60 protein-coding genes and 3 pseudogenes (1 of these 63 only partly in view) are annotated in these 56,517 nt (G+C 48.9%); 16 read left to right on the top strand and 47 right to left on the bottom strand.

The genetic code is table 11. The features are described 5' to 3' along the window. The 6 genes from JFN88_RS03925 to JFN88_RS03900 form a co-directional block, all read right to left on the bottom strand. Nucleotides 1-1,739 carry the 5' portion of an ABC-F family ATP-binding cassette domain-containing protein gene (locus JFN88_RS03925; protein WP_199018018.1) on the bottom strand. 202 nt of this gene lie to the left of the window's left edge, so only the first 1,739 of its 1,941 coding nucleotides appear in the window; the start codon lies at nt 1,737-1,739; its stop codon lies off the left edge, out of view. 165 nt (nt 1,740-1,904) lie between these two features. Further along, complete coding sequence (locus JFN88_RS03920; RefSeq protein ID WP_199018017.1) at nt 1,905-2,084, bottom strand: hypothetical protein; 180 nt, start codon at nt 2,082-2,084, stop codon at nt 1,905-1,907. A gap of 12 nt (nt 2,085-2,096) precedes the next feature. Continuing rightward, nucleotides 2,097-2,540 carry a flavodoxin gene (locus JFN88_RS03915; RefSeq protein WP_199018016.1) on the bottom strand — a complete coding sequence of 148 codons (444 nt, stop codon included), beginning with the start codon at nt 2,538-2,540 and terminating at the stop codon, nt 2,097-2,099. A gap of 47 nt (nt 2,541-2,587) precedes the next feature. Then, complete coding sequence (locus JFN88_RS03910) at nt 2,588-3,310, bottom strand: hypothetical protein (RefSeq protein ID WP_199018015.1); 723 nt, start codon at nt 3,308-3,310, stop codon at nt 2,588-2,590. Nucleotides 3,311-3,326: 16 nt separating this feature from the next. Further along, nucleotides 3,327-4,130, bottom strand: a complete 804-nt coding sequence (locus JFN88_RS03905) for a hypothetical protein (RefSeq protein ID WP_199018014.1) — start codon at nt 4,128-4,130, stop codon at nt 3,327-3,329. 178 nt (nt 4,131-4,308) lie between these two features. Further along, on the bottom strand, nt 4,309-4,557 hold the full coding sequence (locus tag JFN88_RS03900; protein WP_379165923.1) for a DUF7667 family protein: 249 nt from the start codon (nt 4,555-4,557) through the stop codon (nt 4,309-4,311). Between the two features lie 164 nt (nt 4,558-4,721). Here JFN88_RS03900 and JFN88_RS03895 point away from each other — a divergent pair, with 164 nt between their 5' ends. Continuing rightward, nucleotides 4,722-6,083, top strand: a complete 1,362-nt coding sequence (locus JFN88_RS03895) for a TrkH family potassium uptake protein (RefSeq protein WP_199018035.1) — start codon at nt 4,722-4,724, stop codon at nt 6,081-6,083. A 165-nt stretch (nt 6,084-6,248) separates the two neighbouring features. On the opposite strand, the gene JFN88_RS03890 is transcribed toward JFN88_RS03895, so the two are convergent. From JFN88_RS03890 to pdxR, 3 genes are all read right to left on the bottom strand, one after another. After that, a complete protein-coding gene (locus tag JFN88_RS03890; protein ID WP_199018013.1) occupies nt 6,249-8,369 on the bottom strand; it encodes a peptidoglycan D,D-transpeptidase FtsI family protein in 2,121 nt (706 codons plus the stop codon). Between the two features lie 300 nt (nt 8,370-8,669). Beyond that, nucleotides 8,670-9,332 (bottom strand): bifunctional 2-keto-4-hydroxyglutarate aldolase/2-keto-3-deoxy-6-phosphogluconate aldolase, encoded by a 663-nt coding sequence (locus JFN88_RS03885; protein ID WP_199018012.1) that lies wholly within the window; start codon nt 9,330-9,332, stop codon nt 8,670-8,672. A gap of 93 nt (nt 9,333-9,425) precedes the next feature. Further along, nucleotides 9,426-10,859 (bottom strand): MocR-like pyridoxine biosynthesis transcription factor PdxR, encoded by a 1,434-nt coding sequence (gene pdxR / locus JFN88_RS03880; RefSeq protein WP_199018011.1) that lies wholly within the window; start codon nt 10,857-10,859, stop codon nt 9,426-9,428. A 136-nt stretch (nt 10,860-10,995) separates the two neighbouring features. Between pdxR and hisC the strand changes: the two genes are divergently transcribed. The 3 genes and pseudogenes from hisC (at nt 10,996) to JFN88_RS25115 (ending at nt 14,558) form a co-directional block, all read left to right on the top strand. Further along, the gene (gene hisC, locus JFN88_RS03875; protein ID WP_199018010.1) at nt 10,996-12,069 is read left to right on the top strand and encodes a histidinol-phosphate transaminase; all 1,074 of its coding nucleotides are present in this window, start codon (nt 10,996-10,998) and stop codon (nt 12,067-12,069) included. 462 nt (nt 12,070-12,531) lie between these two features. Beyond that, entirely contained in the window at nt 12,532-13,800 is a 1,269-nt protein-coding gene (gene ilvA, locus JFN88_RS03870) for a threonine ammonia-lyase IlvA (RefSeq protein WP_199018009.1), read from the top strand. Between the two features lie 170 nt (nt 13,801-13,970). Then, nucleotides 13,971-14,558 (top strand): annotated as a pseudogene (locus JFN88_RS25115) (type III toxin-antitoxin system ToxN/AbiQ family toxin). Between the two features lie 127 nt (nt 14,559-14,685). On the opposite strand, the gene JFN88_RS03855 reads toward JFN88_RS25115, so the two are convergent. After that, nucleotides 14,686-15,660, bottom strand: coding sequence for an aldo/keto reductase (locus JFN88_RS03855; protein WP_199018034.1), 975 nt, complete (start codon nt 15,658-15,660; stop codon nt 14,686-14,688). Nucleotides 15,661-15,978: 318 nt separating this feature from the next. Between JFN88_RS03855 and JFN88_RS03850 the strand changes: the two genes are divergently transcribed. The 4 genes from JFN88_RS03850 (at nt 15,979) to JFN88_RS03835 (ending at nt 18,366) form a co-directional block, all read left to right on the top strand. Continuing rightward, nucleotides 15,979-17,172: an MFS transporter gene (locus JFN88_RS03850; RefSeq protein ID WP_199018006.1), complete on the top strand. Its 1,194-nt coding sequence runs from the start codon at nt 15,979-15,981 to the stop codon at nt 17,170-17,172. A 30-nt stretch (nt 17,173-17,202) separates the two neighbouring features. Beyond that, nucleotides 17,203-17,805: a TVP38/TMEM64 family protein gene (locus JFN88_RS03845; protein WP_332908431.1), complete on the top strand. Its 603-nt coding sequence runs from the start codon at nt 17,203-17,205 to the stop codon at nt 17,803-17,805. 99 nt (nt 17,806-17,904) lie between these two features. Further along, a complete protein-coding gene (locus JFN88_RS03840; RefSeq protein ID WP_199018005.1) occupies nt 17,905-18,048 on the top strand; it encodes a hypothetical protein in 144 nt (47 codons plus the stop codon). Nucleotides 18,049-18,081: 33 nt separating this feature from the next. Next, nucleotides 18,082-18,366, top strand: a complete 285-nt coding sequence (locus JFN88_RS03835) for a transposase (protein ID WP_199018004.1) — start codon at nt 18,082-18,084, stop codon at nt 18,364-18,366. 58 nt (nt 18,367-18,424) lie between these two features. Here the strand turns inward: JFN88_RS03835 and JFN88_RS03830 are convergent, their stop codons facing one another. Then, complete coding sequence (locus JFN88_RS03830; protein ID WP_199018003.1) at nt 18,425-19,474, bottom strand: FUSC family protein; 1,050 nt, start codon at nt 19,472-19,474, stop codon at nt 18,425-18,427. Nucleotides 19,475-19,520: 46 nt separating this feature from the next. Then, on the bottom strand, nt 19,521-21,269 hold the full coding sequence (locus JFN88_RS03825) for an ATP-binding protein (RefSeq protein WP_199018002.1): 1,749 nt from the start codon (nt 21,267-21,269) through the stop codon (nt 19,521-19,523). Between the two features lie 344 nt (nt 21,270-21,613). On the opposite strand from JFN88_RS03825, the gene mscL reads away from it, so the two are divergent. Then, nucleotides 21,614-22,096: a large conductance mechanosensitive channel protein MscL gene (mscL, locus tag JFN88_RS03820; RefSeq protein ID WP_199018001.1), complete on the top strand. Its 483-nt coding sequence runs from the start codon at nt 21,614-21,616 to the stop codon at nt 22,094-22,096. Next, on the top strand, nt 22,096-22,734 hold the full coding sequence (locus tag JFN88_RS03815) for an NUDIX hydrolase (RefSeq protein ID WP_233167386.1): 639 nt from the start codon (nt 22,096-22,098) through the stop codon (nt 22,732-22,734). Before mscL ends, JFN88_RS03815 begins: the two co-directional genes overlap by 1 nt. Before the next feature lie 100 nt (nt 22,735-22,834). Here the strand turns inward: JFN88_RS03815 and JFN88_RS24380 are convergent. The 5 genes and pseudogenes from JFN88_RS24380 to JFN88_RS03795 form a co-directional block, all read right to left on the bottom strand. Next, nucleotides 22,835-22,918: pseudogene (locus JFN88_RS24380) on the bottom strand (hypothetical protein); the annotation flags it as partial. Continuing rightward, nucleotides 22,915-23,202 carry a hypothetical protein gene (locus JFN88_RS24375; RefSeq protein ID WP_233167392.1) on the bottom strand — a complete coding sequence of 96 codons (288 nt, stop codon included), beginning with the start codon at nt 23,200-23,202 and terminating at the stop codon, nt 22,915-22,917. The pseudogene JFN88_RS24380 and the gene JFN88_RS24375, both read right to left, overlap by 4 nt. Nucleotides 23,203-23,402: 200 nt before the next feature. After that, nucleotides 23,403-26,498 (bottom strand): efflux RND transporter permease subunit, encoded by a 3,096-nt coding sequence (locus JFN88_RS03805; RefSeq protein WP_199017999.1) that lies wholly within the window; start codon nt 26,496-26,498, stop codon nt 23,403-23,405. Continuing rightward, a complete protein-coding gene (locus JFN88_RS03800; RefSeq protein WP_332908430.1) occupies nt 26,495-27,547 on the bottom strand; it encodes an efflux RND transporter periplasmic adaptor subunit in 1,053 nt (350 codons plus the stop codon). Before JFN88_RS03800 ends, JFN88_RS03805 begins: the two co-directional genes overlap by 4 nt. A gap of 476 nt (nt 27,548-28,023) precedes the next feature. Continuing rightward, entirely contained in the window at nt 28,024-28,380 is a 357-nt protein-coding gene (locus tag JFN88_RS03795; RefSeq protein ID WP_199017998.1) for a hypothetical protein, read from the bottom strand. 545 nt (nt 28,381-28,925) lie between these two features. Here JFN88_RS03795 and JFN88_RS03790 point away from each other — a divergent pair. Beyond that, nucleotides 28,926-29,522: a stalk domain-containing protein gene (locus JFN88_RS03790; RefSeq protein WP_199017997.1), complete on the top strand. Its 597-nt coding sequence runs from the start codon at nt 28,926-28,928 to the stop codon at nt 29,520-29,522. Nucleotides 29,523-29,756: 234 nt separating this feature from the next. Here the strand turns inward: JFN88_RS03790 and JFN88_RS03785 are convergent, their stop codons facing one another. The 3 genes and pseudogenes from JFN88_RS03785 to JFN88_RS24370 form a co-directional block, all read right to left on the bottom strand. Further along, nucleotides 29,757-30,110: a phage holin, LLH family gene (locus JFN88_RS03785; protein ID WP_199017996.1), complete on the bottom strand. Its 354-nt coding sequence runs from the start codon at nt 30,108-30,110 to the stop codon at nt 29,757-29,759. 1 nt (nt 30,111) lies between these two features. Further along, on the bottom strand, nt 30,112-30,948 hold the full coding sequence (locus JFN88_RS03780) for an N-acetylmuramoyl-L-alanine amidase (protein WP_199017995.1): 837 nt from the start codon (nt 30,946-30,948) through the stop codon (nt 30,112-30,114). A 439-nt stretch (nt 30,949-31,387) separates the two neighbouring features. Beyond that, a pseudogene (locus JFN88_RS24370) lies at nt 31,388-31,537 on the bottom strand (group II intron reverse transcriptase/maturase); the annotation flags it as partial. A 96-nt stretch (nt 31,538-31,633) separates the two neighbouring features. On the opposite strand from JFN88_RS24370, the gene JFN88_RS24760 reads away from it, so the two are divergent. After that, the gene (locus JFN88_RS24760; protein ID WP_269846505.1) at nt 31,634-31,765 is read left to right on the top strand and encodes a hypothetical protein; all 132 of its coding nucleotides are present in this window, start codon (nt 31,634-31,636) and stop codon (nt 31,763-31,765) included. 133 nt (nt 31,766-31,898) lie between these two features. Here JFN88_RS24760 and JFN88_RS03775 read toward each other — a convergent pair whose 3' ends face one another. The 22 genes from JFN88_RS03775 to JFN88_RS03670 all read right to left on the bottom strand — a co-directional run bounded on the left by JFN88_RS03775 (nt 31,899) and on the right by JFN88_RS03670 (nt 47,826). After that, the gene (locus tag JFN88_RS03775) at nt 31,899-32,387 is read right to left on the bottom strand and encodes a phage tail protein (RefSeq protein ID WP_500048317.1); all 489 of its coding nucleotides are present in this window, start codon (nt 32,385-32,387) and stop codon (nt 31,899-31,901) included. Further along, a complete protein-coding gene (locus JFN88_RS25600) occupies nt 32,380-32,658 on the bottom strand; it encodes a phage tail family protein (protein WP_199018040.1) in 279 nt (92 codons plus the stop codon). The genes JFN88_RS03775 and JFN88_RS25600 overlap by 8 nt, the downstream gene beginning before the upstream one ends. A 24-nt stretch (nt 32,659-32,682) precedes the next feature. Continuing rightward, nucleotides 32,683-32,985 (bottom strand): hypothetical protein, encoded by a 303-nt coding sequence (locus tag JFN88_RS03765; protein WP_199017993.1) that lies wholly within the window; start codon nt 32,983-32,985, stop codon nt 32,683-32,685. Nucleotides 32,986-33,016: 31 nt separating this feature from the next. After that, the gene (locus tag JFN88_RS03760; RefSeq protein ID WP_199017992.1) at nt 33,017-33,244 is read right to left on the bottom strand and encodes a hypothetical protein; all 228 of its coding nucleotides are present in this window, start codon (nt 33,242-33,244) and stop codon (nt 33,017-33,019) included. Between the two features lie 64 nt (nt 33,245-33,308). Then, complete coding sequence (locus JFN88_RS03755) at nt 33,309-34,892, bottom strand: hypothetical protein (protein WP_199017991.1); 1,584 nt, start codon at nt 34,890-34,892, stop codon at nt 33,309-33,311. Nucleotides 34,893-34,896: 4 nt separating this feature from the next. After that, nucleotides 34,897-35,517 carry a YmfQ family protein gene (locus JFN88_RS03750; RefSeq protein WP_199017990.1) on the bottom strand — a complete coding sequence of 207 codons (621 nt, stop codon included), beginning with the start codon at nt 35,515-35,517 and terminating at the stop codon, nt 34,897-34,899. A 3-nt stretch (nt 35,518-35,520) separates the two neighbouring features. Continuing rightward, nucleotides 35,521-36,540 carry a hyaluronate lyase N-terminal domain-containing protein gene (locus JFN88_RS03745; RefSeq protein WP_199017989.1) on the bottom strand — a complete coding sequence of 340 codons (1,020 nt, stop codon included), beginning with the start codon at nt 36,538-36,540 and terminating at the stop codon, nt 35,521-35,523. A gap of 13 nt (nt 36,541-36,553) precedes the next feature. Then, on the bottom strand, nt 36,554-37,576 hold the full coding sequence (locus JFN88_RS03740) for a DUF2793 domain-containing protein (protein ID WP_199017988.1): 1,023 nt from the start codon (nt 37,574-37,576) through the stop codon (nt 36,554-36,556). 100 nt (nt 37,577-37,676) lie between these two features. Continuing rightward, nucleotides 37,677-38,084, bottom strand: a complete 408-nt coding sequence (locus JFN88_RS03735; protein WP_199017987.1) for a phosphoglucomutase — start codon at nt 38,082-38,084, stop codon at nt 37,677-37,679. A 4-nt stretch (nt 38,085-38,088) separates the two neighbouring features. Beyond that, a complete protein-coding gene (locus JFN88_RS03730) occupies nt 38,089-39,126 on the bottom strand; it encodes a baseplate J/gp47 family protein (RefSeq protein ID WP_199017985.1) in 1,038 nt (345 codons plus the stop codon). Further along, complete coding sequence (locus JFN88_RS03725) at nt 39,126-39,509, bottom strand: DUF2634 domain-containing protein (protein WP_199017983.1); 384 nt, start codon at nt 39,507-39,509, stop codon at nt 39,126-39,128. The genes JFN88_RS03730 and JFN88_RS03725 overlap by 1 nt, the downstream gene beginning before the upstream one ends. Further along, nucleotides 39,510-39,806 (bottom strand): DUF2577 domain-containing protein, encoded by a 297-nt coding sequence (locus tag JFN88_RS03720; RefSeq protein ID WP_199017982.1) that lies wholly within the window; start codon nt 39,804-39,806, stop codon nt 39,510-39,512. Next, nucleotides 39,803-40,777 (bottom strand): XkdQ/YqbQ family protein, encoded by a 975-nt coding sequence (locus JFN88_RS03715; RefSeq protein WP_199017980.1) that lies wholly within the window; start codon nt 40,775-40,777, stop codon nt 39,803-39,805. Before JFN88_RS03715 ends, JFN88_RS03720 begins: the two co-directional genes overlap by 4 nt. Then, complete coding sequence (locus tag JFN88_RS03710; RefSeq protein ID WP_199017978.1) at nt 40,777-41,526, bottom strand: LysM peptidoglycan-binding domain-containing protein; 750 nt, start codon at nt 41,524-41,526, stop codon at nt 40,777-40,779. The genes JFN88_RS03715 and JFN88_RS03710 overlap by 1 nt, the downstream gene beginning before the upstream one ends. Nucleotides 41,527-41,585: 59 nt before the next feature. Beyond that, nucleotides 41,586-43,754, bottom strand: a complete 2,169-nt coding sequence (locus JFN88_RS24365; RefSeq protein ID WP_233167385.1) for a hypothetical protein — start codon at nt 43,752-43,754, stop codon at nt 41,586-41,588. Nucleotides 43,755-43,909: 155 nt separating this feature from the next. After that, nucleotides 43,910-44,083 carry a hypothetical protein gene (locus tag JFN88_RS03700; RefSeq protein ID WP_199017976.1) on the bottom strand — a complete coding sequence of 58 codons (174 nt, stop codon included), beginning with the start codon at nt 44,081-44,083 and terminating at the stop codon, nt 43,910-43,912. Further along, nucleotides 44,083-44,505, bottom strand: coding sequence for a phage tail assembly chaperone (locus JFN88_RS03695; RefSeq protein WP_199017974.1), 423 nt, complete (start codon nt 44,503-44,505; stop codon nt 44,083-44,085). Before JFN88_RS03695 ends, JFN88_RS03700 begins: the two co-directional genes overlap by 1 nt. A gap of 54 nt (nt 44,506-44,559) precedes the next feature. Further along, complete coding sequence (locus JFN88_RS03690) at nt 44,560-45,030, bottom strand: phage tail tube protein (RefSeq protein ID WP_199017972.1); 471 nt, start codon at nt 45,028-45,030, stop codon at nt 44,560-44,562. A 1-nt stretch (nt 45,031) separates the two neighbouring features. Continuing rightward, nucleotides 45,032-46,348 carry a phage tail sheath family protein gene (locus tag JFN88_RS03685; protein WP_199017970.1) on the bottom strand — a complete coding sequence of 439 codons (1,317 nt, stop codon included), beginning with the start codon at nt 46,346-46,348 and terminating at the stop codon, nt 45,032-45,034. 1 nt (nt 46,349) lies between these two features. Further along, nucleotides 46,350-46,550 (bottom strand): hypothetical protein, encoded by a 201-nt coding sequence (locus tag JFN88_RS03680; protein ID WP_199017968.1) that lies wholly within the window; start codon nt 46,548-46,550, stop codon nt 46,350-46,352. Then, nucleotides 46,540-46,965, bottom strand: coding sequence for a phage tail terminator family protein (locus tag JFN88_RS03675; RefSeq protein WP_199017966.1), 426 nt, complete (start codon nt 46,963-46,965; stop codon nt 46,540-46,542). Before JFN88_RS03675 ends, JFN88_RS03680 begins: the two co-directional genes overlap by 11 nt. A gap of 222 nt (nt 46,966-47,187) precedes the next feature. Continuing rightward, nucleotides 47,188-47,826 carry an ECF-type sigma factor gene (locus JFN88_RS03670; protein ID WP_199017965.1) on the bottom strand — a complete coding sequence of 213 codons (639 nt, stop codon included), beginning with the start codon at nt 47,824-47,826 and terminating at the stop codon, nt 47,188-47,190. A 271-nt stretch (nt 47,827-48,097) separates the two neighbouring features. On the opposite strand from JFN88_RS03670, the gene JFN88_RS03665 reads away from it, so the two are divergent. The 4 genes from JFN88_RS03665 to JFN88_RS03650 all read left to right on the top strand — a co-directional run bounded on the left by JFN88_RS03665 (nt 48,098) and on the right by JFN88_RS03650 (nt 50,714). Beyond that, nucleotides 48,098-48,541 (top strand): helix-turn-helix domain-containing protein, encoded by a 444-nt coding sequence (locus tag JFN88_RS03665; RefSeq protein WP_199017963.1) that lies wholly within the window; start codon nt 48,098-48,100, stop codon nt 48,539-48,541. Between the two features lie 267 nt (nt 48,542-48,808). Continuing rightward, complete coding sequence (locus JFN88_RS03660; RefSeq protein ID WP_199018030.1) at nt 48,809-49,135, top strand: ImmA/IrrE family metallo-endopeptidase; 327 nt, start codon at nt 48,809-48,811, stop codon at nt 49,133-49,135. Nucleotides 49,136-49,515: 380 nt separating this feature from the next. Continuing rightward, entirely contained in the window at nt 49,516-50,259 is a 744-nt protein-coding gene (locus JFN88_RS03655; RefSeq protein WP_199017961.1) for a GTP pyrophosphokinase, read from the top strand. 116 nt (nt 50,260-50,375) lie between these two features. Next, a complete protein-coding gene (locus JFN88_RS03650) occupies nt 50,376-50,714 on the top strand; it encodes a L,D-transpeptidase (protein WP_199017959.1) in 339 nt (112 codons plus the stop codon). Between the two features lie 245 nt (nt 50,715-50,959). On the opposite strand, the gene clpC is transcribed toward JFN88_RS03650, so the two are convergent. The 5 genes from clpC to JFN88_RS03625 form a co-directional block, all read right to left on the bottom strand. Further along, entirely contained in the window at nt 50,960-53,422 is a 2,463-nt protein-coding gene (gene clpC, locus JFN88_RS03645) for an ATP-dependent protease ATP-binding subunit ClpC (RefSeq protein ID WP_199017957.1), read from the bottom strand. 18 nt (nt 53,423-53,440) lie between these two features. Beyond that, entirely contained in the window at nt 53,441-54,505 is a 1,065-nt protein-coding gene (gene mcsB / locus JFN88_RS03640) for a protein-arginine kinase McsB (protein WP_199017955.1), read from the bottom strand. A 24-nt stretch (nt 54,506-54,529) separates the two neighbouring features. Next, nucleotides 54,530-55,054 carry a protein-arginine kinase activator protein McsA gene (gene mcsA, locus JFN88_RS03635; RefSeq protein ID WP_199017953.1) on the bottom strand — a complete coding sequence of 175 codons (525 nt, stop codon included), beginning with the start codon at nt 55,052-55,054 and terminating at the stop codon, nt 54,530-54,532. A gap of 33 nt (nt 55,055-55,087) precedes the next feature. Beyond that, nucleotides 55,088-55,549 (bottom strand): CtsR family transcriptional regulator, encoded by a 462-nt coding sequence (locus JFN88_RS03630; protein ID WP_199017951.1) that lies wholly within the window; start codon nt 55,547-55,549, stop codon nt 55,088-55,090. Nucleotides 55,550-55,994: 445 nt separating this feature from the next. Next, nucleotides 55,995-56,315 (bottom strand): hypothetical protein, encoded by a 321-nt coding sequence (locus JFN88_RS03625; protein WP_199017949.1) that lies wholly within the window; start codon nt 56,313-56,315, stop codon nt 55,995-55,997. Nucleotides 56,316-56,517: the final 202 nt, after the last annotated feature.

Here is a 56,517-nt window from a genome sequence, read left to right as displayed (position 1 = left end):
TCAAAATCTTTCTGGTCTTTGTAGCTCATCCGCAGCGTCTTCTCCTTCTGTCCGCTTTGCTGTACAGCGGCCGAAGCGCCCGATGAAGCAGGCCGGCTTTCTTCCTGCTGAACCTTGGCAATTACCGCAGCCTGCTGACTGGCGGCTGCCGACTGCTCCTGATAATCGGTGTAGTTGCCGACATAAAGCTTCACCCGTCCGTCCCCTTCAAAGGCGGCAATCCGTTCGGCGGTGCGGTCCAGGAAGTAGCGGTCATGGGAGACAATTATGACGACGCCAGGGAACTCGTCGAGGTAATCCTCAAGCACGGTCAGCGTTGCAATATCCAGATCATTGGTGGGTTCGTCCAGCAAAAGCACATTCGGAGCCGACATGAGTACGCGAAGCAGTTGAAGGCGGCGCTTCTCACCGCCGGACAGCTTGGCAATCGGCGTCCACTGCATGGTAGAAGAGAACAGGAAGCGCTCCAGCATCTGTCCGGCCGAGATCAGTTCTCCCTCGGCTGTCCGTACCTGCTCCGCTCCTTCGCGGATATATTCAATGACGCGCAACTGCTCGTCCATCTCCTCATGCTCTTGTGAGAACCAACCGAGCTTCACCGTCGAACCAAGCACCACTGTGCCCGAATCTGGCTCAATGTTGCCAGCGATCATTTTCAGCAGAGTCGATTTGCCGCTGCCGTTGCGACCGACAATCCCCAGCCTGTCGCCAGGGACAGCAATGTAGCTCCAATCCTCAATCAGCGCTTTACTGCCGTAGCCTTTGCGAACATGCTCAATCTCAATGATTTTTTTGCCCAGCCGCTGAGATGCCACTGACACCGCCAACTTGTCCCCGTTGCGCTCAGGTGCGGCATCTTTGAGCTGCTCAAACCGGTCAATACGCGCCTTTTGCTTGGTCGTACGGGCCTTGGCGCCGCGCCGAATCCAGGCAAGCTCGTTGCGGAGCAAATTTTGCCGTTTGGCTTCGGATGCCGCTTCGCGCTCCTCACGCTCCAGCTTCAATTCCAGAAATCTGCTGTAGTTCGCGGTATAGAAATAAGCCCGTCCTTTATCAAGCTCCATAACCCTGTTGCTGACCCGGTCAAGAAAATAGCGGTCATGCGTGATCATCAGCAGCGCACCCTTGCGCTTTTGCAGCATCCCTTCCAGCCAAAAGACGGATTCGTTGTCGATATGGTTGGTCGGCTCATCCAGAATCAGCACATCCGACGGCTGAATGAGCGCTGCCGCCATCGCGACACGCTTGCGCTGTCCGCCGGACAATGTACCAAGTTTGGCGTCAAATCCTGTAATGCCAAGCTTCGTCAGCGCGGTCTTGGCGTCACTCTCCAACTGCCACGCGCCCAGTTCATCCATTCTGGCATTTGCTGCTACGAGCCGCTCTTGCAAGACAGCATCTCCCGGCCTAAGCTCCAATGCTGTCAATGCCTCCTGATAGGTTCTGAGCGCTGTCATCTCATCCGAGCTACCCTGATATAGATGCTCCAGCACCTTCATTTCCGGGTCAAAAAGCGGACTCTGCGACAACATCTGAACGCGTACGCGATTGCCTGTTGCCACCCGTCCGCTATCCGGCGTCTCCAGACCAGCAACCACCTTCAAGAAGGTGGACTTACCGGTTCCGTTGACTCCGATAATTCCCATTTTGTCGCCTTCCTCCAAACCGAACGATACATCCTCAAACAACACTTTTTCCCCGTAGGTTTTCGTTACATGTTCAACTGACAGCAGATTCATTGGCACGTAGATCCCTTCGCTAAGCTTGTATAAGCACATCCATAATATCGATAGCCCTATTGTAGCATACAATCGGTTTTAGCGCCGAAGTGCAGCGGTCCAAACTCCTTGACTGTTGGCCAAAATAAAAAAGGATTTCCGGCGTGCGAAACCGGAAATCCTCTCTTATTGCTGCTTTTTACCCGCAAACGACGGTACTTCTTCCTGAGCATAGAACATGCGCAGCTTCCGCTCAGCCTCCAGATGACTGGCTTTGAGAACCAGGTCCGCTTTATACGGTTTCGCGGCGCTTGCTTGCTTCCTCTTGTCTAACGCACGTGTAATAATCTCATACAGCATTCCCATATCAACACCGCCTTAGACTAGTGATTCAACAAAACGCTTTCCATATTGGATACATTCCTGTTTTTCATCAGCTGATGGGCTCAATTCGATTTTCAAGCCATCCAACACTTTTTCTCCGCCACGCTCAACCAGTTTCTCAATAAGAATATCGACCGCAGCCCCAAACACAGGATATGAAGAATCGGCAGAGCCGAACACGGCTATTTTCCGTCCCTCCAGACTGATCTCATCCATTTCGTCATAGAAATCCAGAAATTCATCCGGGAGTTCCCCGTCCCCCCATGTATAAGCGCCAAGCAAAATACCGTCGTACACTTCCAATTCGCTGGCGTTTGTGTCCATAACTTCTTTCACAACAGGCTCAACCCCTGATTGACGAATTCCTGCCGTTATGGCATCAGCCATCTCCTCTGTATTCCCCGACATGCTCGCAAACACCACAATAATTTTAGACAAATGTTTCCCTCCATATCTGTTCATTTCACCGCAGGCCTTGCCTACATTCATTCAACTTTATAACCAGGAAAAAGGCTGATTTTAAGATCGGACTCGCTATGGTCGGACTGTTGTTCATCCGGGTACAGGGTGAGCAATAGCCGCAAATAGTCTTCAGACTGCACAATCGTCCTGCGCGAGGGGATGAGCCGCTTCGTTTGCCCCGTTAGCAGCGAATGAATCTCGATTCGCTCAGGCAGCGTGGAGAAGGCGCTGCTGCAAAATACCGCTGCAAAGTGACAGAAGGCATTCATGAGTTCGTCATCGTCATTGACAACATATTTATGGACGATATAGCCCGTATCCGCTCTGTCGCCCTCTTCGGATACAGCGGTCACAAGCTGAAAAATCATCGACAGCTTTCGTCTCAAGACCGGATGAAAAGATTCCCATTGTTCAAACAACAGCAGCGGCTCCGACCTCCCATGCTCTCGGAGAAATACCATGAGTTCTGCCGCAAGCCGTTCCCTTACCTGAATATAATGTTCCTTGGATTCAAACACGCTCACCCGCTTCGTCCACCTTCGCTCCAGCAGGACGGGAATGACAGACCGGGTTCTGACCGCCGCAGGGAGCATGAAAAAATCATTGATCGTATGGTTGAGCGCGTATTGGGAGAGCTGCCGCCAGTCAAGCTGCGCCTTCTTATGTCTGCCCTGCCCCACCACCTGCACGCTTGAATTGCGCAGCAGTTCCTCCAGTATGTAATCCATAATCGGTTTCGTCATCATGTCGGCAGCCATCCCTTTACTGACCGACCATCTGAACGCCCTGAAACAAAGTAGCCAGATACAAGCTTCCTTCGTCCGCGTCAATATCGGTTACCGGACAGCCCAGTTTTACCGAAATCAGCGAAATCCGGTTATGAATAACCGTTAGACGGTACAGCCCTCTGTCACAACAGAGGAAGACATGACTCCCTGTACTTACTACAGAGAACAGAAATAGATTGGAAAATCTGAACGTTTCAAAGCCGCCACGTCCATTTCCCTGAACGAACTCCCCTTTGTCCGTCACGCCGATAATTCGCCTGTTGAACAATGCAAGAGACGTGACGGCTGCGCCAATCTTCAAATCCATCCACGAATCCGCAAGCCGGTCATATACAGACAGTCCCTGCTCCATTCCCAATATAATGAACTGGGGCAAATACAAAAAGTCATAGACGATTGCGTTGGGATAGGCCAGGTTATGCCAGTGGTCCCTCATCCCGGTCCATAAACCGAATTGCGTAGCCGCTAGCGATGTTCTCCCAATCCGCTTGTATTGGTAACAGTCGATTGACAATGTGGATGGCTCCCACTGCTCATCCATAAAATAAAACAAGCCGTTATTTGTACATGCCAACAGATGCTCCTCCTGCACATACAGGCGGTTCACATGCGTTTCAGGCGGCAACCCGGCGTCCGCGTTCTCCCAGTTGCCCGATTTATATTTTCGCATTACACCCCGGCCCATGGACGCCGCGATCAATGTATCCTCACCAAATACCTTCACAGATGAAAAATGAAATAAGTGCCAATCCTTTTGAGCAGGCGAATTCTCTGACAAAGCCGCCCCTCCTTCCAATCCGTTCATGACTTTCAATTTAAATAATAATGATAATGATTATCAGTGTCAATATATTTATTTAAATCAGACTTCTTCGTACGGAAATGTTGGAGAACAACCAAAAAACCGGAACTGCCGTAAAGCCAAGTTCCGGAATCAAAGATATGGGGGGACAATTCTAGCGGGGAGTTGTGGGCGGCGCCCCGATCAGTTTCTCAATTTGTGAACAGATTTCATGCTGCCACACGCTGTCTCCTGTCATGGATGCCAGTAAAGAAATGTTGCGCAGATGGGCCAGTTCACGGCAATATGAGGCATTGACAGCCATACAATGCTCCATATCCATTGCCTCCTGATCGGTCAGTTCACGCGTACTCTTCAAGGTCCACAATTCGGCAAGACGCTCATGAATCGGCAATATAGCCACCTTGCTCCCCCCTTTCCTTCATAGTATTACCAAAAGCATCTGGATGTAACAGTTATTCAGCCTGATCATGGATTCTTTTGCTTAAATCAGGTATGATAGCATCAAATCCTGGCAGCTTAGAGTGCTGTCAATTAGCCCATACAAAATGGAGGCACCACTTGGAAATGAAATTAAGGCTCAAAAAATATTCCAGCCGCATCACGCCCACTCAGTTTATTGCGCTCGGTTACCTGGCCGCGGTGATTCTGTCGACAGTGGTGCTGCGGCTTCCGATCAGTTGGCAGGAGGGGGCAAGTCTCTCCTGGATGGACGCGCTGTTCACAGCGACAAGCGCAGTCAGCGTAACGGGATTAACGGTCGTTAATACGGGGGAAACCTTCAGTGAATTCGGCAAAATTGCGCTGCTGTGCATGTTTCAACTCGGCGGAATCGGCATTATGACACTCGGGGTGTTCCTGTGGCTGATTCTGGGCCGAAATATTAGCCTCTCCTACCGAAAACTCATTATGGTAGACCAAAACCGCAATAACCTGTCCGGTCTTGTTCAACTGTTGAAGCTCGTATTTATTCTCACGTTGATTATAGAGGGCGTCGGCGCGCTCATTCTGACGATCTATTTTAAACTGGCGGGTGTGTATAGTGATTGGCTGACAAGCTTTGTCCACAGCGCTTTCCATTCCATCTCGGCCTTCACCAACTCCGGTTTTGATATTTACGGGGATTCGCTAACGACTTTCTCCGGCGATTATATGTTGCAAATCATCACGATGCTGCTGGTATTGCTGGGCGCAATCGGGTTTCCGGTATTGATAGAGCTTTACCAGTACATTACAAGCAAAAACAACCATTACCGCTTTTCTTTGTATACCAAAGTAACCGGGATTATGTTTCTCTCCTTGATCATTGCCGGGGCTATGGGCATTTGGCTGCTGGAGCAGGATTTCTATTTTGCCTCACTGAGCTGGCATGAGAAGCTGTTCTACTCGCTTTTTAATTCCGTATCGACTCGCAGTGCGGGCTTTTACACGATGGATATCAATGATTTCAGTAATCCGACCCAGATCCTGCTCTCCGCTTTGATGTTTATCGGAGCCAGCCCATCCAGCGTGGGGGGCGGTATCCGCACGACCACATTTGCAGTGATTTTGCTTACGCTGATTCATTACGCGGCGGGGCGCAGCGAAGTAAGAGTGTTCCGGAGAACGATCAAACAGGAGGACATTATCAAGAGCTTCGTTGTATTTGCAGCGGCGGCAATAATTGTCGTTGTCAGTACGATGTTGCTGTCCTATACTGAACATTCACATCTGCCGCTTATCTCGATCATTTTCGAAATCTGTTCGGCATTCGGGACAAGCGGGTTGTCGATGGGGATTACCGGGGAGTTGTCTACTGAAGGCAAATGGGTGCTTATGATCATCATGTTCATCGGACGGCTCGGCGTATTGTCCCTGCTGTTCATTTTCCGCACCAACAAGCGCAAGCAAAATTACCACTACCCGAAAGAAGATATCATAATTGGATAGGAAAAGGCCTCTTCCATGGTCACCAAAATGCATACGGTGATCATGGAGGAGGCCTTTCTTTGATCAAGCAGGAAACATCTTGCTGTCCTTTGACGGACAAATGCTTCATTCCGCGGAGAAAGAAAAGCTAATTATAAAGTAGACCGGACTGTCAGGACATCCACCTTATTGACCTGCCGGAGGATTGACTTGATTACCCTCTGTACGATCTGTCTGATCACCTTGCGCATTATCCGGGTCACCGGAGCTGTTCTCGTGCTTCTTCTTCGTCGGATTCTTAGGCGTACCGGTCAATCCGACCTCATCATCATAGGCGTCAAAAATTTTGCGGGCAATCGGCGCTGCCCCGAAGCTGCCATAGCCGCCATCCGGCACAACTACCGCTACGGCAAGCACCGGATCATTGGCGGGCGCGTAGGCGATGAACACCGCATTCTCCACGCGCTTGCGCTTACCAACGTCCTGCTGCGATGTCCCGGTCTTCCGGTTGAAGCTGTAAGGGAAACCTTCGAAGCCCTGCGCCGAAACCTGGGACATCCCTCTCTCGACAACATCCCAGTAAGTGCCTGGAATATCCACTTCATTGAGCACTTCGGGCTTGTAGCCTTGCACCAGATTCCCTTTCGCATCACGAATTTCATTCACAAATTGCGGCTTCATCCGCTTCCCGCGGTTAGCCAGCATTGTAGTGTACTGAGCCAATTGCAGTGCCGTATAACGCCCCTGCTGACCGAAGGATGAGAAAACAAGAGCCGCCTGGGCACTTCCGCTTGATTCGCTGAAGTAGTCTTTGACACCCCTGGATTCGTTCGGCAGCCCGCTGCCAGTCAGTACGCCAAGTCCGAACTCTTCCATATAGCGATCCCAAATTTCAAGCCCTTCATTGCCAGGTTTCATAAACAACTTGTTGCCGATCAGCTCCGCCATGAAGGCATTCGAGGACTTGGAAATCGCTTGCCAAGGCTGCAGCGGTCCATTCGCTACGTTGCTCGCATTCGATACGCTCGTCTTGTGACCTTCACGGCCAAAGTAGAAGGCTCCGCGGTCATAGTATGTCGTCTGTGGCGTAAACAGCTTCTCGTTCAAGCCGAGAAGTACGGTAAGCGGTTTTTGAGTTGAACCGAGATAGACCAGCGACGAAGGATGATTCGGCACTTCCTTGGGGTCTTCATAATAAGGCATCGATGTCCGAATGGTTCCATTATTAATAAAATACTGCAAGTATTGCGAGGTTTCCTGACTAATCGGCCCCTGCCATACATTCGGATCGTAATCTGGCATGCTTGCCATAGCTACAACCTTGCCCGTCTTGACTTCCATCGCCACAGCATAACCGGTCCTCGCGTACTTCGCACGCTCTCTCGGGTTGGAGGAATTGCGAATCTTCTCCAGATGCTCCATGATGGCGTCCTCTGTGCGCAACTGGACATTTTTATCAATGGTCAAAAAGAGGTTGTTGCCCTTCTCTGGCACAGTCAGTTCCATAGGACCGATAATGCGGCTCATGCTGTCCACCGGATATTTCTTAACGCCGTTCTTGCCTCTAAGCTCATCCTGATACATCAGCTCCAGACCGTCGTAGCCGACCTTTTCCTTGTCCAGATACTGATCGACAGGGTCGCGGTTGGAGTTGTCCTGCTTGATTTCCTGATATTTTCGAATGCCATTCTCATTCTGATACAACGAGTTGAAGCCTTTCATATAACCCACCAGTTGCACGGCAATTGTATCCTTGCTGTAATGACGGATGCTTTCTTCAATAATGTCTACTCCTACATAGCGGTCGCTGTTCTCCATAAAGTAGGCGATTTCTTTTTCGTTAATTCCGGCTTTGATTCGCCGCGGCTCAAACACGTAGCTTAATCTCCCCCTGATATCCATCATTTCGAAGATACTGTCGGCGGTAAGCTGCGGGGCATCGGTATCGTCCCCAAGCTTTTCGAAAGTTTCAGCCAAATGCTGCGCCAGTTCTCTGGCATCATCCTCTTTCGTATTGGGCTGTATCGTATAATAAAGGGATTGAGTCGAAGTGGAGTAAGCAATCGGCTCCCCGTTGAGATCATATATGTTTCCCCGAATCGGCGGGATTTTGACGTACACATTCCCGATGCGGGCTACCTTCTCCCTAAGTTCTGGACCTTCAACGAATTGAAGGACTGCCAAACGTAAGATGAGGACTGAAAACACAACAAAAGTGAGAAAAAAGAAGATATTCAACCGGAAGGAAAATCGGCGCCTGTTGGCGATTTCACGTTTCTTCTGCTCCTCCGAGCGTAATGGCTGCATGCTTGAAAGCCCCTCTCCTGCCCTAAAACATTGTTCATTCAAATAGACTATTTTTAATCAGTGCTTGACTTCTTTAGAACTTGAACGGATGATTTCGAATAGCGCCGCCATGTTTCCCTTGCCTTATGCAGCGAGGGGAAACGTTAATGCCTACATCATATCTATATCTATTATAAAATAAATAAGTCTGACATCCAACCCTGATTCAGATACCTCCAACACAAAAAAAGCAGGCCGGGACACGATCATCCCGGACCTGCATATTACGTTTCAAGCCTAATCGGCGCTCCGAATGAACAATCAGCTCTTGGCTGCCTTATAGGCTGCAATATATTGAGCTGCACGCTCGGCGATCAACGAGTAATCCCTTTTCTTGACCGCAGCGGCTGTCAAATCCGAACCGATTCCGACAGCTACAGCACCTGCTTTGATCCACTCTCCCAAATTATCGAGCGAGACACCGCCGGTAGGCATAATGTTTGCCTGCGGCACAGGGCCTTTGATCGCCTTGATCATGGCCGGCGAGTACAGATTGCCCGGGAACAGCTTCACAATGTCAACGCCAAGTTCAAGCGCTTCCTGAATTTCCTTAACTGTCATTACACCGGGCATAGCAGGGACACGATAGCGGTTGCAAAGCGTCACAGTAGCCGGATTCAGTGAAGGGCCGACAACGAATTCCGCTCCGCTCAGGATAGCGGCACGGGCTGTTTCGGGGTCAAGCACAGTACCCACACCAATAATCGCATAGGTTGACGGATCGCTTGAGGTGCTGGAATATTTAGCAGCCAGTTGTTCAATTGCCCGTAGAGCAAATGGAACTGTCATTGTAATCTCGATGACTTTGATACCCCCGGCAATCGACTGCTCGGCCATTTCGACAACCTCTTCCCAGGTGTCTCCCCGGAGCACTGCGACGACGCCTTCATCCACAATTTGTTGAACAAGTCTTAATTTCTTCATCGTTAATCCTCCCTGATGATGTGCTTGGACATGACCTGATTATAGCCCAGTAAATGGGAGAAGGGAAGGGAAATAAGCTCACACAACCCCCGGTCACCGTTCAAGCCAAGCAGCAGCAAGCCGCTCAATGCCATCACCAATCTGCTGTGCGGTCAGGCCTCCATAGCCAAGCATTACCGTAGAAGACGGAGCGCGGGCCGGATCAAGAGCATAAACCGAGGTAGGGTAGACTCTTACCCCTGCCTGCCCGGCTGAGCGGATCATGTCCATCTCATCCCGCTTCAAAGATAGATGAAGCAAAATGTGCAGCCCTGAACTAGCCCCGATGATTTCTGCCTGATCTCCCATCAGCCTGCGAATATGCCCCAGCAAAACCTGCTGCTTGTTCTGGTACAGGGTCCGCATTTTGCGAATGTGGCGGGACAGTTCCCCTGATTTCATGAAATGGTACAGCGTATGCTGGAAAATCGGTGACGCCAGCTGGTCATAGGTATGACCACGACTGTAAAACCGCTGGAGCAGCGGGAACGGGAGTACCATATAGCTGAGGCGCAGGGACGGTATCAAAATTTTCGAGAAGGTGCCGACATAAATTACCCTCCCATGCTCATCCATACTTTGCAGAGATGGGATCGGACGACCGCCATAGCGGAATTCCCCATCATAATCATTTTCAATGATATACCCTCCTGTCTGCTGCGCCCATTGGAGAAGTTCCATTCTTTTGCCTGCTGACAGCGTCATGCCGAAGGGAAATTGATGGGATGGAGTTACATATACCGCCTGAGCCCCGCTTTGCCTGACATCTTCAATGCTGACGCCGTCCTTCTCCAACCGCAGCGGAACGCACGGGTAGCGGAATCGTCCAAGCAGCGCTTTCACCCCATCATTGACCGCTTCCTCCGCCGCAATCCGGTTCACATCTTCCGCCAGCAGTTGGAACAGCAGATCCAGAGAATGATACGTTCCCGCACCAACTATAATTTGCGAAGGCAAGCAGCGCACGCCGCGAGTTTGATGCAAATAAGCAGCAATCTCCTCCCGCAGCTCCGCCTCTCCCTGCAGCTCACCGTAGAGCAGCAGACGGCCGCCCTCCTGCCGGATGCAGCGATTCATCCATTTTTTCCATTTTGAAAGAGGGAATTGCTCAATATCTACGCTGCCGTATCCAAAGTCATAGGCAAGCTGTTCATGGTGAGGCGCATGATACGCTCTCGGCGGAAGCGGTGACAGTGCGGGAGCAGCCGCTCTGCCACTGTCACCTTCGATTCCGTCTGTATTCAGTACAGCAGCGAAATAGCCGCTGCGCGGCCTGCTTTCGATAAATCCCTCGGCAAGAAGCTGCTCATATGCCAGAGCGACCGGTGTCCGACTTAGCTGCAAATGTCCTGCCAGCGTCCGTATGGAGGGCAGTCTTTTACCGGAGGGGATATTGCCCTTGAGCAATTCTTCTCGCAAATAACGGTATAGCTGCATAAATAACGGCTCTGCCCCATCCTCTTGCAGGGAAGGCGTAATCTCGAGCATTGATGATCCCTTCTTTAACTGTCATTTGATTTATTTCATTTCTGTACATTTTTATAATGTCAATTATCTGCTAGTATGATCTTAACATTAAGACTGGCCGGCCGCCATTACCTTATTTCAGCGGGAGGAAATTGCCATGAACTACGTACTGCCTCATATTGACAAGCTTGAGCCCTATAAATCCGGCATAATGCCGAAAGATCATGAACGGGCGATCCGTCTCCATCTGAACGAGAGTCCCTATCCGCCTTCCCCGGAGGTCTTAGCTGCGTTGCAGCATACATCCGCCGAAGTATTGCACCGCTACCCGGACCCGCAATGCACAGAGCTAAGGCAAGCATTGGCCGATTTCTACCAGGTAGAGAGCAGCCAGGTGTTTTGCAGCAACGGCTCCAGCGAGCTGATCGGTCTCTTGTTCCGAACTTTGATCGGCGAGCACCGGCGTGTTGCCATTCCGTATCCTTCCTTTGCCTTGTATGAGAACGTAGCTGCAAGCTACCAGTCGGAAACGATTCGAATTCCGACAGACGAAGACTTCTCTATCGATATCGATCAGTTGATGGCTTGTGCGGCTGATGTTATCGTTCTGGTCAATCCCAACGCTCCTACAGGTCTACTGCTGCCTGCATCCGAAGTCGAGCGGCTTGCCAGAGGGTTTGACGGTCTTGTTGTGATAGATGAAGCCTATATGGAATTCGTAGAAACCGATGAATCTGTCATCCCGCTTATTCGCGAATTGCCTAATTTGCTCGTAATTCGCACCTTCTCCAAAGCATATGCGCTATGCGGTGGACGTGTCGGCTACGCACTTGGAAACAGTTCCCTCATTTCGGCCTTCGAAAAGGGGCGCAACAGCTATCACCTGAATACGATCACTCAGCGTTTGGCTCTGGCTGCATTAAAGGATCAGCAATATATGAAGAGCAATGCGGCTGCTGTTCGCCGAACGAGGGATGCCTTCAGCAGTCAACTTGCGGAACTTGGTTTTACAGTCTTCCCGTCACAGACCAATTTTGTCCTGTGTACGCCACCTGCAAACAGCCAATTAACTGCCTTTGAATGGATGGAGCGGCTTATGGAACAGGAAATATATGTACGCTATTTCAATGCCGACCGACTCCGGGATAAACTAAGAATTTCGATCGGAACAGATGAACAAATGGATCATGTAATTGCACAATTTAAAGCTGCGCTCAACTATAGTGATTAAGGCTTCTCTTCAGGTTGCTCTCTCCTCTATGTCAAGCACTATTTTTTAGGTTGAGCCTTTAAAAAAGTTGACTTTTACACCGGACAGGAGTATAAAAGGGTTAATCATACATTCGTTGAAGGGAACAAAAAACGCCTTGCCCCATGCAATCCCCAGAGAGCCGGTCATGCTGAAAGCCGGCGGTTGCAGGCGGGCGCATATCCTCCCCGAGAATCCGGACTGAAACAGAAGAGAATTACGGCTGCCAATCGGCCCGCTGCTGCTCTCACTCTGAAATTAAGTTGCGGACGGACTCCACCGTTAGCAGGATCACGTATTCATTGTACGTGTCAGAGAGTCAATGACAGCCGGGGCATTCCCTTCGCGCTGCCCATTGAAATCAGGGTGGTAACGCGAGAGAACATTCTCGTCCCTTATATAGGGGCGGGATTTTTTTATTTTATAAGGCAGGAGGAGATCATCATGGATCAACAGCATACATCATCATCGAGAGTAACGCTGGAGGAGATCGTCTTTGCCCAGCATTTGTTAAAGGATGTCATTGTCCGCACACCGCTCCAGCACAGCAGGGTTCTGTCGGAGCGTTACGGCTGCCGCGTATTGCTCAAGCGGGAGGATCTTCAGATTGTTCGTTCATTCAAAATCCGCGGCGCCTATTACCTGATGAAGTCTCTCATGGCCTCCCAGGAGCTGAAAGGAGTCGTCTGCGCCAGCGCAGGCAATCACGCGCAAGGTGTTGCGTACTCTTGTCAAACGCTCGGAATTCCCGGGAAAATTTATATGCCAAGCACCACGCCGCGGCAAAAGGTCCATCAGGTCAGATTTTTCGGCGGGAATATGGTTGAGGTTATTTTGGTCGGAGACACTTTCGACGATGCCTATGCAGAGGCTATCGCAGCTAGCGAACGGGATTCGATGCCATTCATCCATCCGTTTGATGATCCAAAGATTATTGCCGGGAACGGTACAATCGGGATGGAAATCCTCGAGCAGGCGGAGGAGGCGCCGGACTATATCTTTGTCACAGTCGGAGGCGGCGGCCTTGCCGCGGGCATTGGCTCTTATGTGAAAGTGGTGAAGCCGGAGGTGCAATTAATCGGCGTCGAGCCGGCAGGCGCTCCTTCCATGATAGCCTCGCGCGTTGCAGGACAAGTGACGCCGCTGGCAGAAATCGATAAATTTGTCGATGGCGCAGCTGTCAAACGGGTAGGCGATCTGACCTTTGAGCTATGCAGCACCAGTCTGAGCGATGTCATCGAAGTTGCCGAGGGCAGAATCTGTACGGTCATGCTGGATCTGTATAATGAAAATGCAATCGTCGCAGAACCGGCAGGCGCGACTGCGATTGCCGGACTTGAGCAGTACCGGGAACAGATTGCAGGCAAAACAGTCGTTTGCGTCATCAGCGGCGGCAATAATGACGTCGATCGCATGCAGGAAATCAAGGAACGCTCTCTGGTATACGAAGGACTCAAGCATTATTTTATGGTGAACTTCCCTCAACGGGCGGGCGCATTGCGCGAGTTTCTGGATGATGTGCTCGGACCCGAGGATGATATTACTCGCTTCGAATATACAAAGAAAACAAACAAGGACAACGGTCCGGCGCTTGTCGGCATCGAGTTGAAGCAGCGCTGCGACTACGAACCGCTGTTAGAGCGGATGAATGCCAAAGGCTTGCACTATATTGAGCTGAATAAGGACCCGCTGCTTTTTAATTTGCTGATTTGAATAGGCATAATCGGCTGTGCTGTCCTTTAATGATAAAAACATCAGCGGGAGAAATTTTACGATGAAAATCGATTGATTCAACAACAATACCTCTAGGTCAAAATTCAAGAAACTAAATGCCCTTTTTTCTTAATTGTATGTGTTTTGATAAGATAAACATACAATAATTAATGTTCTCTTGGTGTTTCGCCACCATAAGCGCGACAGAAGAGCGGTGGATCAATCCACTGCTCTTTTTGTTAAGGGGAGACAGGTTGATGATACAGGAGAAAATACAATTTTATCGTATAACGGATATTTATTTGCAATTTTTACATACAATTGAACCCAATATACAGTCCAATTACCCGTATCGGGCAAAGCCGCATATTGGGGTGCTGATTAACATCGGCGTACATCAGTATTTTGCTCCGTTGTCGTCGTATAAATCGCATAAATATGATCGTATTAAAAATTCTAATAGGACCATTTTTAAGGTGTATGGTAAAGATGAAACCTAAAAGTTGTCGGTAGTGCACCTGAATAATATGTTCCCCATTATTCAAACCGAAATTGAGCGTATGGATTTTAGCTTCGAAGAAATTCATTACAAGGCATTGCTTGAAAAAGAATACAGGTTTATTGTCGAGCACCAGGAAGCATTACGTAAAAGGGCGTATGAATTGTATCAAGCTGTTCTCAAAGGGGATGCCTTTTATAGTCGAGTATCAAATGATTTCGTGCAATTGGAGAGTAATTACCGCAATTTTAATAAATAAATTGGCAAAAGCCGTAAACTCCGACTGATTCGGAGTTTACGGCATCTTTTTGTTTATGAGTACAGCAGACATACAAGCCCATCGGGATATATTCCCCTGCCCAGAAGGGGCTGGCGCTTTATTTCATTTACCAAGCGTAAGCATTTGGCGCTGCGCCTCCCGGGCCTGGGAATATTTCATCCAGGCGCTTCAGGACTTGCTCGTCCAATTGCAGCTCAACCGCTTTGAGCGAACGCTCAAACTGCTCCAATGTGCGAGCCCCGATAATGGGAGCCGTGACAGCCGGATTCGCCAGCAACCAGGCCAGCGCTACCGTATCCTCACGCTCGCCCAATTCGTCACAGAGCTGGCTGAACGCTTCAAGTTGCGTCGCGTGTTTATCCAGCCGATCTTTGTCGCCGCTTCTCCGGCCTCCGCCTCCGCGATGGTTGCCTGCCAGCAATCCTCCGTCAAGCGGGCCCCACGGGATAATGCCGATGCCGAGATTCTCGGCAGCCGGAAGCACTTCCAGCTCAGGCAGCCTGCACAGCAAATTATATTTATGCTGCTCGGACACAAGGCCAAGATGACCGCGCGCCTTCGCCTCGCCCTGCGCCACTGCCAAATCCCAACCCGCAAAGTTGCTGGAGCCGACATAGCCGATCTTTCCTTGTCCCGCAGCAATTTCGAATGCACTCCAAAGCTCGTTCCAATTGACGTTGCGATCAATGTGATGCATCTGGTAAAGCTCGATATGGTCTGTCTTCAACCGTTTCAAGGAACCTTCCAGATGTCTGCGCAGCTTGTACGCGGACAAGCCCGGGCCGCTGTTCGGCCCGTCATTCTTGTCAAACATATCATTGTAAAACTTGGTTGCCAGTACGGTTCTGTCACGGCGGCCGCCGCCCTGCTTGAACCAGCGTCCTATTATTTTCTCAGTCTTGCCGGAGTTCTCTTTCCAGCCATATACATTCGCCGTATCAAAAAAGTTAATGCCCGCATCCAAAGCCGCATCCATAATGCGGAAAGCTTCTTCTTCGGACGTATCCACTCCAAAATTCATCGTTCCCAAACAAAGACGGCTTACCTTTAAGCCGGATCGGCCTAATGTTGTATATTGCATGTTCATCCTCTACTCCTTTGCTTTTGAGATTGATATCAAAAACGGGCTGCAAATGGATCGTGGCAATATAATGGCGCGAATTACAGTCATGCCAGCCTCTTTTCACCATCCATGTTATTCAATTATACTCTATTAATAGTCTATGAATATAGAGAAAATCTCGCTAGGTCTTGCGGAGTTAAATTTTCATGAACCTGTTTCGGAAAGCAGCTCTTAAAAATTGCGGATAGTGGTGAAACTAATAAGAAAAGGGATACGTTTTATAAAACCGTGGGGAGCCTGACAGATCGCTCCTCTAGACAAAGGAGTTCTTTTCTTATGCTGAAATTGCTGAAATTTCAACGCAACAGCTGGTTTGGGCCTGAAATGCTGCTGCTGTCCGCTATTGTGCTGCTCGTCGAATTTGTCCGGGGAGCCATGCTGATCAGCTTTTTACCGATTTACGGGGAGAAACAGCTTGGTCTATCGCTGGACATTATCGGAATTGCCATTACGGCGCACTACTTGACGGATACGGGTCTTAAGTTGATGATCGGCTATTTGCTGGATCGGTTCTCCGTAAGGTTCGTAGTGCATCTAGGATTGCTTATATGTCTGGCAGGCGTCATTCTATTGGGATACGCAGGCATTCCAATTTTATTTATCGCCGCTTCTGCGATTTACGGGATCGGCATCTCGCCGGTATGGATTGTCTGTCTGACCAAGGTGACCGAGGAGCATCGCGCGACCCAAATGGGTTATCTATACACGCTCTGGTTTATCGGGCTTGGAGCAGGGCCGGTCGTATGCAATATGCTGCTGGATTTCAATCCGCTCTTCACCTTTTATCTGCTTGTTGCGCTTTCCCTGCTGGCATGGCTGCTGGCGCTCCTGATCAACAACAAGACGCTTCGCAAAGTCCAGCAGATCCCGTTCAAAGAACAGGTTGCGATATTGAAGGAGAAGCTCAAGCAGATGAAGCTGCTGCTGCCTGGCATGATATTGCAAACCACAGGAGCCAGTATGCTCGTCCCGATTCTGCCCAGCTTTGCAGACAAGCAGCTAGGTATCACAAATACTCAATATTCATTTATTTTGATGGCAGGCGGTTTGTGCACCGTCCTTGGCCTTATGCCTATGGGGCGACTGGCAGATCGGCTTGGGGGCAAAAAGTGGTTTCTGGTGATCGGATTCTCGCTCTTCGCAATTACCGTCTACATGCTGACCTTGAAACCGCCGATTTGGGAATGTATTGTACTTGCCGCCATATTGGGGCTGTCCTATGCTACGCTGCTCCCCGCCTGGAACGCACTGCTGGCTTCCTATGTCCCGCCATCTCAGCAAGGTCTCGGCTGGGGCGTCTTCTCCACTATTGAAGGCGTCGGTGTGATGATCGGCCCTGTCCTGGGCGGTATGCTGGCTTCAGCCAACGGAGAGACGTCCGTCGTTTTAATCAGCGCTATTTTGTTTGGCATTATCGGCCTGTTTTATTTATGGTTTCCTTTCCGGGCTTTCGAAGGCCAGCAAAGGTAAAATTAAAAGGAGAATTGGAGCTAGATCGGCGTGAGTCAATTTAAAGAGTGGACCGATAATATTCAGCACATGAAACCGGAGCAATTGCAAGGGTATTTAGAAAGCTTCTCGGCGCTCGGGCCAATCCCTGGCATCGCAGCGCCTTTTTTGGAGTCATTGTTGCCGTTTCTGCCTTTGCTGCTTCTTATTGCCGCAAACGCAAATATTTATGGGCTTGGGCCTGGCATTCTGTATTCATGGATCGGCGTCAGCAGCGGCTGTATCCTCATATTTTGGCTTTCCCGCAAGCTCGGGGGCGGATTTAGAAAGTGGCTGCAGCGAAAATTTCCGGCAAGCGCCCGATTTTTTGACTGGATTGAAAGTCGCGGATTTACCCCTATTTTCCTGCTCGCCTGCTTCCCGTTCTCTCCATCGGTTTTAATCAACATCGCATCCGGCTTGACAACAGTTCCGATGCGTACATTTGCGACTGCAATTTTAATGGGCAAAGGTGTTATGATTACAAGCGTTTCCTTGCTAAGCTTCAATATCGCGAATGTGTTCGATGCGCCATGGCGAATTGTCCTGGCCGTTTCATGCCTGTTCCTGATGTGGCTGCTTGGCAAACGTTTGGAGATGCGATTTCAGACTTGAAACTGCCACCCCTTCCCGTACATAGACAGGCCCACCTTGTGGAACGCTATAGAAGCAATTAAATATAAGCATAATTCCTAACTGAAGGAGGAGATTGGCATGTCAGGCACATTCCCATCCGGAAAGCAGCAAGCTGCCAGCAAAGCTCAATCACTGGCTGACCGCAATCAGGCTAGCAAGGAAGAGGCCAATCGCCTGCAGTCTGAAGCTGACAGTTCTGCTGTTCGCAAGCATGGCTTATAAAGCGGATTTTATTTTATCCATAAGGAGGCCGTCATGAGCAAAAAGGCGAATCATTATGATATGGAGCCGGTTACTGGAGAAAAAGTCAAAGTGGACGGCGTCTATGAGAACGAGGCCGGACGGGAAGAGGAATTGAATCGCGGTGAAACCTTCCCAGCTGACCTCATTTTAGGTTCTACAGAATGGAAACTGACGCAGTATTCATTTGACAATCATCATGACGGGGAGACAGATCCGCGCCTGGTGCCGAAAAAGGATTCCGAGAAAGAAATTAAAATCACCCATCCGCGCCGCCATCTAATACGGGGCGACCGTTAATAATGAACCCCGAAACCGTCTTGAGTACGAGTTTTCGGGGTTGCTTTGTTCCATGATTTCACTTGTATCCAAACAACAAGTCTTCCTCGGACGATTCACGCTGGCTGACCTGTTCAATCAGCTTATCCAGTCTGCGCAGATGATACGCATATTCCATCAAGGTTGCACCGACAAATACAAAAGGCCTGCATTGATCCGGCTGGTTATGAATAAACGCAATCAGTTCAGAGCTAAAGCTGTTATCCTCTTGCTGGTTGGGAATGATTGCAACCCCTGATTTCATTTTACCTTCTGCCTTGAGCAGAATTTGCTCATGGTATTTGGTCCAGGCCTCAATTTGGCGGTCAAATCGGGAGTCCCATGCGTCCGACCCCGAAGCGCGGAAGTAATGCTCCTCAATAACTTCCAGCAATTCCATCCCCTTTTGCAGAGACTTGATCATTTGCTTGGAAACTAGCAGTTGCCGACCCCTGCTCTGCTTGCTGCTGGCAGTCACTGCGCGTTCTTCTTCAAAAAGTCTGTACCGTTCATCCAGCTTTCGCAGCGTCGTATGAAGCAGTTCTTTTTCATTACTGTAAATTTGCTCCTTCATCTCGTTGGAGATTGCCGTTCGCAGCAGCAGAGACATCTGATTAAAAGCCTCATGTACATGCTCATTGAACTGCCGTCTTGGGCGCGGCGGGAACAGCAGAACATTAACCGCAAAGGCTGCCCCCATCCCTGTCAGCACCATAGCCAGGCGTAATAGGGCGTACCACCATCCACCTGAATGAGCTTCCATTACAGCTACCACCGTTACAAGGGTCAAACCGATGGCGCTCTCCATCTTGAGACGAATGGTAATTATAATGACCAGAATACATACCAGCCCGACCGCAATGGCTGTGCTGCCAATGAGATAAACCGCTGCGAGCGCAATCGCCGCACCGATCAGGTTGGCTTGAAGCTGGTCAAGTATTTGTTTCCATGACCGGTATATGGACGGCTGAATCGTGAAGATCGCCGCGACCGCTGCAATAAGCGGGGAGCTGAAGCCGAGCAGATCGCTTACAAATATCGCCAGGGCAACCGCCAGTCCGGTTTTCAGCACTCGGGCTCCGATTGTCATACGATAAACCTCCTGTTAGTCTTCCTGGCTCTTATTATAACTCATTTCAGACTTTTATTTCTCCCCCTTCCGTATACGGAAGCGCGATAATCAGCGTCGTTCCGATGCCAATCTCGCTGTTAGCCTCAATACGGCCTTGATGATTATCTACAATTTTATAACTAATCATCAAACCCAATCCGGTCCCTTTGTCTTTGGTTGTATAAAAAGGTTGTCCCATTTTGGAAAGCATTTCTTTATTAATGCCGGGGCCTTGATCCCGAATTTGCACTTTGACCTCGTGTCCTTCAAGAAAGCAACGAATCTTAATTTTGCCCCCGTCCATCATCGCCTCGATCGCATTTTTAATGACATTAATGAACACTTGCTTGATCTGATTTTCAACGCCGTAGATCCACAGCGCTTCCTCATCATATTCGGCCTCCAGTTCGATGTCATAGAGGATTGCCTGCGCCTCCAGCAGCGTAACCGTATCCTTCATAATTTGACGTGTATCCTTGATATTCAGCTCATATACTTGCGGTTTGGATAGCATGAGCATCTCGCTGACGATGGATTCGATCCGGTTCAACTCCGATTTCATAATATCCTGGATATTCTGATTCGTATTTTTGCCAGACATAATCAGTTGGAGGAACCCTTTGAGCGAGGTCAGCGGGTTGCGAATCTCATGGGCAATTCCGGCGGCCAGTTGACCGGCGACATACAACTTTTCGGAATTAATAAGCAGTTCTTCATTTTTCTTCCGCTCGGAAATGTCCCGAATAATAATTTGCAGAGCAAATTTGCCGGACATCATGGTCGGCGTTTCTAAAACCTCCGTATGAATCAGCTTGCCTTCCATCGTATACCATTCCTGTTCGACAGGCCCGAAGGAACCGTCGGCCCGCTCTTCCTCCAGCCTTTTCTTTACTTCCACATGATGCTTGGGATGGAGCAAGTCGAATATGGAACGGTTCAGCAGCTCATCCTGATGGCTCGCCTCAAACATGCGGATGCCGGATTGGTTGACATACCTCCATTCTCCCTCACTGAAGATCCCAATCGTATCCAACGAATTTTCTACAAGCAGCTTGTACTTCTCATCCGCCTGTCCCAGTCTCCGGTTTGCATAGCCGATCATCAGACTGCAGCCGATGACAAGCAGTGTTGCTACCCCCATCATCGCCGAGAGCAGCATCATATTTTCATTCAGCCGGTCGGCCGTCATAATTTCTGTATATTCCACCGTGATAGCCTCGAGCCCCAGACCCTGAACGATCATAACCGATGTCCCAAGCAGGAGACTGCTGGTCAGCAGCTCCTTGCTGCTGCGCCGTTCGAACCAGTAGAAAGCGCAGCACGCCGTCCCCCAGCTGAGCAATAACGCCAGAAAAACAAGACCTTTATCCATCGCAAAGCGGTCCAGCGGCGCTATCATGACACTGTAGCAGAACATTCCGCAGTTGGTCCCAGCAAGCAGCAAGCCAGATAGAACGACACGGAAAATGATTGACCGACTGCTCAAATAGATAGACAGGGAGAGAAAGGTCATACCAATGCCGATCAAAAGAAGCAGCAGCATACGGCGGTCAATAATAATCATCGTATCGGAGGCAAGCAGCACCAAAAAGTTGACGACGGCCAGGCCAAGCCCGAACACGGCTGCCCCCCCAAACATCCAAGGGAGTCTGCTCCTGCAGTCGGACCGTGATAAATTCCCGATAAGCTGGAACATTGTAAAGGATGCCAATGCGCTAATCGTCAAGGTTAACATGGTGAAGAATAGGCCCCCATTGTTGAAATAGTTCCCCATTTCCCTTTCCACCACCTCACTAATCGCAATGGGTTTGAATTTCGACAATTTTTCAATAAAACCTTTTTTTTCAATTAATTTGTAGTGAAAAAAGTCATAGGGCTTTATACACAGCTATAAAGGTGGACGAATGACTGGAGATGCAGAAAGGAAGAACTCTGCAACTTAAGGACCGGTAAGGGCCGGTAAGTTGACAATCCGGGAATTTGATCGAGTCGTACAAAACTATGAATTCTCCGGTTCCGATGTTGCAAAAATCGGTTATAATAGTAGATGCTAGGTTATACCTTGCAGCCTGCTGCATTTTAGGCTGTCTATTATTTTTCTGGAAGAAGGAATGCGTTATGGCCAAGCTGTTAAAAGAATTCAAAGAATTTGCCGTCCGCGGCAATGTCATCGATCTGGCGGTCGGTGTTATCATCGGGGGAGCCTTCGGCAAAATCGTTACCTCCCTGGTCAACGATATCATTATGCCACCCATCGGGATGCTGCTTGGCAATGTCAATTTTACAGACCTGTATATTAGCCTGGAGCCGGAAAGAACCTTGGTGGACGGAAAGCATATATCCCTTACCAAGGCGACGGAAGCCGGAGTCGCTGTCATTGCTTACGGGCAATTTGTGAACATTATACTGAACTTCATGATTGTCGCATTCTGTATTTTTGTCCTGGTAAAGGCGATTAATAGTCTCCACCGCAAAAAAGAGGAGCCGGTAACGGACGGGGAGCCGACAACCAAGGAGTGCCCTTACTGCCTGTCGGAAATCCCGGTTAAAGCTACGCGCTGCGGACACTGCACCTCCCAGCTTGCGCAAGAGACGGCTTGATGAGCGAGATATTCGATTATTATGATGAGCAGATGAACTATCAAGGCACTGCCTTGCGCTCCGAGGTTCACCGCCGGGGATTATGGCATCAGACCATTCACTGTTGGGTGATGCAAAAGCGGGAAGGACGCTGTTATGTATGGTTCCAGCTTCGTCAATCGGACAAGGACACCTATCCTGACCTCTTGGATATTACGGTAGCCGGACATCTGAGTGCGGGAGAAACGATTGAGGATGGAGTGCGGGAGCTGGAGGAGGAGCTGGGGATTCGCGCCTCCTTCAGCGAGTTGTTCAAGCTAGGGGAACACCGGGAGCAGTTGGAAGGACATGTGCGGGGTGTCCCCTTCATTGACCGGGAACTCAGCCACGTTTTCGGCTACGCAAGCCGGGTCCCGCTGGCTTCACTTGAACTTCAGTCAGAAGAAGTGGCGGGGATATTCGAGGCTGGCCTGGACGAAATGATCGCTTTGTTCGAGGGGCGGCTGGACGCCGTATCCGCTGATGGGATGGTAACGTGCTGTTCCGGGGAGCTGCAGCCGGTTCAGCGGAACGTACGGGCGACAGACTTTGTACCCCGGCCTTCTTCTTATTATTCCGGGATGTTTCGCGCGCTGGCACAGCACGGCCTGTCGGTCTAGAACCTGGCAATCCGCCTCGAGCGCCACGCGTTCCATTTACTGCCTCCCAGTTGGCATACCATCGGTCGATCATGCCATGGATTTGGTAGAACAAGGTGCTGCGCGGGGCGACATCAAAATCGTTCAGATCATCCTCGCCGTAAAGCAGAGCCGCTTGCTGATGAATGCAGTTGTGCAAGTTCATGGATTCCAGGTACCGCCCCAGTTCATCGGCAGTAGCAAATGATTGCGGTGAATTGACAATACGCTGTTCTGCGGCAATATTGTAGCAGGAAGAACGGCGGATCGGCTCGGGCACAGCTCTCCAAGGCTCAACCAGTGTCGGATCATACCCTTGCCTTTCGTACCATGCCAATGCCTTGCGAAGAAATTGCCGGTGAAACCGGAGAAATGCCTCTCCGTACCCTGCTGGCGGATTTTCAACATCGACATTATGATGCGAATGATGCCAATTGCGATGCTCTGCAAGAAAGGTTTCCGGAAAGTTCGGGATACGCGGCATATAGTTCCCTCCTCTAATCTCAGCTTTTATCCATCTTATGTCAGGGGAAATACAAGCGTGAAAAAACAGCGAACGGCTTCAAGCGCAAACGGCTGTGCCGTTCCTTTGACAAGCAAAGGCTTGAAATCGTCCGCTGTTTGTTTATTGCAGCCATGCTTGAAGCCAATCAGGATTCCAGCGCTGGCGGATGATTGCTCTGCTTCGGCTTGCGCGTCAGCTTGCGTCTGACCCAATTGCTGAAATCATCCATGATCGTATAGACGACCGGTATAAAAATAAGGGTAAACACGGTCGAGCACAGCAAGCCGAATATGACGACGATCGCCAGCGGCGCCTGCATGCCTGAGCCTTCTCCCAATCCAAGCGCCAGCGGCGTCATGCCGAGTACAGTCGTTAAGGTCATCATCAGAATCGGCCGCACCCGGCTCGGCGCTCCTTCCATAAGCGCATCATCGCGCTCCATTCCTTTTCTCCGCAATATATTGATGTAGTCGACAAGAACAATCCCGTTGTTGACCACAACGCCAACAAGCAAAATCAACCCGATCAAGGCAGGCAGACTAAGAGTCGTACCCGTAATAAACAGACCCAGCATAACGCCTACGAGCGAGGTTGGAACGGAGAACATGATAATAAAAGGATTCAGCAGCGATTCAAATTGAACCGCCATCACAACGTAGACGAGAAAGATCGAGAACACCAGGGCAATCGCCAAATCGATGAAGGATTTGATCATCTCCTCGGCATCTCCGCCCATGGAATAGCTGTAGCCATCCGGAAAGTTCATCCCTTGCAGCGCGAGCTGAACATCCGAAGCAACGCTTCCCAGGTCTCTTCCGATGATATCGCTAGTCACATTCATTTGCCGTTGCTGATTCTCCCGCTGGATAAGAACCGGCCCCTGAAACTGCTGAAATTCTGCCACAGCTGACAGCGGAATGTATTGCCCGCCCGGCGTCTGCAGCCGCAGCTGGCCAAGAGCAGCCAAGTCGGCACGTTCATCTTCAGGAAGAACGACTCTCACATCGAACTCATCGCCATCCTCACGAAGCTGCGTGGCCAGTTGCCCGTTCATTGCCAGTTGAATCTCGCTCGTGACCTGCTGGTAGCTCAGTCCGTATTGCGCGGCCATAGAGCGGTCCACAATAATATTCAGTTCTTCATTGCCTTCCTGCGCAGAGGACTTGGCATCGTGAACGCCGTTAATATCGGAGATGAGCCAGACAATCTGTTCGGAGATTTCCTTCAGCACTGCCTGATCCTGCCCGTTAACCTGAATCTGGATCGGGCTGCCCGCGCTGAACCCGGTCTCCAATGCTGATACGGAGATTTCCGCCCCCGGTATTTGTCCGGTCTGCTTGCTGAGACTGCTCACCATATCCCGGGTCGACATCTCCCTGTCGCTTGAGCCGATCAATTCAATATTGAAGGTTGCCTTGTTGGCGCTGCCGCCTCCCCCCATAAAGTCTCCGCCCCCGATGGAAAGATACGCAGTTTTAATGACCGGCTTGTGCGGAGCCAGCAACTCCTCAATCTGATCAGTTACATTCTTCGTCTCCTCCAGTCGCGAACCTGTCGGAGTTGTAACATTAATGGTGAACTGTCCTTGGTCTTCAGCAGGCATCATCTCCATCCCAATGAACGGTATAAGCCCAAGGCTGCCTGCCATGAGGAATGCTACGAGCGCCACGGTTGTCTTTCTATGCTTGAGCGACCATATAAGCCTGTTTTTATAAAACCGGATGAGCATATCAAGCCCACGTTCGAAGAGGCTCGGCTTTCGCTCTTTCACCGGAGCTGTCATCAGCTTGGTGGATAGCATCGGTACAAGCGTTATCGCAACGACGAGCGAGGCTATCAGAGAGAATGCAACGGTCAAGGCCATCGGCTTGAAGATATCTGCGGCAATGCCTTGTACAAATACAATCGGCAAAAACACAACCAGACTGGTGACCGTCGCCGCTACAACCGCTGAACCAAGCTCCGAGGCGCCCTTCGTAGCTGCTTCTATAATGGACGCGCCGCGCTTTCGGTGTACGACGATATTTTCCAAAATGACAATGGAGCAGTCGAGCATCATTCCGATTCCGAGCGCGAGACCGCCCATTGAAATAATATTCAGCGTCTGTCCGGTAAAATACATCAGGGTAAACGTCGAGATGACCGCAATCGGAATCGCGATCCCGATAACTAGCGTAGAGCGGAAGCTGCGCAAGAACACAAGCAGAATCAATACAGACAGAATGCCCCCTGTCAGCATGTTATTGATTACGCCATCAATGGATTGGCGGATATATATAGAGGAATCCATCAGGGTAGACAGTTCTACATTCTCCGGGAGCTGCTGCTTCAGGGAGGCTGCCGCCTTATCAATCTCATCGGCCACACTGACCGTATTGGCATCGGATTGCTTCTGAATGGACAACACAAGCGCCGGTTCGCCGTTGACGATCGTCAGCGAGTTTTGCTTCTTATAGGTATCCTTGATTTCCGCCAGCTCGCTGAGCTTAATCTGTTGACCGCTCTGAAGCAAAATGAGAGTGTTCTGAATGTCATGAATCGATTCATACTCTCCCTTGACGCGAATCTGCATCTCCTGCTGGCCCTTGACGACACTGCCGGCAGAGGCGGATTGGTTCTCCGCGCCAAGCGCCTGCACAATTTGCCGCGGAGATACGCCATAACGCGCAAGACTTGAGCGATCAAGCTCGATCAGTATCTCTCGGGTTCTGCCGCCTTCGGCGGATACCGAAGCGACTCCCTTCTGTCTCTCCAGATAGGGAATGAGCTGATTTTCAGCCAGTCCTTGCAATTGAGCCAGGTCGCCGCCGGACAGCCCGAGGGTCATAATTGGCATCTGCTGGGGGTCAAACCGCAGGACGGACGGCGAGTTCGCCTCCTTAGGAAGGAAGCTTTTGACCTGATCCACCTTTTCGCGAATATCGAGCAAGGTATTGTCCAGATTTGTCCCGGACTTGAACTGCATCATGACCAATGAAGAATTCGACTGGGACTGGGACGATATGGTGTCCATCCCCTGAATCGAGCTGAGTGCAGCTTCCAGCGGGCGGGTAATGAGCTTCTCGATTTCTTCCGGCGCCGCTCCCTGGTAAGAAGTGGCGACAACCGCGACCGGAACATCAATCTTGGGGAACAGGTCCACCGCCAGATTTCTCAGACTCACGAAACCGAGGGCGATCACCGCAAGAACAAGCATGGAAACCCCAATTGGACGCCGGACCGATATATCCACTATTTTCAAGGTTTTTGCGCCCCCTCAATCCGTTTGACCTTATGTCCGTCAGCCAGCGTCATCTGCCCTTTGGTCACAACCTCGTCACCAGCCTTGAGTTCCCCGGCGATAGCGGAGAGGTCAGACTGCGATTCCAGCACCTCAATTTCTTTCATCGCGGCTCTGCCGTCCTTCACAATATACACATAGGGCTGGCCGTTCTTTTCGATGATCGACTCGGTCGGTACCAGCAATGCATCCTTCTGGCGCTCCTGATTGACGACGAGCTTGGCAACCATCCCGGGCTTGATCTTCTCTTCAGGGTTGGCAAGCTTGGCCTCCAGCGTGTAAAAGCCGCTATCATTTGTCAGCGGGGACAAGTAGCTAACCTTCGCTGTATAGGTCTTGTTCAAGTCGGGAATCTCAACCTCAACCTCATTTTTTGTCTGCAGCACAAGCATCTGGCTTGCACTGATTTGAGACATAATCTTGATCGGATCGATCGAGATGATGGAAAATAACGGTGAACCTGTCGTAACGAATCCGCCCGCTTCACCGTTCACATTGACAATTTCCCCTGCAAAGGGGGTCGTAATTGAGGTGTTATCCAGTTGGCTGCGGGATTGTCTCAAACGCAGCTTGGCCTGCTCAATGGCAATTTTGGCCTGATCCCGCTCGATATCGGTCGTATGCTCGGAACGCGCAATCGCTTTATATTGATTTTGGGCAATTTCCAGCGCATATTCATCAAGCTCTACTTGGGATTGCAGCTCATCGCCTTTGACTCTGCCCAGACGCTGGCCCTTCTTAACCTTGTCCCCTTTTTTCACATCGAGTTGAACCAGCTCACCCGTCATCTTGGGAAATACATCGACGGCAGTGCTTGGAGCAGCCGTTCCGAGAATTTCGCTTTGCAGAGTCAATGAGCCTTGCTTCACCTTCTCCACCTGAACCGGCGTCTGCCGTTCCTCCTGCTGCTGCTCTGTTGAGAGTTCAGCCTCCGGAGTACAGCCTGACAATACGGCTGTCCCGGCTAAGGCCGCTGCCACAAGCATGGCATACATCCTCTTTCTCTTCACTTTCTCCCACTCCTTCAGATAGGCTCTGTTTGCTATGTATAAGAAAATGCATGAACGCCACAAGGATATTTTCCAAATGGGTACATGCGGCAACTGGGATGCTTGTCAGCTATTAATGTAGTACGCAGGCAGCAGATATGCGTTTCGGTTTTATTAGTTTTTCTTATGAACTTGCAAGCGGTCAAGCTTAACAGAATTGTCGTCCTTGGCTGGCAGGAGTGAGAGCGGAAAAGTCAAGCGTAACGGCTTTGCCGTCCTTTGACGGGCAAAACTTCGTTTCGTGGTGAAATATAAGCTCATTTATAGAAGGGACTTTATAAATGCTTATATTATGAAAAAAGGACCTGCTCTTGGCAGGTCCTCGTTATATCAGTTTAATCTCTATTATTGAATCGCGATGCTTGCTGCCGAAGGTAGCGTTGGGATATCCATCTGAGGAATCAACAGAGGCCGTATGCGGAATTTACAATGAATCGTCAGTTGCCGCCTGCCGCATTGTCTTCCGAAGCTGCCGGGTCATCTTCCGGCAACGTGCTGTCCGGTTCGTCTGTTCCCGAAATATCGTCATCTGGTGTGTCAGGTGTTGTATCCGGGATCGTCGGGTCCGGTGCTGAATTGTCAGGCGTCGTATTATCTGGCGTCGTCATATCCGGAATGCCTGGCTCTTCTGTATCCGGTGTTGTTCCGTCTGGATCTACGCCTCCCGGTACCGTATTTTCCGGAGTGCCATTCACTGGGCCGTTGATCGGATCTGTAGTGGAAGAACAACCCGCACCCACTAATAACAGTGCCATGGAAAGCGAAATCAGAATATGTGTCTTGTTAAATTTCATTTGTCATTACCTCCAATTTTGGTTTCAGTATTTTTTGTCAGCCTGTGCAGCCTTGCAACTTTTTCTAAACGACCTCCTGTGCATCCACTTGCTTGAAGCATGGCGTTTACTTTGCCATACCCGCGCCCCCTTTCGTTGGTACCTAAATTTAAAGCGCAATTCTGAATGGAAGCTTAAAATAAACTAAAAGGAAGATGAAATGAGAGTTTCCTAACTTTTGGAATGGATAAACCAGGGAGGGTCAAGGGCTTGAAAACCAGGGGACTTTGCGGCTGTTTCGCTTGAAACAAGGAAAAGGCTTGATGGCCGAAAAATTTGGAAATTCTCAGAATTAAAAAGTGGGCGATTTCGTGGATATCATCTCTCACCTGAAAGACAGAGTAGGCTGATAGCTATTGTAGAAGAAAGCTCTTTGAGGGATGTTGTATAGGTCTTAGGTAGGATGACACTAGGTTTAGAATATAATAGTATTTGGACGGGGACTCAACAGACCAACAGACCAATACCTCAGCCGATGGGGAATAAAACTAAGGAGCGTGAACACGATGAAAAAGAAAATTGCAATCAGCCTGATGGCTTCCTTCTGCTTTGCTGGTGTTGTACACGCGGCAGGCATGTGGGGGACCTATAAAGGCAACGATATCATCAAGCTAACGGTGGATGGGGCAGATGTAAAGGTTGCGGATGTACCTGCTGTTATCTTGAATGGACGTACGATGGTTCCGATTTACCTGCTTAGTCAAGCTGGAGTCACTTACTCCTATGATGCCAAAAAGCAGACTGTTGATGTGAAAAAGAGCAAGTCAGGCGGCAGCCAGTCCGGTTCAAGCTTGAAGACGATAAAGGAAGTCACCAAGCTGGGCGGAAACGGGGTTACCCTGTTTGAGCAGGACAGCAAATCCTATGCCTCTACCTATGTGGAGGACGAGAAGAATGTTACTAACGAGCAATTGGACCGCGTATATCGGCAATTGCTGACGTACGGTACTGACATGCTGACCATCTCCTATGATGTATACGATGAGGACAAAGACGAAAGTTACGTGCTTTACGTAAGCATTCCGGCTAAAGATTACCAGGATTTTGTGAACGGAAAGCTGACTGCGGATGATATAAATAAGAAATTTATTGTTGAGGCTTAATAAGCAGGATAGTAAAGGGATGCGTTGTTAAGCGGTTCGAAATTATCGCGTATTCATATAAAAGTCGTTAATAGTAAAGGTGAGAGACTCCCGGTTGCAATATAAATCGGGAGTCTTCATTTATATGAATTACGGTTTGCAACGTAGCTGAAGCACGCTCTACCGCAAGTATGGGTGCCAGGTGACTCAAGAGATCTGGAAATTAATCAGATAACCGGTTGAAAGCTCCTTTACTCAAAGCAAAGGAGCTTTCAGTGCATTGTATTCCAGCACTGCTTTCTCAATCGCGGAGCGAATCTCCGGCTGGCTTAGTTCAATCCCTCGCTCCTTCAAACGGGTGCTGAGATACCCATAGGCCGCATCCAGCTTTTTCGGGCCATCTACTTCATTGAAGACCGTCTCGGCGAATGAAAAAGCTTCTCCAGCAAGCGTGTGAAGAAGCTGTCTTTGTTCACTTGTCGTACGGCTGTCCAGCCAGATCAGCACCCTCTTGCGTGCTTCCAGCATAACTGCTGTTGCAACCGTCGCGAATAACGACAGAAGCGTCAGCACGAGCGTTTGCAAAAAAGGTTGAAAAATCGCATTCATTTTAATCCCCCCTTCGGTTCAATAATCGGGTCAAGATCACTGCGAGTTCGCCCCTGCCAACAGGCTGATCGGGCTTGAACGTCCCATCCGGGTAGCCGGTCATCAGAGCGATATCTGGAGAAGACACCTTGTGAATGGCATCCTCATACCAACTGTTCGCTTTTACATCTGAATATTCTGTCTTTTTAGACGAATTGTTGCTATTTTCCGAAGGATTTTGTGGAATCTGCGGTGCGTTTTGATCTGGAGTATCGGATTCGGTTTGAGAAGGCATTGAAAATCCGTACACTTCGGAAATCCCTGAAACAATAGCCGCCGCGCATTTTCGGCGGTATGCATCAGATTTTAGCAACTCCGCTTCTTTCTGATTTGTCATAAAGCCGCATTCGACCAGTACAGAAGGCATTTTGCTTTCCCGAAGCATATGGAAATTGGCTGTCTTGACTCCGCGGTCGCGCAGACCGGTAGCGGCAATCAAGGCGGACTGAATCGCCTGGGCGAGCTTCGTAGAAGCAGCAGAAGGAACCGAGTACGTAAACGTCTCGATCCCCTCCGCGTTGCTCCAGCCATCGCCGCTGGCATTCGCATGAATGGATACCAGCAAGTCTGCGCCCCAGCTATTGGCACGGTCTGTACGCTCCTTGAGGGGCACATCCCGGCTGCCATCGCCCGCATGAGTGAAGAGTGTCTGCACGCCTGGGCAGCGGGCAAGCAGTTCAGCTGCGTATTTGGCGACCACACTGTTGAACTGGAACTCGCGCATACTGCCGTCAGGCGTGCGCTTGCCGGGTGTGGCCGGGCCGTGGCCGGCGTCCAGGGCGATTTTTAATGTGCTCATTGTTTGATCCTCTCTTTAAAATTACTGTAATTTGCGTTCATCTCTCTATATCTCCCCGAGACAAAAAGGCTACTCCCATGAGCAGCCTCTACGGTATCAATCTTTTCTATTATTTAGTATACTAATTTGGTGCAACATGACTTGGGTGGGAAAGTATCGCCTCCAGAAGCGAGGTGATGCTATGCAATTTTCGTTGACAGAAGTAATTATGCTTGGAATGTTCTTCCTTGCTTTTCTTACTTATCTGAACAAACGAAAATAACCTGCCCGAGTTTGCCACCGGGAGCAGGTTATTTTCTCTGGAACATCATCTGGAGGTTTCCCATCCAAAAGTGTTGTGCAGGGGGGCGACTGGCATCGCCCCTTATTTCTATTTTAAGCATATCATAACTGTTTTAGACGTGCAAATGTGTGAGTTGAGTTACTATCTAAGCCACCACAACTTTGTTGCCATCTGTATGACGCGGTCTCGGACAGTGGGGATGCCGAGCTGCCTTTTCTTCCCCTCTTTCTTCGGGATGTAGTGCCGTCGAACCGGTTGTGAATGGTAGTTGCCTTCTTTCAGGATGCGGTGGCATTCTTGCAGGAAAGCTTCTTGTATTGAATTATCTTTCATTGGTATAATCTTACTTATGTCAGTGTGTGGGTTGTCACGGCGCGCTCTCTATAAAGGAGGTGGTGCACCGTGACTTTACTTGAAGCTGTTTATCTATTCTTCAAAATTCTTGCTACTTTCCTGAGCCTGTGGTTCAGTGGACGCAAGGTTTATCGTTGGATCAGAAAACGTTCAAAACAAAAACCCACCGCTAAAGGCTGAGCACCTTCGGTGGGTTTCTGCTGTGCTCTAATTTAAGACCAGCGTGCCGGCATCAAGCCTACACTGACTGGGGAGGGTAGCGCCTCCCTTATTTCTATTTTAAGCATATCATAGCCGTTTTAGACGCGCAATGTTAAATAATATCGTTATAGTCTTTTAAGAAGTAATTCGCAAGTTGTACATTGGGACGAGTATTAGGTTCGTATGGATAATCAACGACTTCGATTGCCCGCGCTTCAATATTGTTGATGTCCATACCTTCGTCGAACAACCGCGCTGTATCACCCAAGTAAACTTCTGGCTCCTCATCGTCAATCTTGTGTAAATCAGCTGGACTAACTAGTACATCAAGAGCCGGGACTTCATTTTCTCGAAGAAACTTCCGCGTGAACCCCAAAAGTTCAAGAGATTCTTGAATTTCCTGGTTAATGACTTCGCCATCAAAATAGGTATTGGTTGTATTTGACCAGTATCCTACATAAGGAGAAATGAGATAATTCACTTTTATCACACCGTCAACAATTGCTCCTGGTACATCGTTTAGGAGCCTGTATTCTTCCGCTGTAAGGTGCGAAGTTGACAAACCAATAAATGTCCGTCCGTCTTTCATCTGGCTAAACAAGAGTGTTACAAGCGCTCGGGAACTGTCTTTGAAATTGATGCTTATGATATTCTTCTTCAACCGGTAATGAAGGCCACGATCCATTCCAACCCGCTTCTTGATGTGAATAACGATTATCAGGTTCAATTTCACATTGATATTTTTCGATGACGTAATTCAGAGCCTGTAGTGCGTTGCCGCGCCCAAAGTCTTTAATATCCTTCAGTTCAAAAGCATCATCAACGGAAAATGTGAATTTACCGCCTGTAGCTGCCAAAATAGAATTCAGCAATGTTGCAATGTTAACCCCAAAAGCTTATTCAATATATGAAGCGTATGGAAATTTGAAGTCGGACATTTTGAACATGATATGCATAAATTCGAACTGAACTAAGCGCTTAAGTCCTTCTCTTTTTCGAGCTCGATCATTTATGACGTAAAATTGGTCACGTTCGTCTTGAACGTGGCCTTTCGGTTGTGCTAATTCATAATCATCCGTCCCCATTGGAAGGGTAAACTGGATTTCATAATCTGAATTTATTCTTCTCCGCCTCTGTATATCCATTGCATTAGGTAACAGTCCGATCGGTACCAAGTTCTTATCAAATACCTTGAGCATTTCCTTCCCTCCCCTAAATAAAAAGGCCCCGTTAGGAGCCTATACCGTCTTCATCTTTGTTTGGATACAAAAATATGATTTGCTGCGTATCCGGGTCCACTCGGTACCCGATACTATCCGCAAAGTCCTGTTCGTAGTCTCCGTAGTCGAGTTGAAGTATTCCGATTGTGCCCGGCGCACGCTCCGCAAGAACTCCGTAGTCCTCGAAGTCTTGATCCCACGTCGTAGGCACCACACTACCGGACCGCTGCCCGATCATAACTATAACATCACCGGTTTGATTATCGTAATAAAGCTTTGCCCCTATTTGCGTACAATTCCTCCTATTCGAGCGCGTACCATGAGACAAGGGTTTGTGAATCCCCGAAAGCATAAGAATTACCTATAAATGTGAAGGACGAGTCTGTTAAGGACCAAGAAGCTGAGAAAATAAAGTACGTAGATGATGCATAATACTTACGCACCAAATAGGCGTCACTTGAGTTGAACCATCGACCGGATGCGCTATAATCGTCACCGCCATAATACCACCTCAGCACTACAATAGAAGGCCGAAAATTGAGCCCTGTAACAGTTATTGTCACACTATCGGTGCCTCTAACCATACCTTGCGTCCCTTGAGCTGATCGTTTGACAGTACCAGCTACGCCAAAAATTGATTTGCCGGTTAAAATGTTGGCCCCTACGAGATTAGCGTCACCCGCTATCGTTATCGGACTGTTATAGTATCCAGCATCTTTATTCTGCGCTGTTGTCCCTGGCGTTACCGTCCCGCCTGCGCCGCGATCTGGCATTGTGCCGGCTACAAGCCCCGCTTCTGTTCCGATTGTTTTCCCTGCAAGGACATCCGCTGCAACCGCGTCCCCGTACTCACCCCCTTCACCCTGTAAGATAAAAGCCGATCCCGAATAAACGAGCGTATACACCGAATTGAGTTTGAGATTGCCCGCTAAGAGCGTACTGCCGTTGCTTTTTAGGATTGACTTGGCTCCGGTACCGTTTACGTTAAGCGTTACCGATCCGGTATTGGCTAGATGTATTTTAACCGTCACTCGCAGTCCCTCGACCAATGCCGGAGCCGGACTCAACGTTACGGTGTAAGTTGCACCCGTCCCTGCTGTTGTGCCGTATCCGTTGCGGTTATCACTAAGCTGCTTGTCCGTAGCCGCCATCAACCCATTAGCTGATGTTGTCGCCACAGCCGTACCTGCCTTACTGTTCCAGACAGTTTTTTCTGAATCTGTGACAAACCGATTGCTCGCATCTTGGGCAATAATAGACGGTGGATGCGTCGCCGGATGTGTGTAGTTATTCGCCCCGGCAGCAATCCCGTCAAGCTTCGTTCGCTCGGCATCTGTCATAAATCGATTGTTGGCATCTTGGGCAATAATAGAGGCCGGATGTGTCGCCGGATGCGTGTAATTATTCGCTCCCGCCTGAATCCCATCGAGCTTCGATTTATCTGCTGCACTCATAAAGCCGTCAACACTTGAAGTTGCACTAGCATGTGCAGCGCCGCCTGCGCCGACATGGGAAGAAGACACGGCATCCGTGATCCCATATCCGCTCAACGTAGTAGGTTTGGCAGTCACTTCAGAGAAGGCCACATTCCCCCAAGCCGCGCTGCCTGCTGTACTTCCGGCCTTCAGCACTTTGCTGTTATTCCCTGTCCCCGTCGCAGGTACATGAAGATTTCCGTCGCCTGCCGGATGCGTATAATTATTGGCTCCGGCCGCGATCCCATCCAGCTTGGCCTTGTCTGCCGCCGACATTCGACCGGGCGCGGTCGTGCTGGCAAGCTTCGTAACCTCGGTATCCAGCGTATCCATATTGCTGTTCAGATCAGCAATATCGACGATATCTGTACCGTCAGGCTTTTTAAGACCCAGAATTCCTGTTGTTTTCATGTGCTCACTCTCCCTCGTAAACTCTTAGCTCATTCCATGTTTTGCTTTTGGCCTGGTGCCAGTTCAACGCCTTCAAGGTGTCCCACCAGGTATAGGTATATTTGAAGGAGTAGGTCAAATGCGCCGGCTTAATATCCTCAAGAAGCTGAATAAAGCCCGGCATATTGAGCGGAACCCCCATAACCCCGACAAATTGGATCTCAAAGTGATACTCCCCCGGCGTCTCGGCAATCTCGACCTCTCCGCCAGAAAACGCTGCAGCCGCCTGCATGATCATCGCTTTGGTCGTTGTTCCTGATCCCCGCAGCTTTGCCAGCAGCATCTCCCGCCGCCTCTCATAATCTTTGGAAGGATCAAGCGGAAGCCCAAGCTCCTTTTCCCAGCGCTCCAACCCCCAAGTGGCAGACTGGATAAAATGCTGGTCAAGCACATCTTTCATACAGAACTGCTGCAATTCTAGCTCCATACCCAACTGCTTTTGCAGCTCTTCCATTTCTGTTACATCCATATAATAAGAAGGCAAGTAAGACATGAGATCAACTTTACCGGGAACACCAGGCTCTTCGCTTTCTTCGGAATCCTGCCCAAGCAAAAGTTGACCGTATATTTCTGTTCCGTAAGCCACGCTCTACCCCCCCTTCAGTTGATCCCAGGTGATCGTTCCCTTGGTCAAATAACTGGTCGGGTTCAGGTTGCCCCCGTGCCAGATTGTTTGTCCGCCTACTTCTGCCCCAGCAGGCATCTGGATGACAGCCTTGGGATGTACCGTCGTATCTGATGTATACACTGACGATAAGGTTATAGTGTTAAACAAATCCGGGGAATTGGTGTTAATGCTCATTACCTTGCCAAAGACATGAATCGTATTGGCTGCACTCGTATGGGAGACAACAGTTACCTTGTATCGACCGTCTGCAGCGTCATTCCAGAGGTCAGATATGGCGAACAGTTCGGAAATTAAAGGGTCCGCATTTAAATAGTACGCATGCTGGCTTCTAATCGTACTGTTTGTCTGGTTCGTATGAGTGGCAATTCTTTTGGTCATTCTCCCCGCGCCATTGGCATATGACCAGGAGGTCACAATATCAATCTCGAACCAGCCGGCAAAGTCCGAGGTCATAGCCGGGAACACCAGGTTAAACTTCTGGTTCGCGACCCCGTTGGCAAAAGATACGCCTCCCACATATCTCTCCAGATACCTGCTGTCCAGTTTTAACGCCGGAACCTGAAGCGTTCCGCTTGCGGTATCCCCGGCTTTATTGAGAGGCGTATAGCCCAGATTATTTTGTTTACCGTTCCATGTTGTTTTCTCTGCATCGGAAACAAAACGTTTGGCAGCCGACTCCGTCACCTCTGCAGCAGGATGAGTATGTGCGGCAGCAGGGAAGGAAGCCGGCTTGTTTGTCACTCCGCTCCAGTCAATACTGTCTGCGCTCTCTGCCTGATCCACCTTGCCATTATTATTCGTGTCGTAGATGGATTTGAGCATGTCACCCCCGACCCCGGGGGCCGTCAGCAGCACATTACCGGATACAGTTCCAATATGCAGCCTCTGCGTATCCGTACAGTAGCCCAGTTCTCCTACTGCGAGTGTGCCAATATCCTTTTCCAGTCCCCGGCGGATCTGTATCAAGGCTTTTCGGGCCATTGGTTCTCACCTCCTAGAATGTACCGCCATCCACTACAGCCACTGTTAATCGGCTGCCGTTCGCAGAATCGTACACGATACTTTCCTGGTCAATATTCGCTTCAATACCAGTGCCATTGACGACAATTCCTTTTCCTGCTTTGGCGCTTACGCCCGTTGCCGCCACTGTAATTCCATTACCGCCACCGACCGTTAGCGTGATCGTGTCTCCCTGTCCGCCGCCGGTTAGGCCGTTGCCCGCTATTATCGTCTGATTCGCTTCACCCGAGCGCACCCAAGCCGTACTGTTGAACACATAATTTTTATTCTCATCATGGACGTACACGCTCCAGCCCTGCTTAGGCTCATAGTAAATCCACCCTGTGCCTGACCAATGTGCAATCTGATTGGTTTTGCCAGCCCATGCTCCTGTTGCAGAAGCGGGGATAATCCATCGGTAACCCGCTTGCGGCGAAGCTGGCGGAGTCGCGACAACACAGGAGCCGACGCTATCCTGCCAGTCCAGACCGCGGATGGCGTTGCTAATTTCCGTATTTGTTTTTTGCGATGACCACAGCGATGTCGCCCCTGCGGTCGTATCGTTGATTTGACGATGTTTGGCAGCATCATCAATATGCGTTTTGATTTCTGCCGCAGTTTTGGTGTTGGTGCCGTCTGACACTTTGTTTACGCTGCCAGCCGTAATATCTGCTTTTTTAACCTTTGCAAAATTGGTCCCGTCCGTAATATCATCGAGCGTGCCCGTCAGATCGGTCAGCTTCTGGGCACTGATACGTCTCCATGCTGACCCGTCATCAACATAGATGTATCCGGCATTGCTGCCGCTCGTAACATAATACATCCGTCCCGATACACCGCTGTTCGGACGACTTGCTTCTACACCTGACATTGCGCGGCCAGCCAAAATATTATCTGACCCGTCGCCAATGTAAATTTCCTTTGTATCCGTACAAAAGCCCAGCTCGCCTGCGGATAATTTACCGAAGGCATCAAGCTGGGCTTTCGTTCCTCGCCTAATTCTAATCGTCTGGGCCATTGCCTTTCCCCTTTCATATACAAGTTACCCTTATCTGATTACCCTCGCACTAAATGCTGCCGAGATGCCAAACCCGACCCGCCATTTCCGCCGACTGCAATCATTTCTCAAAATAACCGCCGTCTATCAGACCGTTGCTTTTGTAAGACTGAAAATCCTCTTGCGTCCGAACTAAGCTGTCCTGCAACGTATTAATATGGGAGGCATCTACCTGGTCGCCAGGCGTCTCATAGGTAATGTAAACAGCCGTTGCGGACGAGAAAATTTTGATCATCAGCCTCCATGGCGCATCACTAGGCGTTGTGAGCAGCACCTGATCTACCTTTTGACCTGTCAATTTCGGGCCTGTATAGCATTGAATGCTCTCCTTGCGAACGTTGCTGTGGGAAAGATAGCCCTCATAGCTGCCATTTACAAGCTCAACCTCTTCCTCAACCACATACATGCTGCCATCGGGTCTTTTATTGAGCTTTTCCGTAAACTGATCCGTTTTCTCAAGAATAGCCATTGCCTTACACCCCCAAGTTAACCATATGGACAACCGGGACCTCTTCATCACCCAATGCTACATTCGTGCTTTGCCCATTGAGCTTCAGGTCACTGTAATCGGTGACGCCGGGCACATCAAGGAGGATCGTTCCGATCTTGGCCAGACTGAGATAGTTTTGATTGAAAGCTACACTCTGGAAATGAAGATTCAACGCACTTGTGAAAGCATCCACCACATGCTGCAAGGTATAGCCTTGAGCGAGCGTTACTACGCCTGCCACCGCTACTTCTTTGCCTGTAGCCGGGCTTACAGTAACATTGGCTCCGATCGGCCTCAGCTGCTCAATGTGATTCCTCACTTCAAGCACAAGCTCCGTCGCAGGCGGTTTTTTCTCCGCATCCACAACAACAACCTTCACAGTTCCCGGGCCATTCCATAACGGGTTCACCTTAGCAGCCCCGACCCCGCTTACTTCCAGCGCCCAGTTCTTGTAATCCGAGACATTCCCTCCGGATGAAGGCGTCTGCACTCTCGCCAAATATCGCGCTCTAAGCGCATCATCGCTTTCCGCTTCCGTGCCAGGGATCAAAACCTCGGCAAGCTCTGCCCTGGCCAAGTCCTGTACATAATCGATTGGCAGCAAGTTTCCGTAGCTTTGATTGCCAAGTACGCCCGGCGTCTCGCATTCCACTGTATATTCGCCTTTTTCCAAACGTTTAATGACCTTAAAATTCAGATTGCTCGCCGAATAGCGTGTAAGGAGAGGGACATCTATACGAACATTTTGATCGTCATAAAAAATCGCCCTGCGCTGTGCCGGAGCAGCCGGTCTGCGACGCAGGCCGAAATCCGATGCCCGCCGCTCCAGAAATTCACCGGAAGCCGTGTCTGCAAAGGACAGGTTTAAATTAATATCCAGCTCCATATACATTTGGGCCAGTTCCGCTGCAGCAGGAGCCAGAGCATCATAAATGATGCTTCCCTCCCGCTTGTCCAACGTGAAAGGAACCCTCGTCAGCATTCGGTCCAACAGATATTCAAACGTGTTTGTTTCGTACATTAATTCACCTCCTGCAATACAGAAAAGCGCCCTGCCGTAGATACAACTGTAAACTCGACAAGCGCGCTCTCCCCTGTTCTTTGTACTCTTAGATTTTCAATCGCTTGAATTCGCTCATCCCAAAGCAGCGCTTCGGTGATCCAGCGTTCGAGTTCGCTGTTCATGGCATTGACTTGTAATTCAGAGCCATAGTTTGGGCTGTATATTAAATAATAAAAGCGCTCAGTTGCCAATATTTTATAAACAGCCTGTTGAATAGCCTCCAGGCTATCCACGTTTCCTACAATTCGGCCTTGATTCAAGTCCAGTTTATAGGTTCTGCTGGGCTGTTCACTTTGCTGTTCATACTGAATTTGTGGAGACAGTACACCCTGGGGCAGCATTTATTCCACCACCTTATCCAGAATCAGATAATCTTGCCCACCCTGATAACGCAACAATATAACTTTATCACCAACTTGAAGCCCCTCATGCAAAATGTACTCCTCGGAACCAATCATCACTTTCTTTTCCATCAATGACTGGGGGACAACCAAAAAAGCCCTGGGAAGCTGCAAACGCTGATTCACGTTGACCTCCAAGGGGCTCGTATTGGTTACTCTCCCATACAGCACAGCTACGGGATTTCCGGCTTCAACTGCGTTGGCTCCGATTAACTTGATTTGGTCGATTAGACTCATGATCCGTACACCACCAATTCCAGTGACATCGTATGCGCATCTCCATCAAACTGATGCGTACAATCGTTGACAACATAATAGCCTTGAATACCAAGCTCTTTAATGATGAGCAAAATTGTATTGCCCGCTCTGACTCGAGCGTCACCAAGGGCAGTCACCGTTAATGAAACCTGCTCCCGGTTCTTCAGTTCAATCAGATTATTTAAGGTTTGATTGATCTGGGCCTCATTTTGCCCGTCATCAACCTTCTCATAATATTGAAGCGTCCCCCACTTGGCAATCGTGGCGCTGTCTCTGGCCATATACACCTCTCGCTTGCCCGTGTCCTTATTGTCTCTGACCAATTTGATTTGGTTATAGGTTTCATTGTCGATGGAGCGTTTGCCGCTGAAGGAATACAACAAGCTTTTTTCCCCTAACACAACATCCAGCTTCATGTCTTGAAGGTTGCGGAGCGTCAGCTTGCCAAAATCATCATAAAACACATACAGCCCTTTATTCGCCATAAGTGTGCTGTCCAAAGCCTTGCATATGATGTCCATCAGCTTTTTCCCCTCTTCCAGCATCTTCGGAATAACATGCTGGGTATTCGCCAATTGCCCCAATTTAAGGTTGTTGTCTTCAGCAATTTTTCGAATGATTTGCGTTGCGGTAACATTGGTAAATACATAGGTGTCATCGCCCATTAAATACCGCATTTGGTCATAAGCCATCACACTCAAAGATTCTTTTTCATCCTCGTCTAATGAGAAAATATACCCGTAGAACAGATTTTGTCCCTTGATTTTGATACGGATTATATTGCCGGGCGCACATTTAAAATCCCGGGATGTGTACGGCGAAGTTTTCACAAATGAAAGCTCTGCACTGGAAGCCTTGCCTACCCGGCCTGTTGTATACTTCAGACTCGTCACCATCCCGGAGATATCCCACATCATGCCATCCCGATTATCAATAATGATTTCCAGCATTACTTCTTCCGCCTTTCCGGCAGCCTGAGAACCAGACCAATCGGGAGCTTCGTCACCTTATCGTAGCTAATTTTGTTCAGCTCCATGATCTCCTTCCACCCAGAACCGTCCCCAAGCTGCGACTGAGCGACAGACCATAAGGAATCATTCTTCTTGAGAGCATAGGTTTTAGGAGGAACCCTTTCATCAGGACGTGCAGGGGTATCTTTGCTTACTTTCGTCTCCCCTTGCGTGTTTGTATCGACAATCACCCTTCGGGCCATGTAAAACTTATATTCCTTAAACGACAGTTTGAACGCAATATCTCCGCCTTCTCCTGCTGCTTCCCTGCGGTCGAATTGCTCAATACTTACTGCCATAGTGAAGTCCAGGGTCTCCGTCTTCACAGATAATCGTGACGGATGGCCTGAGGCTTGCCACTGATTAATTTTTTGAATATAGTAGCTGGGACTCTTCCACTTATCTTTATTAATAGAAAGATAATGAACGCGTCTTGCCGGGAATACCCCTTCAAAGCTAATCTCCGCTAGTTCCCCGGACTGGATAATATTAATTTCCCCAATACCTAAAATATCATAGGTCTGGCCTCTCCCTTTCTTTTGCACCTCAATCGACTCCGGTAGTACCGGAAAGTCAAACGATTCAGCGCCATTGTTATGGCTGAGTGTAAAGCGGTATAGCGGCTCTTTGTTCTCCCCATCCTCTGATTTTGCAACTGCTGTTTGTTCTATTCCGCTACTCAGAAACATCACCCCTTAAACCAGATACACCACATTTTCTATCAACGGATGACTAACATACTTGAATCTTACCCATATGCCCCACTTGCAGTGCTACTAATTTGGTTGACCAGTATCTGTTCAATTTTCCCAATCATCGTATCTGCATCATCCCCGTTGCGGATATCTCCTGTTGTCACCTGAACCGTCGGAGTAAGTGTGACAAAGTTCTGGATCGCCTTCATCTCAGCCAAATCCCGCATAACCTTGAGATCCTCGCTTGAAATATCCACTTTCTCATCAATGCCGCCAAGTGTATTGACACGATTGACTTGATCGATATTTTTATTGTTATCCGTCGCAGCCCAGTTACCCTGTTTTGAAGTTCCGGATAAAAACTTGTCAGCATTGATATCTCCAAGGGAATTCGACAGGTTTGACGTTGCATTGAAGCCTTGATTAAACTGATCATTCCAGTTGCCGTAATTCATTTTACTGCCGCTTAGGTCAACCGTGTCTTTCGTACTCACAGGCTTCTGCAGTTTGTCCATCATTCCCTTGATTCTATCGCTTATAGCATGGACATTCTGTTCATCGAAGAGCTCTACTTGATCGATTTCAGTGCCAAATATTTTGTTCATCTTTCCAGTTAACCAATTGAAAGCTTTCAAGGCACTATTCACAGCCCCAATGATAGAACTCATGAAGCTTCCTGCAAAGTTTTCAGTTCCCAAAGCCATTTTGTACATATATTCGAGGAAAGTCATCTGCAGATCATAGAACAGCTTTTGAATCGCAAACGTTGGGTCAATAAAAAGATTGATCAGGAATTCAGCAAAGCTGACCAATAAATTCCACAATAAGGCTACAGCATTATATAGCATACCAAACATTGCCATAAATCCGCCCACAACGTACGCGATAATCTCTCCTGTAGAAACTCCAAAGCTATTCAATACATTTATAATAAGCAAAATGACCCCGATAATGAGAAGCAGCGGCCACATAGCGATCATCCACTGCACAAGCCAGATAGCCGCGAAAATAGCAGCAGCGATCCCCAATGCAGTCAAGCCGTTAAGCACCATGTCCCAGTTATCCAGAAGCACTTGAGCAACCCAGGTCACCGCATCAATAATGAGAGTAAAGCCGCCAACAATTGCATTAATAAGGCCATCAAATTTGCTAGAGGCATACGCATTAATCAACAAGTCTGCGATTCCCATCAAGCCTGGCAAGATTCCTAAACCAATCGTCTCTTTGATGCTCTGGAGAATGTTTTGTATTATTCTGAATTGGCCCTCAGGTGTCTTCCCCATCTCGCGAGCAAGTCCTTCACTATCTTTATTCAAGGCTTGAATTAATAGTGCTGTCCGCTCGGCCTCTGTACCGTAACTGAACAAATTCCTTTCCGCATCGGTAAACATAGAACCAAGCGCCTTGCCGTTTCGGGTGATGGAATCCAATTCACCATTCATAGCTCTGCCCATCAAATCGGCTGCTTCTTTGATTTGATCTTGATCGATGTTAATACCAAACATCTCGGTAGCCATGTTGTACAACGGTTCAGTCAGTGCAGCAATATTTTCCGGCCCTTTCACATACTGTGCCAGTTGAGCCTGACCAGCAATTCCGGTATTCGCGTTAATGCCTGTAACCAGACTTAACTTGTCAGCCTGATCTTCGACCATATTGATGGAGCCCTGGCTCTGTCCATTCGTGTTCCCCATAATGCTTTGAAGCTGCTGCTCGGCCTGAATACGTTCATTGGCTGCCGCTACAGCTTGTTTGCCGAAATCTAACGCTTTTTCAAAACCTGTTTGAAGTTTGGAACCCATATTCAGACCGGCTACCATATTCAATATCCCTTTAACCAGACGGAACATACCGCCTATTAGAGACCCTATAACAAAGACAGTTCCTTTAATAACGGCAGTAATGCCGGAAATTACTCTCCCTATGAGGGCAATTCCTCTTACTATGTTTAAAATTAATCGCAACGCTCGTCCCATAGCTGTTGTACTGTCTGTGACTCTCCATAATAGCCTGAAAACAATTCGAAGAACCGTTGCAACCATTCTCAATAACCTTACAATAAATAAAATCATTCTAATTACTGTTGCTATTCTTAAAATAGTCATGATAATTGTTCTGCTTGTTTGAAAGACATTAACTGCAAATTTTTTAATTGCATTTGCCGTACTTGTCACAATTCCACTTATTGTGGTTATCGTATTTCGCCCTATTGTGTTCATCATAGTTATCATGTCTCGTATGCTTATGACGTTCACCGCCCTTCAAGCGTAGACTGCTGGCTGTTAGTTAACAGGCCCAGATCGTTTCACGTAAAAGTAGAAGTCGATTGTTTACATGAAGCGTATAGTAAAAAAAGAAAGCGGCCATCAACGGCCGCTTATCTTGTCTTCATCTTCTTCTGATGTTGCTTCTCAGTTTTAATCCGAACATCAATCATTGCATAAATGGCTGCTCTTTCATACCTGCTCATGGCAATGAGTTGATGCGGCAAAATGTGCAGCTCGTGGAGGGCATAGTAGGCGTAGTTGGCCTCCCCGTCGCCCTCCTCCATCAGTTTTTTACTTCGTCTACCAGTTCGGACATATCACGGTCAAAGCCATTCAATTCCTGCACCTTTTTTAACAGTACACCGAACTCCCCCGGCAGCAGCATTTTGCGCAGCAATGACTCCGCGCCTACTGTATTGTAGGATTTTTGAAGTTCGGGGTCCTTCAGCTCAGGATAGACAACCGAAGCTGTCACCAGACGGGCTACATACTCCTCCTGATTCGTCTCGACGGAATACGAACCGTTTTTTCCCTTGATTCTTTTCGTAGAGGCTTTGCGGATTTCGGTATTATGATCCTCCGTAATGCTGCGAAGCTGCCAAGGAATCGGGTTTCCTTCTTTATCCTTAAAGCGCTCGGATACAACAAATTCCTCCGTAGTGTCGATCACTGCATTTTGTGCAAAAAAAGCTTGAAATTGACTCATATGATAGTCCTCCAGTATGTTTAAAAGTTTTATTGTCGTATAAATGATTTCAACTTAGCCAAGCGTAGGGCTCTTAAAGGTATCGGCTGCTGCAATAAATACATCTTCAAAAGTAAATTCAATTTCCTCTTCCAGCGCGTCGCTCTCTGTATCCAAAGAAGCCATGACGATGCTATTCAGGTTGACGTTATTCAGCGTGACACGTTGTGTGCCAATCGATGAAGCGGGGTCCTCATTGACTACCGTAATGCTGAAATACGTATCAATACCTTCGTTAATATATTTCAACATCATTGTGCGGAACAGAGAAGTAACATAGTAAATCGTCATGCTGCCAGTACCGCTCCAGCCAGATGCTTTATGCTGAGTCCCTCTGCGGCCAAGCGTGCGGATTTCCGCTTTATTTTTTTCAACGGTCGCCTCCAGGCTCTTGATATAGAACATTTCTTCTTTTTTACCGTCAATTACTGCATAAGCACGGCCCTCCTGGCCGGAAATTACATCTTTCGCTCTCAAGAAACCCATCTTAGACCACCGTCACTTTCAGATAAATTTTTTCTACGGAATCCACTGGCTGAATGTTCAGTTCCATGTACACGCTGTCGGCAGAGCTGCCTTGGCGGATCGAGAAATCTGTCTGCGAATTGAAATTCTGGATCGCGGCTGCGCCTTGCAGGCTTTCCAGGTATGTGATGCATTCGTTGCGCAGCAGGCTGCGTCCGTCATCGTTGTTGTTGACGCGGCCGACATAGAACGATTCGAAAATCCGCTTCAGGTCGTTAGCAATGCCGTCCAATACACGAATGACACGGTTCTTGCTAAACGGCCTCGCCTTTTCCGGCGAAAAGCTGGTCAAGGAGTTAATATCCTGCTCCACCACGGCTTGTCCATTGGCTGCAGTAAATACGAATTCACCGTTCAGCAGCGCCGCCTCAATCTGAGAATGCGTATAGCGGATGGACGTATCAATGGCGCCGTCATACGCACGGTAGGTAAGCGATTCGTTCAGCGCTGCGCCTGCAGTCGCTCCAGCTACCCATGCCGTTGCCTCTGCAGCGGTCAATGTCTCCCCATCGGACAAAATGACGCCGTTCTTGACACTGATGACGCCTTCGTAGTCGGCATTCGGGTAATTTTCCAGCACCGCCTGAACTTTCTGGCCTTCTGTTTCTCTCAAACGCTGGATAAATGCCGCATATACGCCCTTCAATGTGCTGTCAGTGGAGACAAGAGCGACGGTATTAAATCTTTGCAGCTCCAACTTGGCAAGATAATCCGTATGATCGGCATTGGTTACGGTTCCGTCTGTACCGCCCGCCAGCGGTACACCCGCTGATGCCACCAGGTCGGCCGTTCCGCCAAAGCTCACCCAATCATTAGCTTGAAGGTCCGCTGCCTTGGCACCGATCTGACGGTCCACCTCAGCGCCTTCCAGCAAAGTGAGCACCTCGAATTTGCCTGTCTGATCAAGGCTTGGTCGAATAACCACGCTCAAGCTGTTCCCCCGAGCGCCGCTATGCGCAGCAGTAACCGTCAGGCCGCTATGCGTGGCGGTCGCCTTCACTCCCACATTCAAACGATACAGCAGCAGCGTCTGTGCGCGCTTGAGCGCTTCTCTTACGAGCAGCAGCTCCGGGGAAGTCAAGTCATAGCCGAGCAATGTTTGAAACTCATCTCCCGCCTGAACCGTCAAAATCTGCTTTTCTTGTCCCCATGACAGCGGCAGCGCCAGGCTGACAACGCCTCGATCACCGGCTGTGCCGAGAGCTTGCGGCGCGCTGTTCATATTAATGTAGACCCCCGGACGCACCTTGTTCTGTGTTACGAATGTTCCTCCTGCCATTTTACAACGCCTCCTGTTTCATAAATTGGTCAATCTGTTGCTGAACTTCCGCCTCGGTATAAAGCTTGTTCTCCTGAAGCAGAGCTTTGATCATATCCTTCTGCAAATGGGTATGCTGTCCCGATGCCAGGAATTGCTGCTTCGTATAAGCATAGCCGCCTTCCTGCACGGCTCCATGTTGCTCTTCCGGTTTATTTGCCATTCCTCAATTCCACCTCCGCTTTTAAATGCTGCATGACAGGACCCTGCTGGCGCTCGACCATGATGTGGAAATCATAGTCAACTCTAAAATGAAGCGCGCCTGTTACGGTCTCACAGCGCAGCTTGCTGCCCTTCAATAACGATCCGTCTACAGTGATTTGGGTTAGTTGATTGAAGAGAAGCTCATAAACTTCAAGCTGCGCCTCTCCGCTCTCTCCTTGCCCTTTCACATACAGAATGTCGAAGGTATGCCCTCGCTTGTAACGATGGCCCGTTTCCCTATCCTGAGCCGCCGACCATAAGCTGAGAATCAGACACGGTCCTTGACCCTCAGTATCAGCCAGCGAATCAACAACAGGAACCTGCGGAAAATGCTCCGCTAACACATCAAGCACTCCGTCTCGCACCGTCTTCACTGTAATCGCAATACGCCTTCACTCCCTCCAATCCACAACCGCCTGCCTAAGCGAAATCAGCCATTCCATCTCATGGACAGAAGCAGCCGTCCTCGCATAGCAAAAAGGCTGCCCGAATGGACAGCCTCTTCTCGCAACCGTTTGTTTATCATTTTTTCCACATTACCATAATAACACGGATATTTCGTCAAAAGGGGACTTGTGCGGGACACTTATGGGACATTAACGGGACAGGCCGGCAAGCTCGGCATATTCTTCAATCGCCTTCGGCTTCCAGCGGGAAAATGTCTTGCGAACGATCAACAGCTGCGCAGACACTTCCTCCACCGACATGCCTTCAATAAAACGCAGCTTCAGCAGCTTCGTGTAATCCGGCTTGTATGTAGCCAGCAATTCCAGCGCGCCGTCAATCCGCTCCTTCTGCTCTTGCAGTTCCTTGATCTCATCCAGCCGCCGCAGCGCTCCCTCATAGCCTTCATAGCTGTCTCCGTCACCGCGCCGGGCTTCCAACACCTTCGCTACGCGGCGGGCGATATCGTTCAGCTTGCCCTGATCCTCCTCATCAACCCCGCTTGCTCGCCGCACCTCGCGAAGCTGACTCAGCGTCCCTGTCGTATAATTCTCCAGATAAGCATGTGCCGTCAACTCCAGGTCCTGCTCCTTCTGCGACAAATACATATAGGAAGGCATATCCTTCAACTTCCGATGCAACGCCTGCAGACGGTCGTTCTCCGGGCCGCGGGATACAGAGATCCCCATACCGACGGGTTGCTTTTCCAGCATGGCGATTCTGCTTGCCAGACGCTTGTATCCCTTCAACTGATTTACAACCTGTTCTTCAAAATACGGTTTATCTGCCATGATGCGACACTCCCTTTTATGATGATTGCTTCTAAGAAGTTGTTTATTGGTTTTAAAAGTCTGTGTTACCGCTGGTAACCTGACAAAAATTCCTTCATTCAATTTATATAGTCCCTTAAAAACACGAACATATGTTCATTTTAGTTCCCTTTAGGAACATTGTCAACGAAATATCCTTCTATTTTTGTTCCGTTTCGACAAATAACTATGTTTCTTTAAGGAACAATCTGCGGTATAATAAAGGCATTATGTTCCGGTGGTGATACAACATATGACTAGCTTTCATCTGCGTTTTAAACAACTTAGAGAACAACATCAATGGACCCAGGATGAAATTGCCGAGAAATTGGGCGTTCAGCGATCGACTATTGCAGGATACGAATCTGCTGAAAAAAACCGAATCCCTAGGGAGGAAACCTTGCTGAAGATCGCCGATGTGTTTGAAGTATCGCTCGATTATTTGCTTGGACGGTCGGACTCCGTATCACAGAGCACCGCTGGCCAATCCCCGGCTGTGCCGAATTGGGCAACCGCCAAGGACAAACGTGATCTGAAAGTCATGCTCCAAAGCCCGGAAGTGCTCTTCTTCGACGGTATCGAGTTTTCTGAAGAGGACCGTGCGAAGATGATGGGCGTCATGGAGACGATCTTCTGGGATGCCAAAATGAAGAACAAAGAAGCATGGAAGAAAAGCAGAGACAAGAAAAAGTCTTGACACCCGCGGCGAGGCAGTTTTGGGGTAAATTGGTTCCCTATTGGAAGACTGCAGCTTGGACAACGCAATCGGCAGTACAGCGTACGGAATAACAGGCAGGAGACGGAAGAGGCGAACGGTTGCTTTCGCTTTGCTGTTCAACACAACTGACGGGTTGTTAAAGGCGGGGGATATCATTTGGATATTAAAAAGAGAACAAGAAACCTATACAGCAGGTACCGAACCAACTGTCCCTTCAAACTGGCGGAAAAACTGAACATTACCATAATGATATTGAATTTGCCGCATGAGGTTAAGGGCTATTGCCAACGTGTGCTGAGGCGCAAGTATATTGTCATCAATCAAAGCCTCAATGAAAATGAGCGCCGCTTCATATGCGCCCACGAGCTTGGCCATATGATGCTGCACAAAGGCTTTAACCATTATTTTATAACGCGCAGCACTCATTTTATGATCGGCAAGTTTGAACGGCAGGCCAATGAATTTGCTGTTAAGCTGCTTTCATACGGCGAGCAAATGGAGCAGGGAGAACCTTTAGCTTGGTATTTAAGCCGCTGCGGTATACCAGAAGAAATGCACAACTACTATTTTTAAAACAGTTCAACTCCATCCCCTTCAAAATCCGGCAGTCCGTCAACATCTGACGTGTCTAATGCCGGATTTTCCTTACTTTCGACGTCTCTGACAGACCTTGCCTTCGATTTTCGGGCAAATTAAACTCAGCCCCATTTACTCATATCCGATACATGCGACCCTGCAAATGAACCCACAAATTGCCCGGGCGAGGTGCTCTGTAAAGCGAAGGCGAATTGAGTTACAATAGAAGCAAGGAATTCAAAGTATCGTAATAACTTACTTACAAGTTAAGTCAAATCGATCTCCGATTGCCCTGAACCAATCAGACGCTGCCGGAATACTCCCATAAAGGCATGATTGCAAGACCCAAAGAAAAGTTGGATAAGGAGTTTACACCTATGAGCCAATTAACTACTAATGATCTTAAACGTTTTAAAAATGAGCTGACCCGTTTTATGATGATGTACAAGTTTGCTTTGGATGCACTAGAGACCCGTATCGAAATTTTGAAGGAAGAGTTCCAGCTTTTGCATGATTACAACCCGATCGAACACACCAAATACCGACTCAAATCTCCTGAAAGCCTGTTGAAAAAGGTCTACCGAAAGGGCTGCGAATTTTCCTTCGCCAGTGTCCGCACCCATATTAAAGACATCGCCGGCTTGCGGGTTACTTGCTCCTTTTTATCGGATATTTACCGTATCCAGGAAATGTTTGAGCATCAAAGCGATCTGAAAGTGTTGGAAATCAAGGACTATATCAAGAATCCCAAACCAAACGGCTATCAAAGCCTTCACCTGTTGCTTGAGGTTCCGGTGTACATGTCCGACCGCCTGGAATATGTATGTGTGGAAGTACAGGTGCGTACAATAGCCATGGATTTCTGGGCGAGCCTGGAACATAAAATTTTCTATAAATACAACCAGTCCGTACCCGAGCATCTGCTTGCCGAATTGAAAGGCGCCGCCGATTCCGCTTCTGCGTTGGACCGCCAGATGGAGCGGCTGCACCTGGAGATTGAAGAAATCAAGGAAAAGCAATCGAGCGATAATCAGGATGAACTGAAACGAATTATTATTAACAATCAGCAGTTTGCGCTGCCACCGGCGCTTCTCCAGCTTTTAGATGGCAGAGAAGAGTAATAAGCCATTCAAGATTTATTGCTCTTTATGATAAATGCACATTTTCTTACTCGAGTTTGCTCCGCCAAGACCACTCCTTTACTGTGCGCATACTGTGTACAAAAGGAGTGGTTGCTTTGCCTAACTACCGAATTATTGTGGATTTATCCGATCGTACGCTCTACCTCCTGGACGGCAATGTCGTAACCCGCTCGTATCCGGTTGGGATCGGCAAAATGCTGACCCGCACACCCACCGGGGATTATCGGATTATTAACAAGCAAGAAAATCCCGGCGGTCCGTTCGGCGTATTGTGGATGGGCCTGTCCAAGCCCCACTACGGCATCCACGGTACGAATGATCCTTCCTCGATTGGAAGAATGGTATCGCATGGTTGTATTCGGATGTACAACGAAGATGTATTAGAGCTTTCCTCCCTTGTCCCGATTGGCACAAGAGTAACGATTCGAGCATGAGCTGCGGAAACTCGTCGAAAATGAAAGAATGCGACGATACCTTCAGCAAAGACTACCGCCAGCTAAATTCCAGAGGAGCTACCTTCTTTAGGCTGGATTGAGCCAATCGGAATGCAATCATTCTAGTCTGTGAACGATGCAGCCACATTGTCTGGTTTATGAAGGAACCTTCAGAATTAAGAACTTAAAATCAAAGAAATCCCCGCCTGCATAACCATCTGTAGGCGGGGATTTGCTTTTATTTATTATTTAGCTGCAGGCTCTTCTTCTGTTTTCACATCGCCTTGATTTTTTATAACGGTCAGTTCGCCGTCTTTTTCATCAATGGTGAGCGAATCTCCTTTGGAAATAGTGCCTCTGAGCAATTCCTCAGACAATCTGTCCTCGATGTGCTTCTGAATCGCGCGGCGCAGCGGACGTGCTCCGTATTGCGGATCATAACCGGCTTTAGCCAGGAATATCTTCGCAGCATCGGTCAGTTCGAAATCGACCTCTTGCTCACGCAGCCGCTTGCGAAGCTCTGCGGACATGAGGGAAACAATCTGATTGATATGCTCCTGTCCCAGAGAATGGAATACAATGGTCTCGTCGATCCGGTTCAGGAACTCCGGGCGGAAGCTCTTCTTGAGCTCACCCAATACTTTATCCTTCATCTGGTTGAATTCGCGTCCGGCATCCTGTACGGCTGTAAAGCCGAGTGTGGAATTCCGTTTGATCTGATCGGCCCCTACATTAGAGGTCATGATGATCAGGGTGTTACGGAAGTCGACAACGCGCCCTTTGGAGTCGGTCAATCTGCCGTCCTCCAGCACTTGCAGCAGGATGTTGAAAACTTCAGGGTGCGCCTTCTCGATCTCATCCAGCAGAACAACTGAGTATGGCTTGCGACGCACTTTCTCTGTCAGTTGACCGCCCTCTTCATAGCCTACATACCCTGGAGGCGCCCCGACGAGTCTGGATGTCGAGTGCTTCTCCATGTATTCGGACATATCGATACGGATTACCGCATTTTCATCCCCGAACATTGCTTCAGCCAATGCGCGAGCCAGCTCGGTTTTACCGACGCCTGTAGGACCAAGGAAGATGAAGGAGCCCATTGGACGCTTCGGATCTTTAAGTCCTGCTCTCGCGCGGCGAATCGCTCTCGATACAGCCTGAACGGCTTCCGTCTGACCAATTACCCGATCATGAAGAATCTCTTCCATTTTCAGCAGACGTTCGGTTTCACCCTCAGCCAGCTTGACGACAGGAATCCCGGTCCAGCTAGCGACTACCTGAGCAATATCTTCAGGCGTCACTTCAGAGTCCGTACGTCCCTGTTTTTCTTTCCATTGATTCTTCGTCACATCCAGCTCTTCACGAATCTTCTGCTCGGTATCGCGCAGCGCAGCGGCCTTTTCGAATTCCTGGCTTTGTACAGCCGCATCCTTCTCCTTGCGAATATCCTCCAGACGATTCTCCAGCTGTTTCAGATTTGGCGGTACCGTGTAAGAGCGAAGCCTTACTTTGGAACTGGCCTCATCGATCAGGTCAATTGCTTTGTCCGGCAAGAACCGATCCTGAATATAGCGGTCGGACAGCTTCACAGCCTGCTCAATCGCTTCGTCCGTAATTTTAACCCGGTGATGCGCCTCATACCGGTCACGCAACCCGTGAAGAATTTGAACAGCTTCCTCCGGCGATGGCTGATCTACCGTAATCGGCTGGAAGCGGCGCTCAAGAGCGGCATCCTTCTCGATATATTTGCGGTATTCATCCAAAGTTGTTGCACCGATGCATTGCAGCTCTCCGCGGGCAAGCGCCGGTTTTAATATATTCGAAGCGTCAATGGCGCCTTCTGCCCCACCGGCGCCAATCAGCGTATGAAGTTCATCAATGAACAAAACAATGTTTCCCGCCTGGCGAATTTCGTCCATAATTTTTTTCAGACGATCCTCGAACTCCCCGCGGTATTTCGTACCGGCTACAACCGAACCCATATCCAGGGTCATAACACGTTTGTCACGCAGTGTCTCCGGAATTTCATTGGCAATAATTTTTTGGGCCAAGCCTTCAGCAATTGCTGTTTTACCAACCCCAGGCTCACCGATAAGCACCGGATTGTTCTTCGTTCTGCGGCTGAGTACCTGAATCACGCGCTCGATTTCTTTGCTGCGTCCGATTACTGGGTCCAGATTGCCTTCACGGGCGATAGCTGTCAAATCACGGGCAAGACCATCCAGCGTCGGTGTGCTGACATTGGAGGAGGAGCCATGATTGCTCGATACCGCTTCGCTACTGCCCAGCAGTTGCAACACTTGCTGACGCGCCTTGTTCAGGCTGATGCCCAAATTATTCAGTACGCGTGCCGCTACACCTTCACCTTCGCGAATCAGGCCGAGCAAGATATGCTCCGTCCCTACATAAGTGTGACCCAGCTTGCGTGCCTCGTCCATGGACAGCTCGATTACTTTCTTCGCTCTTGGAGTATAAGCGATATTGGTAGGCTGCTCCTGTCCACGGCCGATCAACGCTTCTACCTCATCTTGAATCTTCTCCAGACCAAGACCAAGCGCGATCAACGCCTTCGCCGCAATGCCTTCGCCTTCACGAATCAAACCAAGCAGGATATGCTCTGTCCCAATATTATTGTGTCCAAGTCTGACGGCTTCTTCCTGTGCGAGTGCGAGAACCTTCTGAGCGCGTTCTGTAAATCTTCCAAACATCATAGCTAAACACCTCCATGCTTATGTTTGCTGCGTCAAGTATCGGCGAATCAATTCAGCTCGCCGGATATCCCGTTCGTCAGCATTCAGCTTCTCATCAAACACCTGCTGCAAAAAGCCAGGCTGGGTGAGTACCATTAATTCATTCATTACCTGCGGCCCGACACTTTCAATCAAGTCCAGATCTACTCCGAGCCTAATATCGGATAGCCGCTGAGCGGCCTCCTTGGAATCCATAATCGAAGCATTGGACAAAATCCCGAATGAACGGCGAACACGGTCCTCAATTCTAATCTTGGATTCCGCGACCAGACGCTCGCGGGCAGCCTTCTCATGCTCGATAATTTGCCGGGCTACACCATATAGATTATCAATAATTTCATCTTCAGATTGTCCTAATGTAATCTGATTGGAAATCTGAAATATATTCCCTACAGCTTCACTGCCTTCCCCATAAATGCCGCGTACAGCCAGCCCTACCTGGGTAATTGCGGATAAAATGCGGTTGATTTGATGCGTCAGCACCAGCGCGGGCAAATGCATCATCACGGAGGCACGTATCCCCGTTCCAACATTCGTAGGGCAACTGGTCAAATAGCCTCTTTGCTCATCAAACGCGTAATCCACTTTGGATTCAAATATATCATCAACTTGGCTTGCCAATGACCAGGCTTCCTTAATCTGAAAGCCAGGGTATAAACATTGGATTCGCAAATGGTCTTCTTCGTTAATCATAATGCTAATGGATTCAGAATCATTCAAGATCAAGGCGCCGCCGCGCGATTCACTCGCCAGGTTCGGACTGATCAAATGCTTCTCAACGAGCACTCTCTTCTCCAGTTCACTGAGTTCTGAAAGAATGAAGGTGTCAAAGCGACTAATCTCATTCAGTTCCTCCGACTGAGCGGCAGCAGTAAGCTGCTCCATGACCTCGCGAGACTGCTGGTTGGTAGCCAACATCGGAAACGGCTGCTTCCGCAAATTCCGTGCAATCCGTATACGGCTGCTAATAACAATTTCGGAATCGGGGCCATCACTGCGCATCCAATCGCTTAACGCCTCTTGAGCAAAACGTCGTTTTCCCACCGTTATCCCTCCTGCCTTACCGACCTAACCGGACTGTTCGAGCTTGCTTTCAAGCTCGCGAATCCGGTCGCGAATACCAGCTGCCTTTTCAAATTCCTCCTGCCCGATTCGAAGCTGCATTTCCTTCTTCAATTCTTCGATTTCGCGCTTGAATTGAATCTGGCCGCCGGAGCGTTTGGGAATTTTGCCTACATGTATAGTGTTGCCATGTACCCGCTTGAACAACGGATCAAGCCGGTCCGCGAAGTGACGATAACAAGAACTGCAGCCAAACCGTCCAATTTTGCTGAATTGGGTGTAGGTAAGTCCGCATTCATCACATCGAAGAGTCAGCGGTGGCTTAGGCCCCAGCCCCCCCGTGCTCGACTTCTCAAAATCAAGCAGCCCTGATAGCAAGCTGTGAATCGAAAAGCCTCCGGAGGTTCCCGGTATGCCCTCGCCCTTCTCTCTGGCGCAAGATTCGCAGATATGAAATTCAGTCTTCTCTCCATTTACAATCTTCGTAAAATGAAGAGTAGCCTGCTTTTCACCACATTCCTGACATAGCACGAAGAACCTCAACTCCCTTCAAGCATCATGCCGCTACTTCACTAACAGAGAAATTAGCATCGACTTTAAAATTCTGGCCCGTACCTCATCCCTTAGTGGCAGCTTGAGCGCAATAACATCCCGGTGAATCGCTGCACGAAGCAAGTTCGCTTCTCTAACGGAAATCATCTGCGCTTCCATGAGCTGATAAATCAAGCCTTCCGCTGCGCCCTGGTCAACCATATTTCCAATCGTCTGGTGAATATGACCTTGAATTGCTTTCAGCTTCGGCAGCTCTATCCTCTGGATTCGGATATACCCGCCGCCTCCGCGCTTGCTTTCCACCAAATACCCCTTCTCCAATGTAAAACGGGTACTAAGTACATAATTAATCTGGGATGGCACGCAAGAGAAGCGGTCAGCCAATTCATTTCGTTGAATCTCGATTGAACCTTCGGAGCTATCCTGCAGCAGTTGCTTCAAAAATTGCTCCAGAGCATCTGAAATATTACGCATATCACCAGCCCCTAGAGAATTTACATAACCTTTAAAACTGAAGTCAAAGAGCCTAGCACATTTTAAAATCAATCACTTGACTTTGACTTTCTTTGACTTTAATCATTATTATACGCATATTTCCTGCTAGGTCAAGAGCTTCTACTACAAAAAATTATTGCGCGCCTTGTCATCTTTCTGTATTGTAAACATTCAACGGCTGAATATGCATGAATGAATTCCAAAAAATCAGATTCCAACTCCATTTGCTGACGCCTTACGAACCAGTATATCCATTATTATGGCACAACTAACAATTCAAATTCAAATAACATCCATGAACTAAAGATATGGAAAAGCCGCAGCGTGAATCTGCGGCCTTCTCGGATGAAAACAGGATGTTGTCTTTAACATTCATTGTTAGTGCAGATTCTTTTTCTACCGTCATATTAGAGCTTTGATCACACTACTTAAAAAATCGCTCCAAATCGACTGCCGTTGGTGTTGCTTTCATAATCATTGCGACAGGAATCGTTTCTTTATCTTTTTTAATAAATGCATTCTCTTTAAAATGGTAGCCTTTCTCTTTGGCCATCGTGTAAAACTGACAAAAATGGTTAGCATGTTGGATAGCCTCTGTTTTTGTCGCATAACTGCCGATCAAATTGCCAAAACCAAGCGGATTTGATCGGTTTTGGATACCGACCTGAAATGACGCCTCGCTTGCTTCCGTTTGTTTGACCAGCAACTCACAATCAAAGCATGGAATACGATAATGAATCGTCATTGTAATCACCGCTTTCTGGTTGTTTGGAACTACCTGCTTATGCTCTTTGACTATGTTATGGGGGAGAGAAACTCGTCTCCTTATTCCGGATTACCCGGATACGTCAAATTGCAAACATAAAACAAAAAACCCGTTGAACCTAAAGTTCAACGGGCCATTCGTGCTTGGCGACGTCCTACTCTCCCAGGACCCTGCGGTCCAA

It is taken from the genome of Paenibacillus roseus, assembly GCF_016424485.1.
Lineage (GTDB): Bacteria > Bacillota > Bacilli > Paenibacillales > Paenibacillaceae > Paenibacillus_D > Paenibacillus_D roseus.
Note: the sequence above shows the minus strand (reverse complement) of the source record. Positions and strands in the feature narration are given on the sequence as shown.

What these genes read in the sequence shown, in the direction of transcription:
- JFN88_RS03920 (WP_199018017.1), bottom strand. Translation starts at nt 2,084, where the DNA reads ATGGGAATGCTGTATGAGATTATTACACGTGCGTTAGACAAGAGGAAG.
- JFN88_RS03910 (WP_199018015.1), bottom strand. Translation starts at nt 3,310, where the DNA reads ATGATGACGAAACCGATTATGGATTACATACTGGAGGAACTGCTGCGC.
- JFN88_RS03895 (WP_199018035.1), top strand. Translation starts at nt 4,722, where the DNA reads ATGAAATTAAGGCTCAAAAAATATTCCAGCCGCATCACGCCCACTCAG.
- JFN88_RS03890 (WP_199018013.1), bottom strand. Translation starts at nt 8,369, where the DNA reads ATGCAGCCATTACGCTCGGAGGAGCAGAAGAAACGTGAAATCGCCAAC.
- JFN88_RS03885 (WP_199018012.1), bottom strand. Translation starts at nt 9,332, where the DNA reads ATGAAGAAATTAAGACTTGTTCAACAAATTGTGGATGAAGGCGTCGTC.
- pdxR (WP_199018011.1), bottom strand. Translation starts at nt 10,859, where the DNA reads ATGCTCGAGATTACGCCTTCCCTGCAAGAGGATGGGGCAGAGCCGTTA.
- hisC (WP_199018010.1), top strand. Translation starts at nt 10,996, where the DNA reads ATGAACTACGTACTGCCTCATATTGACAAGCTTGAGCCCTATAAATCC.
- ilvA (WP_199018009.1), top strand. Translation starts at nt 12,532, where the DNA reads ATGGATCAACAGCATACATCATCATCGAGAGTAACGCTGGAGGAGATC.
- JFN88_RS03855 (WP_199018034.1), bottom strand. Translation starts at nt 15,660, where the DNA reads ATGCAATATACAACATTAGGCCGATCCGGCTTAAAGGTAAGCCGTCTT.
- JFN88_RS03850 (WP_199018006.1), top strand. Translation starts at nt 15,979, where the DNA reads ATGCTGAAATTGCTGAAATTTCAACGCAACAGCTGGTTTGGGCCTGAA.
- JFN88_RS03840 (WP_199018005.1), top strand. Translation starts at nt 17,905, where the DNA reads ATGTCAGGCACATTCCCATCCGGAAAGCAGCAAGCTGCCAGCAAAGCT.
- JFN88_RS03835 (WP_199018004.1), top strand. Translation starts at nt 18,082, where the DNA reads ATGAGCAAAAAGGCGAATCATTATGATATGGAGCCGGTTACTGGAGAA.
- JFN88_RS03830 (WP_199018003.1), bottom strand. Translation starts at nt 19,474, where the DNA reads ATGACAATCGGAGCCCGAGTGCTGAAAACCGGACTGGCGGTTGCCCTG.
- JFN88_RS03825 (WP_199018002.1), bottom strand. Translation starts at nt 21,269, where the DNA reads ATGGGGAACTATTTCAACAATGGGGGCCTATTCTTCACCATGTTAACC.
- mscL (WP_199018001.1), top strand. Translation starts at nt 21,614, where the DNA reads ATGGCCAAGCTGTTAAAAGAATTCAAAGAATTTGCCGTCCGCGGCAAT.
- JFN88_RS03815 (WP_233167386.1), top strand. Translation starts at nt 22,096, where the DNA reads ATGAGCGAGATATTCGATTATTATGATGAGCAGATGAACTATCAAGGC.
- JFN88_RS03795 (WP_199017998.1), bottom strand. Translation starts at nt 28,380, where the DNA reads ATGAAATTTAACAAGACACATATTCTGATTTCGCTTTCCATGGCACTG.
- JFN88_RS03790 (WP_199017997.1), top strand. Translation starts at nt 28,926, where the DNA reads ATGAAAAAGAAAATTGCAATCAGCCTGATGGCTTCCTTCTGCTTTGCT.
- JFN88_RS03785 (WP_199017996.1), bottom strand. Translation starts at nt 30,110, where the DNA reads ATGAATGCGATTTTTCAACCTTTTTTGCAAACGCTCGTGCTGACGCTT.
- JFN88_RS03780 (WP_199017995.1), bottom strand. Translation starts at nt 30,948, where the DNA reads ATGAGCACATTAAAAATCGCCCTGGACGCCGGCCACGGCCCGGCCACA.
- JFN88_RS03765 (WP_199017993.1), bottom strand. Translation starts at nt 32,985, where the DNA reads ATGCTCAAGGTATTTGATAAGAACTTGGTACCGATCGGACTGTTACCT.
- JFN88_RS03760 (WP_199017992.1), bottom strand. Translation starts at nt 33,244, where the DNA reads ATGATCGGGCAGCGGTCCGGTAGTGTGGTGCCTACGACGTGGGATCAA.
- JFN88_RS03755 (WP_199017991.1), bottom strand. Translation starts at nt 34,892, where the DNA reads ATGAAAACAACAGGAATTCTGGGTCTTAAAAAGCCTGACGGTACAGAT.
- JFN88_RS03745 (WP_199017989.1), bottom strand. Translation starts at nt 36,540, where the DNA reads ATGGCCCGAAAAGCCTTGATACAGATCCGCCGGGGACTGGAAAAGGAT.
- JFN88_RS03740 (WP_199017988.1), bottom strand. Translation starts at nt 37,576, where the DNA reads ATGGCCCAGACGATTAGAATTAGGCGAGGAACGAAAGCCCAGCTTGAT.
- JFN88_RS03735 (WP_199017987.1), bottom strand. Translation starts at nt 38,084, where the DNA reads ATGGCTATTCTTGAGAAAACGGATCAGTTTACGGAAAAGCTCAATAAA.
- JFN88_RS03730 (WP_199017985.1), bottom strand. Translation starts at nt 39,126, where the DNA reads ATGTACGAAACAAACACGTTTGAATATCTGTTGGACCGAATGCTGACG.
- JFN88_RS03725 (WP_199017983.1), bottom strand. Translation starts at nt 39,509, where the DNA reads ATGCTGCCCCAGGGTGTACTGTCTCCACAAATTCAGTATGAACAGCAA.
- JFN88_RS03720 (WP_199017982.1), bottom strand. Translation starts at nt 39,806, where the DNA reads ATGAGTCTAATCGACCAAATCAAGTTAATCGGAGCCAACGCAGTTGAA.
- JFN88_RS03715 (WP_199017980.1), bottom strand. Translation starts at nt 40,777, where the DNA reads ATGCTGGAAATCATTATTGATAATCGGGATGGCATGATGTGGGATATC.
- JFN88_RS03710 (WP_199017978.1), bottom strand. Translation starts at nt 41,526, where the DNA reads ATGTTTCTGAGTAGCGGAATAGAACAAACAGCAGTTGCAAAATCAGAG.
- JFN88_RS24365 (WP_233167385.1), bottom strand. Translation starts at nt 43,754, where the DNA reads ATGATGAACACAATAGGGCGAAATACGATAACCACAATAAGTGGAATT.
- JFN88_RS03700 (WP_199017976.1), bottom strand. Translation starts at nt 44,083, where the DNA reads ATGGAGGAGGGCGACGGGGAGGCCAACTACGCCTACTATGCCCTCCAC.
- JFN88_RS03695 (WP_199017974.1), bottom strand. Translation starts at nt 44,505, where the DNA reads ATGAGTCAATTTCAAGCTTTTTTTGCACAAAATGCAGTGATCGACACT.
- JFN88_RS03690 (WP_199017972.1), bottom strand. Translation starts at nt 45,030, where the DNA reads ATGGGTTTCTTGAGAGCGAAAGATGTAATTTCCGGCCAGGAGGGCCGT.
- JFN88_RS03685 (WP_199017970.1), bottom strand. Translation starts at nt 46,348, where the DNA reads ATGGCAGGAGGAACATTCGTAACACAGAACAAGGTGCGTCCGGGGGTC.
- JFN88_RS03680 (WP_199017968.1), bottom strand. Translation starts at nt 46,550, where the DNA reads ATGGCAAATAAACCGGAAGAGCAACATGGAGCCGTGCAGGAAGGCGGC.
- JFN88_RS03670 (WP_199017965.1), bottom strand. Translation starts at nt 47,826, where the DNA reads ATGGCAGATAAACCGTATTTTGAAGAACAGGTTGTAAATCAGTTGAAG.
- JFN88_RS03665 (WP_199017963.1), top strand. Translation starts at nt 48,098, where the DNA reads ATGACTAGCTTTCATCTGCGTTTTAAACAACTTAGAGAACAACATCAA.
- JFN88_RS03660 (WP_199018030.1), top strand. Translation starts at nt 48,809, where the DNA reads ATGATATTGAATTTGCCGCATGAGGTTAAGGGCTATTGCCAACGTGTG.
- JFN88_RS03655 (WP_199017961.1), top strand. Translation starts at nt 49,516, where the DNA reads ATGAGCCAATTAACTACTAATGATCTTAAACGTTTTAAAAATGAGCTG.
- clpC (WP_199017957.1), bottom strand. Translation starts at nt 53,422, where the DNA reads ATGATGTTTGGAAGATTTACAGAACGCGCTCAGAAGGTTCTCGCACTC.
- JFN88_RS03630 (WP_199017951.1), bottom strand. Translation starts at nt 55,549, where the DNA reads ATGCGTAATATTTCAGATGCTCTGGAGCAATTTTTGAAGCAACTGCTG.
- JFN88_RS03625 (WP_199017949.1), bottom strand. Translation starts at nt 56,315, where the DNA reads ATGACGATTCATTATCGTATTCCATGCTTTGATTGTGAGTTGCTGGTC.